This window comes from Streptomyces sp. NRRL WC-3742 (assembly GCF_000720635.1).
In the GTDB taxonomy this organism is placed as follows: Bacteria; Actinomycetota; Actinomycetes; order Streptomycetales; family Streptomycetaceae; genus Kitasatospora.
Genome location: NZ_JOCF01000040.1, coordinates 1 through 57,671 on the forward strand (window position 1 = coordinate 1; position 57,671 = coordinate 57,671).

Annotated in this window: 53 protein-coding genes (1 of these 53 running past the window's edge); 7 read left to right on the forward strand and 46 right to left on the reverse strand. The window is 72.5% G+C overall.

Features of this window, described 5'->3' with window-relative positions:
* Positions 1-200: 200 nt before the first annotated feature.
* The 3 genes from IH61_RS0122195 to def all read right to left on the reverse strand — a co-directional run bounded on the left by IH61_RS0122195 (position 201) and on the right by def (position 3,311).
* Positions 201-1,637 carry an RsmB/NOP family class I SAM-dependent RNA methyltransferase gene (locus IH61_RS0122195; protein ID WP_031072468.1) on the reverse strand — a complete coding sequence of 479 codons (1,437 nt, stop codon included), beginning with the start codon at positions 1,635-1,637 and terminating at the stop codon, positions 201-203.
* Between the two features lie 112 nt (positions 1,638-1,749).
* Positions 1,750-2,688, reverse strand: coding sequence for a methionyl-tRNA formyltransferase (gene fmt / locus IH61_RS0122200; RefSeq protein ID WP_031072470.1), 939 nt, complete (start codon positions 2,686-2,688; stop codon positions 1,750-1,752).
* Between the two features lie 77 nt (positions 2,689-2,765).
* The gene (def, locus tag IH61_RS0122205; protein WP_031072471.1) at positions 2,766-3,311 is read right to left on the reverse strand and encodes a peptide deformylase; all 546 of its coding nucleotides are present in this window, start codon (positions 3,309-3,311) and stop codon (positions 2,766-2,768) included.
* Between the two features lie 265 nt (positions 3,312-3,576).
* On the opposite strand from def, the gene IH61_RS48700 reads away from it, so the two are divergent.
* Positions 3,577-4,230, forward strand: coding sequence for a hypothetical protein (locus IH61_RS48700; protein ID WP_234327284.1), 654 nt, complete (start codon positions 3,577-3,579; stop codon positions 4,228-4,230).
* Positions 4,231-4,381: 151 nt separating this feature from the next.
* Here IH61_RS48700 and IH61_RS0122215 read toward each other — a convergent pair whose 3' ends face one another.
* The 14 genes from IH61_RS0122215 to pyrR form a co-directional block, all read right to left on the reverse strand.
* On the reverse strand, positions 4,382-6,451 hold the full coding sequence (locus tag IH61_RS0122215) for a primosomal protein N' (RefSeq protein WP_031072474.1): 2,070 nt from the start codon (positions 6,449-6,451) through the stop codon (positions 4,382-4,384).
* Between the two features lie 106 nt (positions 6,452-6,557).
* Positions 6,558-7,766, reverse strand: coding sequence for a methionine adenosyltransferase (gene metK / locus IH61_RS0122220; protein WP_031072476.1), 1,209 nt, complete (start codon positions 7,764-7,766; stop codon positions 6,558-6,560).
* Positions 7,767-7,918: 152 nt separating this feature from the next.
* On the reverse strand, positions 7,919-9,148 hold the full coding sequence (gene coaBC, locus IH61_RS0122225) for a bifunctional phosphopantothenoylcysteine decarboxylase/phosphopantothenate--cysteine ligase CoaBC (protein WP_051837687.1): 1,230 nt from the start codon (positions 9,146-9,148) through the stop codon (positions 7,919-7,921).
* A 123-nt stretch (positions 9,149-9,271) separates the two neighbouring features.
* Positions 9,272-9,541, reverse strand: a complete 270-nt coding sequence (gene rpoZ, locus IH61_RS0122230) for a DNA-directed RNA polymerase subunit omega (protein WP_031072480.1) — start codon at positions 9,539-9,541, stop codon at positions 9,272-9,274.
* A gap of 37 nt (positions 9,542-9,578) precedes the next feature.
* Positions 9,579-10,136, reverse strand: a complete 558-nt coding sequence (gene gmk, locus IH61_RS0122235) for a guanylate kinase (protein ID WP_051837689.1) — start codon at positions 10,134-10,136, stop codon at positions 9,579-9,581.
* A gap of 49 nt (positions 10,137-10,185) precedes the next feature.
* A complete protein-coding gene (mihF, locus tag IH61_RS0122240) occupies positions 10,186-10,512 on the reverse strand; it encodes an integration host factor, actinobacterial type (RefSeq protein ID WP_030290269.1) in 327 nt (108 codons plus the stop codon).
* Between the two features lie 360 nt (positions 10,513-10,872).
* The gene (gene pyrF / locus IH61_RS0122245) at positions 10,873-11,706 is read right to left on the reverse strand and encodes an orotidine-5'-phosphate decarboxylase (protein WP_031072485.1); all 834 of its coding nucleotides are present in this window, start codon (positions 11,704-11,706) and stop codon (positions 10,873-10,875) included.
* 29 nt (positions 11,707-11,735) lie between these two features.
* Positions 11,736-12,839: a quinone-dependent dihydroorotate dehydrogenase gene (locus IH61_RS0122250; RefSeq protein WP_031072487.1), complete on the reverse strand. Its 1,104-nt coding sequence runs from the start codon at positions 12,837-12,839 to the stop codon at positions 11,736-11,738.
* An 88-nt stretch (positions 12,840-12,927) separates the two neighbouring features.
* A complete protein-coding gene (gene carB, locus IH61_RS0122255; protein ID WP_031072489.1) occupies positions 12,928-16,236 on the reverse strand; it encodes a carbamoyl-phosphate synthase large subunit in 3,309 nt (1,102 codons plus the stop codon).
* Positions 16,229-17,386, reverse strand: a complete 1,158-nt coding sequence (gene carA / locus IH61_RS0122260; protein WP_051837691.1) for a glutamine-hydrolyzing carbamoyl-phosphate synthase small subunit — start codon at positions 17,384-17,386, stop codon at positions 16,229-16,231. The genes carB and carA overlap by 8 nt, the downstream gene beginning before the upstream one ends.
* The gene (locus IH61_RS0122265; protein ID WP_031072493.1) at positions 17,383-17,943 is read right to left on the reverse strand and encodes a hypothetical protein; all 561 of its coding nucleotides are present in this window, start codon (positions 17,941-17,943) and stop codon (positions 17,383-17,385) included. The genes carA and IH61_RS0122265 overlap by 4 nt, the downstream gene beginning before the upstream one ends.
* Positions 17,940-19,274: a dihydroorotase gene (locus tag IH61_RS0122270; protein WP_234327285.1), complete on the reverse strand. Its 1,335-nt coding sequence runs from the start codon at positions 19,272-19,274 to the stop codon at positions 17,940-17,942. Before IH61_RS0122270 ends, IH61_RS0122265 begins: the two co-directional genes overlap by 4 nt.
* Entirely contained in the window at positions 19,271-20,260 is a 990-nt protein-coding gene (locus IH61_RS0122275) for an aspartate carbamoyltransferase catalytic subunit (protein WP_031072497.1), read from the reverse strand. Before IH61_RS0122275 ends, IH61_RS0122270 begins: the two co-directional genes overlap by 4 nt.
* A 6-nt stretch (positions 20,261-20,266) precedes the next feature.
* Positions 20,267-20,899, reverse strand: coding sequence for a bifunctional pyr operon transcriptional regulator/uracil phosphoribosyltransferase PyrR (pyrR, locus tag IH61_RS0122280; RefSeq protein ID WP_031072498.1), 633 nt, complete (start codon positions 20,897-20,899; stop codon positions 20,267-20,269).
* Between the two features lie 330 nt (positions 20,900-21,229).
* Between pyrR and IH61_RS0122285 the strand changes: the two genes are divergently transcribed.
* Positions 21,230-21,733 (forward strand): transcriptional regulator, encoded by a 504-nt coding sequence (locus tag IH61_RS0122285; protein WP_031072501.1) that lies wholly within the window; start codon positions 21,230-21,232, stop codon positions 21,731-21,733.
* A gap of 155 nt (positions 21,734-21,888) precedes the next feature.
* Here the strand turns inward: IH61_RS0122285 and IH61_RS0122290 are convergent, their stop codons facing one another.
* The 13 genes from IH61_RS0122290 to mltG (IH61_RS0122350) form a co-directional block, all read right to left on the reverse strand.
* Positions 21,889-22,824, reverse strand: coding sequence for a hypothetical protein (locus IH61_RS0122290; RefSeq protein ID WP_031072504.1), 936 nt, complete (start codon positions 22,822-22,824; stop codon positions 21,889-21,891).
* Positions 22,825-22,990: 166 nt separating this feature from the next.
* A complete protein-coding gene (locus IH61_RS0122295) occupies positions 22,991-23,818 on the reverse strand; it encodes a thioesterase family protein (protein WP_031072505.1) in 828 nt (275 codons plus the stop codon).
* Positions 23,819-24,001: 183 nt separating this feature from the next.
* Complete coding sequence (nusB, locus tag IH61_RS0122300) at positions 24,002-24,439, reverse strand: transcription antitermination factor NusB (protein ID WP_031072507.1); 438 nt, start codon at positions 24,437-24,439, stop codon at positions 24,002-24,004.
* A gap of 4 nt (positions 24,440-24,443) precedes the next feature.
* Positions 24,444-25,007, reverse strand: coding sequence for an elongation factor P (gene efp / locus IH61_RS0122305; protein WP_031072509.1), 564 nt, complete (start codon positions 25,005-25,007; stop codon positions 24,444-24,446).
* 55 nt (positions 25,008-25,062) lie between these two features.
* The gene (locus tag IH61_RS0122310; RefSeq protein ID WP_031072511.1) at positions 25,063-26,169 is read right to left on the reverse strand and encodes an aminopeptidase P family protein; all 1,107 of its coding nucleotides are present in this window, start codon (positions 26,167-26,169) and stop codon (positions 25,063-25,065) included.
* A 76-nt stretch (positions 26,170-26,245) separates the two neighbouring features.
* Positions 26,246-27,055: an Fpg/Nei family DNA glycosylase gene (locus IH61_RS0122315; RefSeq protein WP_031072513.1), complete on the reverse strand. Its 810-nt coding sequence runs from the start codon at positions 27,053-27,055 to the stop codon at positions 26,246-26,248.
* Positions 27,056-27,160: 105 nt separating this feature from the next.
* Positions 27,161-28,009 (reverse strand): AAA family ATPase, encoded by an 849-nt coding sequence (locus tag IH61_RS0122320; protein WP_078911303.1) that lies wholly within the window; start codon positions 28,007-28,009, stop codon positions 27,161-27,163.
* Positions 28,010-28,105: 96 nt separating this feature from the next.
* Positions 28,106-28,534, reverse strand: coding sequence for a type II 3-dehydroquinate dehydratase (gene aroQ / locus IH61_RS0122325; RefSeq protein ID WP_031072518.1), 429 nt, complete (start codon positions 28,532-28,534; stop codon positions 28,106-28,108).
* A gap of 8 nt (positions 28,535-28,542) precedes the next feature.
* Positions 28,543-29,634, reverse strand: coding sequence for a 3-dehydroquinate synthase (gene aroB, locus IH61_RS0122330; RefSeq protein ID WP_031072528.1), 1,092 nt, complete (start codon positions 29,632-29,634; stop codon positions 28,543-28,545).
* Complete coding sequence (locus IH61_RS0122335) at positions 29,627-30,148, reverse strand: shikimate kinase (protein ID WP_031072531.1); 522 nt, start codon at positions 30,146-30,148, stop codon at positions 29,627-29,629. The genes aroB and IH61_RS0122335 overlap by 8 nt, the downstream gene beginning before the upstream one ends.
* Positions 30,149-30,170: 22 nt before the next feature.
* Positions 30,171-31,355 carry a chorismate synthase gene (aroC, locus tag IH61_RS0122340; RefSeq protein WP_107057205.1) on the reverse strand — a complete coding sequence of 395 codons (1,185 nt, stop codon included), beginning with the start codon at positions 31,353-31,355 and terminating at the stop codon, positions 30,171-30,173.
* 155 nt (positions 31,356-31,510) lie between these two features.
* Complete coding sequence (locus IH61_RS0122345) at positions 31,511-32,341, reverse strand: shikimate dehydrogenase (RefSeq protein WP_031072536.1); 831 nt, start codon at positions 32,339-32,341, stop codon at positions 31,511-31,513.
* Positions 32,342-32,369: 28 nt separating this feature from the next.
* Positions 32,370-33,806, reverse strand: a complete 1,437-nt coding sequence (mltG, locus tag IH61_RS0122350) for an endolytic transglycosylase MltG (protein ID WP_078911304.1) — start codon at positions 33,804-33,806, stop codon at positions 32,370-32,372.
* Here mltG (IH61_RS0122350) and IH61_RS44750 point away from each other — a divergent pair.
* The gene (locus tag IH61_RS44750) at positions 33,759-34,235 is read left to right on the forward strand and encodes a hypothetical protein (protein ID WP_158845181.1); all 477 of its coding nucleotides are present in this window, start codon (positions 33,759-33,761) and stop codon (positions 34,233-34,235) included. The two genes, mltG (IH61_RS0122350) and IH61_RS44750, sit on opposite strands and share 48 nt — an antisense overlap.
* Positions 34,236-34,407: 172 nt before the next feature.
* Here IH61_RS44750 and mltG (IH61_RS41220) read toward each other — a convergent pair whose 3' ends face one another.
* The 5 genes from mltG (IH61_RS41220) to IH61_RS0122380 form a co-directional block, all read right to left on the reverse strand.
* Positions 34,408-35,670, reverse strand: a complete 1,263-nt coding sequence (gene mltG, locus IH61_RS41220) for an endolytic transglycosylase MltG (protein ID WP_051837693.1) — start codon at positions 35,668-35,670, stop codon at positions 34,408-34,410.
* A 157-nt stretch (positions 35,671-35,827) separates the two neighbouring features.
* Entirely contained in the window at positions 35,828-36,310 is a 483-nt protein-coding gene (gene ruvX / locus IH61_RS0122365) for a Holliday junction resolvase RuvX (protein WP_031072545.1), read from the reverse strand.
* Positions 36,310-38,979, reverse strand: coding sequence for an alanine--tRNA ligase (gene alaS / locus IH61_RS0122370; protein ID WP_031072547.1), 2,670 nt, complete (start codon positions 38,977-38,979; stop codon positions 36,310-36,312). The genes ruvX and alaS overlap by 1 nt, the downstream gene beginning before the upstream one ends.
* Positions 38,979-39,395 carry a DUF6167 family protein gene (locus IH61_RS43115; protein WP_051837695.1) on the reverse strand — a complete coding sequence of 139 codons (417 nt, stop codon included), beginning with the start codon at positions 39,393-39,395 and terminating at the stop codon, positions 38,979-38,981. Before IH61_RS43115 ends, alaS begins: the two co-directional genes overlap by 1 nt.
* Positions 39,396-39,399: 4 nt before the next feature.
* On the reverse strand, positions 39,400-39,879 hold the full coding sequence (locus IH61_RS0122380) for a DUF948 domain-containing protein (protein WP_031072550.1): 480 nt from the start codon (positions 39,877-39,879) through the stop codon (positions 39,400-39,402).
* A 226-nt stretch (positions 39,880-40,105) separates the two neighbouring features.
* Here IH61_RS0122380 and IH61_RS0122385 point away from each other — a divergent pair, with 226 nt between their 5' ends.
* The gene (locus IH61_RS0122385; RefSeq protein WP_031072553.1) at positions 40,106-42,328 is read left to right on the forward strand and encodes an ATP-binding protein; all 2,223 of its coding nucleotides are present in this window, start codon (positions 40,106-40,108) and stop codon (positions 42,326-42,328) included.
* Between the two features lie 48 nt (positions 42,329-42,376).
* Entirely contained in the window at positions 42,377-42,694 is a 318-nt protein-coding gene (locus IH61_RS0122390; RefSeq protein ID WP_051837697.1) for a tetratricopeptide repeat protein, read from the forward strand.
* Between the two features lie 91 nt (positions 42,695-42,785).
* On the opposite strand, the gene rpsD is transcribed toward IH61_RS0122390, so the two are convergent.
* The 8 genes from rpsD to IH61_RS0122430 form a co-directional block, all read right to left on the reverse strand.
* Positions 42,786-43,400 (reverse strand): 30S ribosomal protein S4, encoded by a 615-nt coding sequence (rpsD, locus tag IH61_RS0122395; RefSeq protein WP_031072556.1) that lies wholly within the window; start codon positions 43,398-43,400, stop codon positions 42,786-42,788.
* A gap of 306 nt (positions 43,401-43,706) precedes the next feature.
* Positions 43,707-45,167 (reverse strand): replication-associated recombination protein A, encoded by a 1,461-nt coding sequence (locus IH61_RS0122400; protein WP_234327286.1) that lies wholly within the window; start codon positions 45,165-45,167, stop codon positions 43,707-43,709.
* 31 nt (positions 45,168-45,198) lie between these two features.
* Entirely contained in the window at positions 45,199-45,813 is a 615-nt protein-coding gene (locus tag IH61_RS0122405) for a hypothetical protein (RefSeq protein ID WP_031072560.1), read from the reverse strand.
* Between the two features lie 78 nt (positions 45,814-45,891).
* The gene (gene ppk2, locus IH61_RS0122410) at positions 45,892-46,698 is read right to left on the reverse strand and encodes a polyphosphate kinase 2 (RefSeq protein WP_031072563.1); all 807 of its coding nucleotides are present in this window, start codon (positions 46,696-46,698) and stop codon (positions 45,892-45,894) included.
* A gap of 206 nt (positions 46,699-46,904) precedes the next feature.
* On the reverse strand, positions 46,905-47,423 hold the full coding sequence (locus IH61_RS0122415; protein ID WP_031072565.1) for a GNAT family N-acetyltransferase: 519 nt from the start codon (positions 47,421-47,423) through the stop codon (positions 46,905-46,907).
* A gap of 95 nt (positions 47,424-47,518) precedes the next feature.
* Positions 47,519-49,309 (reverse strand): aspartate--tRNA ligase, encoded by a 1,791-nt coding sequence (gene aspS, locus IH61_RS0122420; RefSeq protein WP_031072567.1) that lies wholly within the window; start codon positions 49,307-49,309, stop codon positions 47,519-47,521.
* The gene (hisS, locus tag IH61_RS0122425) at positions 49,306-50,568 is read right to left on the reverse strand and encodes a histidine--tRNA ligase (protein ID WP_031072569.1); all 1,263 of its coding nucleotides are present in this window, start codon (positions 50,566-50,568) and stop codon (positions 49,306-49,308) included. Before hisS ends, aspS begins: the two co-directional genes overlap by 4 nt.
* Positions 50,569-50,580: 12 nt before the next feature.
* Positions 50,581-51,288, reverse strand: a complete 708-nt coding sequence (locus tag IH61_RS0122430) for an MBL fold metallo-hydrolase (protein WP_031072571.1) — start codon at positions 51,286-51,288, stop codon at positions 50,581-50,583.
* Positions 51,289-51,567: 279 nt separating this feature from the next.
* On the opposite strand from IH61_RS0122430, the gene IH61_RS0122435 reads away from it, so the two are divergent.
* Positions 51,568-52,416 carry a peptidylprolyl isomerase gene (locus tag IH61_RS0122435; protein ID WP_031072573.1) on the forward strand — a complete coding sequence of 283 codons (849 nt, stop codon included), beginning with the start codon at positions 51,568-51,570 and terminating at the stop codon, positions 52,414-52,416.
* A gap of 266 nt (positions 52,417-52,682) precedes the next feature.
* On the forward strand, positions 52,683-53,912 hold the full coding sequence (locus tag IH61_RS0122440) for a DUF349 domain-containing protein (protein WP_031072575.1): 1,230 nt from the start codon (positions 52,683-52,685) through the stop codon (positions 53,910-53,912).
* Between the two features lie 65 nt (positions 53,913-53,977).
* Here IH61_RS0122440 and IH61_RS0122445 read toward each other — a convergent pair whose 3' ends face one another.
* The 3 genes from IH61_RS0122445 to secF all read right to left on the reverse strand — a co-directional run.
* Positions 53,978-56,407, reverse strand: coding sequence for a RelA/SpoT family protein (locus tag IH61_RS0122445; RefSeq protein WP_031072578.1), 2,430 nt, complete (start codon positions 56,405-56,407; stop codon positions 53,978-53,980).
* 198 nt (positions 56,408-56,605) lie between these two features.
* Positions 56,606-57,157: an adenine phosphoribosyltransferase gene (locus IH61_RS0122450; protein ID WP_031072579.1), complete on the reverse strand. Its 552-nt coding sequence runs from the start codon at positions 57,155-57,157 to the stop codon at positions 56,606-56,608.
* A gap of 26 nt (positions 57,158-57,183) precedes the next feature.
* Positions 57,184-57,671, reverse strand: the 3' end of a protein-coding gene (gene secF / locus IH61_RS0122455; protein WP_031072580.1) for a protein translocase subunit SecF. Its footprint extends 622 nt past the window's final position; the window shows 488 of its 1,110 coding nt (coding positions 623-1,110); its start codon lies off the right edge, out of view; it ends in the stop codon at positions 57,184-57,186.

Sequence of the window (57,671 nt, forward strand, 5' to 3'; positions counted from 1 at the left end):
CCCCCGGCCCGTTGGCCCCCTGCCCAACCGCCCAGCCCCCAGCCGTCAGCCGTCAAGCCCCCAGCCGCCCGGCCCACGCCGCACCCGGCCACCGGCAGCACGGCCCGCCCAACGAGAATCCCCCACCGAAAACCCGCCCAACGAAAACCGGCCAACGCACGGGCAGCGCCCGCGCGTTGGCCGAAGTCCGCGGCAGCCCGCTACGCGGTGCGCCGCAGGAGCGCCAGGTACATCGCGTCCGTCCCGTGGAGGTGCGGCCAGAGCTGCACGTCCGGGCCCTCGCCGAGTGCCGGGAGGCCCGGGAGCAGGGGGCGTGCGTCGATCCACTCGACGCGACCGGCCTCGCCGCGCAGGACGTCGTCCACCACGGCCCGGGTCTCCGCCAGGTGCGGGGAGCAGGTCGCGTAGCCGACGACCCCGCCGATCCGGGTCGCCTCGATCGCCGAGCGCAGCAGGTCCCGCTGGAGCGGCCCGAAGGCGGCCACGTCGGCCGGGCGCCGCCGCCACCGCGCCTCGGGGCGGCGGCGCAGGGCGCCGAGCCCGGAGCAGGGGACGTCCACGAGGACCCGGTCGAAGCCGCCCTCGCGCCAGGCCGGGCGGGTCCCGTCCGCCGCGATGACCGTGTACGGGCCGGGGTTGCCCTCGAGCGCCCGCGCGACCAGCCGGGCCCGGTGCGGCTGCTTCTCGCTGGCGACCAGCGCCGCGCCGCGCTCGGCGGCGAGTGCGCCCAGCAGGGCGGCCTTGCCGCCGGGCCCGGCACAGCCGTCGAGCCAGAGCCGGTCGGGGCCCTCGACCGGGGCCGCGGCCAGGGCGAGCGCGACGAGCTGGCTGCCCTCGTCCTGGACGCCGACCCGGTTCTCCCGTACGGCGTCGAGCGCCCCGGGGTCGCCTCCCTCGGCGAGCCGCAGCGCGAACGGCGACCAGCGCCCCGGCTCGGCCTCGGGCAGCACCTCGGCCAGTTCGCCGACGGTGGCCCGCCCGGGCCGGGCGACGAGGGTCACCTCGGGCCGCGCGTTGTCGGCCCGCAGCAGGTCCTCCACGGCCTCGCGCCCGGAGGCGTCGGGCTGCCAGCGCCCGAGCGAGTCCCACAGCGCGGAGACGACCCAGCGCGGGTGGGAGTGGACGACCGCCAGGTGGTCCTCGGCGTCCTTCTCGTACGGGGGCGCGACCTTCTCGATCCAGGTGTCCAGGTCGTGCGCGCTGATCCGCCGCAGCACGGCGTTGACGAACTTGGCCTTGCCGTCGCCGAGCACGACCCGCGCCAGCTCGACGGTCGCCGAGACGGCCGCGTGGCTCGGGATGCGGGTGGTGAGCAGCTGGTGGGCGCCGAGCGAGAGCACGTCGAGCACCGGCGGGTCGACCTTGCTGAGCGGCCGGTCGATGCAGGCGGCGATGACGGCGTCGTAGGTGCCCTGCAGGCGCAGGGTGCCGTACACCAGCTCGGTGGCGAGGGCGGCGTCGCGCCGGTCCATGCCCTGCTGCTCGGCTTCGCGCAGCAGCGAGGGGAGGATCAGGTTGGCGTACGCGTCGCGCTCGTCGACGGCGCGCAGGGCGCGGAAGGCGACGATCCGGGCCGGGTCCTTCTTGGGACGGCGGTGCGGGCGGGGGGCGCGCTTGGCGCCGGGCGGGGTGGTCACAGGTGCCTCAAGGTGCTGCGGTGGTTATCAGATGAATCAGACGAGTCAGACGAATCAAGCGAGAACAGGAGCAAGAGCGAACTCATACGAACACTAACGCCATCCGGAAGCCTCAGCCCCCGAACCGCTCCCCCGCCTCCAGCCGCGCCCCGCGCGCCCAGTCCGCGGCCCGCATCTCCTTCTTCCCCTGCGGCCGCACCTCGCCCAGCTCCACGTCGTGGCTCCCGGTTCCGACGCGCACGCTGTTCTTGCCCGCCATCGCGACCTCGCCGGGCGCCAGCTCCGCGGACTCCGGCAGCAGCTTGACCGGCCCGGTGACCTTCAGCCGCTCGCCCCGGAACTCCGTCCACGCCCCGGGCGCGGGCGCGCAGCCGCGCACCACCCGGTCGACCCGCAGCGCGGGGTGGTTCCAGTCGATCCGGGCGTCCTCGACGCTGATCTTCGGCGCGAGCGTGACGCCCTCGCCCGGCTGCGGCACCGCGTGCAGCGAGCCGTCCTCGATGCCGTCCATGGTGGCGACCAGCAGCCGCGCCCCGCTCTCCGACAGCCGCGTCAGCAGTTCCCCGCTGGTGTCGGAGGGCCGGATCTCCTCCGTGATCACCCCGTACACCGGCCCGGAGTCCAGCCCCTGCTCGATCAGGAAGGTGGACGCCCCGGTGACCTCGTCGCCCGCCAGCACCGCGTGCTGGACGGGTGCGGCGCCGCGCCAGGCGGGCAGCAGCGAGAAGTGCAGGTTGACCCAGCCGTGCTTGGGGATCTCCAGGGCGCCGGGGCGCAGCAGCGCGCCGTAGGCGACCACCGGGCAGCAGTCGGGGGCGAGTTCGGTGAGCCGGGCGACGAAATCGGGGTCGCTGGGCTTCGCCGGCTTGAGGACCTCGATCCCGGCCTCCTCGGCGCGCTGGGCGACCGGGCTGGCGACGAGCTTGCGCCCGCGCCCGGCGGGGGCGTCGGGGCGGGTGACCACCGCGACGACCTCGTGCCGGTCGGAGGCGATCAGCGCGTCGAGCGCGGGAACGGCGACCTCGGGGGTGCCGGCGAAGACGAGACGCATCAAGTGCCTTTCTGTAAACGGAAGAGCGGAAGAGCGGAAGAGCGGAAGAACAGCAGCTCAGAACCGAGCGGACGAACTCAGCGCGCCGACCCGAAGGTGCCGTGCGGCGAGACCTTGACGACGGGCGCGGGCGCGCCGCCCCACTCCGCCTCCCGGATCGCCTTGAGCGCGGACTTGCGCTGCTCGCGGTCGAGCCGGTCGATGAAGATGATGCCGTCGAGGTGGTCGGTCTCGTGCTGGATGCACCGGGCGAGCAGCTGCGTGCCCTCCACCGTCACCGGCTCCCCGTGCATGTTGAGGCCGCGGGCGACGACCCCGTACGAGCGCCGGGTGTCGTAGCGCAGTCCGGGCAGCGACAGGCAGCCCTCGGGGCCCTCCTGCTCCTCCTCGCTGAGCGAGAGGTCCGGGTTGATCAGGTGCCCGGTGACACCGTCCACGTGGTAGGTGAACACCCGCAGGGAGATGCCGAGTTGGGGCGCGGCCAGGCCCGCGCCGGGGGCGTCGAGCATGGTGTCGGTGAGGTCCCGTACGAGGGTGCGCAGTTCCTTGTCGAAGGTGGTCACCGGCTGTGCGGTGGCCCGCAGGACGGGGTCTCCGAAGAGACGGATCGGCTGGATCGCCACGGGTTGCGGGCTCCTGTGCATCGGCGGTGCGGCGGGCGTACGGGACAAAGGCTGGACCCCGATTCTATGCAACCCCGGAGCCCCTCCCCCGGCCGCCCGCCGGGCTACTGGCATATCCCGACTCCAAGGGACCGCGTTACCCCGGCCCCCGCTTCGGCGTTGGTCAAGAGAGATTGACCGGGGCCGGACGCACGGAACCACCGCGCCCCGACCCGAGCCGGACCGTCTGAACCGTCTGAACCGTACGGAAGGTGGCGCGTAAGCCATGGCCGAGCAGATCAACCACGACGCCCGGGCGCGGGCGAGCCTGCACCTGCTGGTGCGGGACATCGAGCGGGTGAGGCGCCAGGTCGACGCGCTGCGGACGCTCACCGCCCAACTGGGCAACGTCTACCGTCCCCGCCGTCCGAGTACCTCGGCCGGCTTCGTCGTGTACGGGCGGGCGCCCGCGCCGACCGTGCGCCTGGCGCAGGAACTGCGGGAGAGCGTGGAGACGCTGGTGGCGGCGGCGGTCGAGTTCGACCGGGCGCTGGGCTTCTCCTGGGACTCGGTGGGCTCGGCCCTCGGCGTCACCAAGCAGGCCGTGCACCGCCGCTACGGCATGCGCCGCCCGACCAGTGAGCTGCTCGCCGCCGGCGGTGGGGTCCCGGGCCCGACCCGCCCGGACCGCTCCGAGGAGCTGCCCGCCGTCCCCGAGCGCACCGCCCTGAGCGGCGAACGCGTCGAGCGCATCGAACGCCCCGAGCGCGTCGAGCGCCCCGAACGCCTCGAGCGCCCGGCCCTGGGCACCACCGTCCCCGCAGCCCGCCAGGGCGGCCTCGACCGCGCCGCGCTGGACCGCGCGGCCCACGACCGGGCCACCCCCGCCCCCCGCACCCCGGAGCACACCGACCGCCCCGGCATCCCCCTGCGCGGCTGACCCCCGCAGAACCCTCAAGAACCCGCAGGACCCGCAGAACCCTCAAGAACCCGCAGGACCCGCAGGACCCGCAGGACCCGAGCCCCCGGGGCGGGGTGGCCCACGCACCCCGCCCCCGCCGGCCACCCGCAGGACACGCCCTACGCGACCGTCACCCGATGTCCAGCGGGTCCACCCGCACCCGCACCGCCTCCGGCGTCCGCAGCGCGATCCGCGCGATCTGCGCCGCCTTGAGCGCCGCCGCCAGCGCCGCCCCCTGCCCCGGAGGCACCCGCAGCAGCGCCCGCTCCTGCTCCTCCCCCCGCAGCTTGGGCGCGGGCACCGGCCCGAGCACGTCCGCCCCCTCCGGCAAGCGGATCAGCCCCAGCAGGTCGGTGACGGCCCCCGGGCTGCCGCTCACCGAGGCCATCCGCGACACCGGCGGGAAGTGCAGCGCCGCCCGCTCGTCCCGTTCCAGCCCGGCGTGCCCCAGAGGATCCCACCGCACGAGCGCCTGCACGGGCCGCGCGGAGGGCTCGGCGACGACCACCACCGTCCCGCCGTCCTCGGAGGGCCGCACCAGCGCCGCCGCCGCGAGCCAGAGCCGCAGCGCCTCCTCCCCGGCCCGCAGGTCGGGCCGGCCGAGCAGCGCCCACCCGTCCAGCAGCAGCGCGGCCCCGTACCCCCCGGAGCCTTCGACCACCGGCTCGGCCCCGGGCGTGGAGATGACCAGCGAGGGCTCGTCCGGCACGCTCGCCAGCACCGCGTCCCGCCCGGAGGTCCGGACCGGGATCCGCGGGAACGCCTTGCCCAGCTCCTCCGCGGTCCGCCGGGCGCCGACCACCTGCGCCCGCAGCTTGAAGGAGCCGCACTCGGGGCAGTGCCAGTCCGTCTCGGGCTCCCCGCACCACCCGCAGTTCAGCGGCGCGTCCGCCGAGGCCGCCTCCAGCGGGCCCTCGCACCTGCGGCACCGTACGGGCGTGCGGCAGCGCCCGCAGGCCAGCCGGGGCACGTACCCGCGCCGGGGCACCTGGATGAGCACCGGGTGCCCGGCCGCCAGCGCCTCCCGCGCCGCCTCCCAGGCCACCGAGGGCAGCCGGGCGGCCTGCGCGGCCGCGTCCCGGTGCTGGTCCTGATCGGTGACGGTCCGCACCCGCGGCGCCGTCCGCCGTACGGTCTCCCGGTCGGCGACCAGCGGCCGCGCCCACCCGGTGCTGACGAGCTGCGCGCCCTCGACGGTCACCGCGTGCCCGCCGAGCAGCACCGCCGCGCCCTCCTCGGCGGCCCGCAGCAGCGCCACCTCCCGTACGTGCGGGTGCGGCGCCCGGGGGTCGCTGTGGCTGCCGTCCCCGTCGGACCAGACGACGACCAGCCCGAGGTCCCGTACGGGCGCGAACATGCTCGCCCGGGTGCCGATCGCGGCGTGCACCGAGCCCCGGCTGACGGCGAGCCAGCGCCGGTAGCGCTCAGCCGGGCCGAGCTCGGCCTCCAGCGCCACGTGCAGCCCGGGCCCGAGCAGTTCGGTGAGCGCCTGGTCCACCCTGGTCACCGACCGCCGGTCGGGCAGCACGACGAGCGCGCCGCGCCCACCGGCCAGCGTGGCCGCCACCGCACGGGCGATCTCGTACGGCCAGCCGGGCCCGGGCAGCGCCGCCCAGACGGCCCGGGGCGAGCCTCCGCCGGCCAGCGCGGCGAGGAAGTCGGGGCCGGCCGGGTAGCGCTGCCACCCGCCGGGCGCGGGCGCGGCCGGGCGCGGCCGGGGTTCGGGCGAGGGCTCGGCCTCGGCCTTGGCGTGCCGGGGCGGTACGGCCAGCTGCAGCACGTCGGCCAGCGTCCCGGCGTAGCGGTCGGCGACGGTGCGGCACAGCCGCAGCAGCGCCGGGGAGAGCACGGGCTCGGGCGAGAGCACCTGGGCGAGCGGGGCGAGCGGCCCGGGGAAGTCGCTCTTCTCCAGCCGGGCGACGATGAACCCGTCGTGCAGTTCCCCGCCCTCGCGCTGCCCCCGCACGACCCGCGCGCCGAACCGCACCCGTACCCGTACGCCCGGCTGGGCGTCCTCGGCCATGGCCTCGGGCACCTCGTAGTCGAAGAACTTGTCGATGGTGAGCACGCCCTTGTCCACCACCACCCGGGCCACCGGCAGGTTCTCGGCCCGCTTGGCCCCGCGCCACGTCCGGGGTTTGGCCCGCTTGACCGTCTCCCGGATGAAGGCCAGCTGCTCGGGCTCCTCTGTGCTGCTCATCGCCACCAAGTACTACCAGGTCGCACCGACACGAAGCGGCGCCCGCCCCCGGACCGGGGACGGGCGCCGCTTCTCACACGAGCACGCGGAGGGACGCGTAAGGACGTCAGTCCTGCACGGCCGCCTTCAGGGCGTCCACGCGGTCCGTACGCTCCCAGGTGAAGTCCGGCAGCTCACGGCCGAAGTGGCCGTACGCGGCGGTCTGGGAGTAGATCGGACGCAGCAGGTCCAGGTCGCGGATGATCGCGGCCGGGCGCAGGTCGAAGACCTCGGAGACGGCCTTCTGGATGGCGAGGACCGGCACGGTCTCGGTGCCGAAGGTCTCCACGAACAGGCCGACGGGCTCGGCCTTGCCGATCGCGTACGCGACCTGCACCTCGGCGCGGCTGGCGAGGCCCGCGGCGACGATGTTCTTCGCCACCCAGCGCATCGCGTACGCGGCCGAGCGGTCGACCTTGGACGGGTCCTTGCCGGAGAAGGCGCCGCCACCGTGGCGGGCCATGCCGCCGTAGGTGTCGATGATGATCTTGCGGCCGGTCAGGCCGGCGTCGCCCATCGGGCCGCCGATCTCGAAGCGGCCGGTCGGGTTGACCAGCAGGCGGTAGCCGTCGGTGACGAGCTTGATGCCCTGGTCGGCCAGCGCCTTGAGCTCCGGCTCCACGACGAACTCGCGCACGTCGGGGGTGAGCAGCGAGTCCAGGTCGATGTCGCTGGCGTGCTGGGTCGAGACGACCACGGTGTCCAGGCGGACGGCCTTGTCGCCGTCGTACTCGATGGTGACCTGGGTCTTGCCGTCGGGGCGCAGGTACGGGATGGTCCCGTTCTTGCGGACCTCGGTGAGGCGGCGGGAGAGGCGGTGCGCCAGGGTGATCGGCAGCGGCATCAGCTCGGGGGTCTCGTCCGACGCGTAGCCGAACATCAGGCCCTGGTCGCCGGCGCCCTGCTTGTCCAGGTCGTCCTCATCGCCCTCGACACGGGCTTCGTACGCGGTGTCGACACCCTGTGCGATGTCGGGCGACTGCGCGCCGATGGACACCGACACGCCGCAGGAGGCGCCGTCGAAGCCCTTCTTGGAGCTGTCGTAGCCGATCTCCAGGATCTTGTCCCGGACGAGCTGGGCGATCGGCGCGTACGCCTTGGTGGTCACCTCGCCGGCCACGTGCACCTGGCCGGTGGTGATGAGCGTCTCCACGGCGACCCGGGAGGTCGGGTCCTCCCGGAGGAGAGCGTCAAGGATGGTGTCGCTGATCTGGTCAGCGATCTTGTCGGGGTGTCCCTCGGTCACGGATTCCGAGGTGAACAGGCGGCGAGACACAGCGCTCCCTGGGGTTGCAGCGGCTGCTGACTGAAGGCCCCCGGCCGTAACCGGGGACATCCGGAAAGACTTGATTCCAGGAGTCTAACGGTCTCGTTCCGTCAAACGTCACCCGCTTCGGGAAATAGAGATCGGTTCTGGAGAGAAATCGATCACTTATCGGCCGGATCGAGGCCATTCACGACGAGGTCCCACACCACGTCCGCCAAGGCTTCCTTGGGGCCCACCGGCACGGGCGTCTCCGAACCGTCCGAACCCAGCACCACGGCCTCGTTCACGTCCGACCCGAAAGCCTTGCCGTTGCCCACCTCGTTGACGACCAGCAGGTCACAGCCCTTGCGGGCGAGCTTGGCCCGGCCGTTGGCGAGCACGTCGTCGGTCTCCGCCGCGAAACCCACCACCAGTTGGCCCGAACGGGCGCGGTTGGCCGAGATTTCGGCCAGCACATCGGGATTGCGCACCAGAGCGACCGGCGCCGGCTCGACGCCCTCGACCTTCTTGATCTTGCCCGTGGCGTACTCGGCGGGGCGGAAGTCGGCCACCGCCGCGGCCATCACCACGGCGTCCGCGTCCCCCCCGGCCTTGAGCACCGCCTCCCGCAACTCCAGCGCGGTGGAGACGTGCACCACGTCCACCCCTGCCGGATCGGGCAGCTCCGCGTTGGCCGAGACCAGCGTCACCCGGGCGCCCCGCGCGGCGGCCGTCACGGCCAGCGCGTAGCCCTGCTTGCCGGAGGAGCGGTTGCCCAGGAAGCGCACCGGGTCCAGCGGCTCCCGGGTGCCGCCGGCGGAGACCACCACGTGCCGGCCCGCCAGGTCGGTGGGCACGGCGCCGCCGCGCCGCAGCACCGCCTTGCACGCCTCGAAGATCGCGGACGGCTCCGGCAGCCGCCCCTTGCCGGTGTCCTTGCCCGTCAGCCGCCCCACGGCCGGCTCCAGGACGATCACGCCCCGGCGGCGCAGCGTGGCGACGTTCTCCCGGGTGGCCGGGTGCTCCCACATCTCGGTGTGCATGGCGGGCGCCATCACCACCGGGCAGCGGGCGGTCAGCAGGGTGTTGGTGAGCAGGTCGTCGGCCAGGCCGTGGGCCGCCTTGGCGATCAGGTCGGCGGTGGCGGGCGCGACCACGACCAGGTCGGCCTGCTGCCCGATCCGCACGTGCGGCACCTCGTGGACCCGCTCCCAGGTCTCGGTGGCGGCCGGGCGCCCCGACAGCGCCGCCCAGGTGGCCTCCCCGACGAAGTGCAGCGCGGCCTCGGTGGGCACCACGGTGACCTGGTGGCCGGACTCGGTGAACCGGCGCAGCAGCTCGCACGCCTTGTACGCGGCGATCCCGCCGCTGACACCGAGGGCCACGCGGGGGGCGTCCACAGTCGGGTTCATCTCTCCGGCCTCTCTCCGCATCGGGAACCCGCCCACCCTACGGCCCCGCACACGGAGGGAGAAACGCCGGAGGGCCCGGCGGAATGGTTCCGCCGGGCCCTCCGGGAAGAGTCGTCAACCGCCTCAGGCGGCACCCTCGATCGCCTCGGCGGTCAGCATGCCCGCGTTGATCTCGCGCAGCGCGATCGACAGCGGCTTCTCGTGCACGTGGGTGTCGACCAGCGGGCCGACGTACTCGAGCAGGCCCTCGCCGAGCTGCGAGTAGTACGCGTTGATCTGGCGCGCGCGCTTGGCCGCGTAGATCACCAGGCTGTACTTCGAGTCGGTGGCCTCAAGCAGCTCGTCGATCGGCGGGTTGATGATGCCCTCGGGCGCGGTCATGGAAGAGGACACGCGAAAACCTTCCGAAAGGGTGGAAAAGACAGACAGGTCAGGCTACACCGAGCAAGGCTAGCAGTTCGGCCGCTACCTGCTCGACCGAGGTGTTGACAAGAGTCGTGTCGAACTCCGACTCCGCCGCCAGCTCGACCTTGGCGGCCTCGAGCCGCCGCTCGATGACGTCCTGCGGCTCGGTGCCCCGCCCGGTGAGCCGGCGGACCAGCTCCTCCCAGCTCGGCGGGGCCAGGAAGACCAGCTGCGCCTCGGGCATCGACTCGCGCACCTGGCGGGCGCCCTGCAGATCGATCTCCAGCAGGACGGGCTCGCCACGCTCCAGCTTCTCCAGCACCGCCGCACGCGGGGTCCCGTAACGGTTCCCCGCGAACTCGGCCCACTCCAGCAACTCGCCGTTGGCGACGAGCTTGTCGAACTCGTCGTTGTCGACGAAGTGGTACTGGACCCCGTTCTTCTCGCCCGGCCTCGGGTGGCGGGTCGTCGCCGACACCGAGAGCCAGACCTCGGGGTGCATCTTCCTCATATGAGCGACGACCGTGCTCTTGCCGACCCCCGAAGGGCCGGAGAGCACGGTCAGCCGCGGACGCTCACTCATGCACCGATTATCCCGGATCGCGGACGATCCCGGGACCACGGGGGCACGATCAGGCGGCGCCGCCGCCGAACTCCCGCTCCAGGGACGCGATCTGGTTCGTGCCGAGACCTCGGACACGCCGGCTCTCGCTGATGCCGAGGCGCTCCATGATCTGCTTGGCACGAACCTTCCCGACGCCCGGAAGGGACTCCAACAGGGCCGACACCTTCATCTTGCCGATGACGTCGTTGTCGTTCTTGCCCGCCTTGATGACCTCGTGCAGGGAGGCGCCGGAGTGCTTGAGCCGGTTCTTGACCTCGGCGCGCTCCCGGCGAGCCTCGGCGGCCTTGGCGAGCGCGGCGGTGCGCTGTTCAGGGGTAAGGGGCGGAAGAGCCACGCCGTTCACCTCAGGGTTGGAAGGTAGGAATTGAGCTATGACTGTTTTGGTTCCCAGGACACCGTCCGCAAGTGGAACCACAGGGCTCTGACCTGCGGGAGCTACAAGTTCGCGGCTCACCGATGACCTATCGCCGGACACTACCCGCATTGCGGCGCCGCGTCAGGAAAAGAACACGAAAAGTCCTGGTCAGCCAAGGCCGACCAGGACTTTCCCGGGCAAAATGACCGCGATTGCCAGGCTTGGGCACCGCCGATGTGACGGCGCTCACGTCAACTCCGGCTCCGCGCCGCCGTCCTGCGGACACTGCGCACGGTCACCGACCGGCTACCCCGGGAGCCACCGCCCCGCCTCGCAGGGCTACTTGACGGCCTCCGCGAACTCGCCCACGAAGCGCTCCGCCGACTCCCGCAGCGCCGCCACCGACGGCCCGTGCCTGAGCACGTCCCGGCTCACGCTCGGCACCACGTTGAGCACCGAGGCGCCGAACACCCGCGGAAGGTCCGCCATCGTCGCGCCCTGGGCGCCGATCCCGGGGGCCAGCAGCGGGCCGTTGATCGCCAGGTCCACGCCCGCGTCGTCCAGCGTCGCGCCGACCACCGCGCCGAAGGAGCCCAGCGGCTCGGCCCCGGCGTTCTCCGCCGCGAGCTGCCGCAGCACCGAGGCCGCCACCGACTCCCCGCCGGCCCCGAGCGCGCGCTGCACCTCGGCGCCCTCCGGGTTGGAGGTCAGCGCCAGCGCGAAGGCCCCGCAGCCGTTCTCCCGGGCCAGGTCCAGCGCCGGGCGCAGCGAGCCGAAGCCCAGGTACGGGCTCACCGTCACGGCGTCCGAGAACAGCGGGCTGCCCGGGGAGAGGAACGCCTCGGCGTACGCGGCCATGGTGGAGCCGATGTCGCCGCGCTTGGCGTCCATCAGGACGAGCGCACCGGCCGCCCGGGCCTCCTCCACGCTCCTCTCCAGCACCGCGACGCCCTTGCTGCCGAAGCGCTCGAAGAAGGCGGCCTGCGGCTTGAGCACGGCCACCCGGTCGGCCAGCGCCTCGACCACGGTGCGGCTGAAGGTCTCCAGCCCGGCGAGGTCGTCGCCGAGGCCCCAGGCGGCCAGCAGCGAGGCGTGCGGGTCGATGCCGACGCAGAGCTGGCCACGGGTGTCCAGGGCCTGGCGCAGGCGGGTACCGAAGGGGGCGAGGGTCATGTCTGGGTCTCCGATGATGGTGGCGGGGGTCAGGAGCTGCGCACGGCGCTGCCGACGGCCTCGGTGAGGTCGCGGAAGCCGGAGGCCCGCAGGCGCGCCGAGAGGCCCTTGTGGATGCGGCGGCACCAGAACGGGCCCTCGTAGATGAAGGCGCTGTAGCCCTGGACGAGGTCGGCGCCGTGGACGATCCGCTGCCAGACGTCCTCGGCGGTCTCGATGCCGCCGACGGAGACCAGCGTCAGCCGCCCCTCGGTGCGGGCGCGCAGCCGCTGGAGGACCTCCAGGGAGCGGGCCTTGAGCGGGGCGCCGGACAGGCCGCCCATGCCGATCTCCTCGACGCGGGCGGCGTCGGTGCGCAGCCCCTCGCGGCCGATGGTGGTGTTGGTGGCGATGATGCCGTCCAGGCCCAGCTCCAGGGCGAGGTCGGCGACGGCGTCCACGTCCTCGTCGGCCAGGTCGGGGGCGATCTTGACCAGCAGCGGCACCCGGTGGGCCGTGGTGCGGTCGGCGGCCTCCCGGACGGCGGACAGCAGCGGGCGCAGCTGGTCGACGGCCTGGAGGTTGCGCAGCCCGGGGGTGTTCGGCGAGCTGACGTTGACCACCAGGTAGTCGGCGTACCTCGCCAGGCGCTCGGTGGACTTGACGTAGTCGGCGACGGCCTCGGCCTCCGGCACGACCTTGGTCTTGCCGATGTTGACGCCGATCACCGGGGTGGAGGTGGTGTGCGGGCGGGCGGCCAGGCGGGCGGCGACGCGGGCCGAGCCCTGGTTGTTGAAGCCCATCCGGTTGATCAGCGCCCGGTCCTCGATCAGGCGGAACATCCGGGGCTGCGGGTTGCCCGGCTGGGGCTCGCCGGTGATCGTGCCGATCTCGACGTAGTCGAAGCCGAGCATCGCCAGGCCGTCGATGCCGATGCCGTTCTTGTCGAAGCCCGCGCCGAGCCCGAACGGGCCGGGCAGGTCGAGCCCGAGGGCCCTGGTGCGCAGCGCCCGGTCCTGCGGGGCGAGGACGAGCCTGATCAGGGTGCGCAGGCCCGGCACGGAGTCGGCGAGGCGGATCCAGAAGAAGCCGAGGTGGTGCGCCTTCTCCACGTCCATCTTCTTGAACACGAGGTCGAAGAGCAGCTTGTACAAGGGGGTCAACTCCCGCAGGTGGTGAGCGGATTCGGACATGGGAGTGGGGGGCACCCGAGGAAGTTCGGTGCCCCCCACTGCGGCGGTGCTACCTGCGGCCGGCGTTGATCAGCTCGGCGTGCTCCTGGAGGGACATCACCCCGACCTCGTCGCGCAGCTGCGCGTCCATGCCCTGGACGGCCGCGCCCATCGCCTGGACGGTGGTCAGGCAGGGCACCCCGCGCGAGACGGCCGCGGTGCGGATCTCGTAGCCGTCGAGGCGCCCGCCGGTGCCGTACGGGGTGTTGATGATGAGGTCGACCTCACCGTCGTGGATCAGCTGGACGATGGTCTTCTCGCCGTTCGGGCCCTCGCCCTCGCTGTGCTTGCGCACCAGCGTGGACGGGATGCCGCCGCGCTGCAGCACCTCGGCGGTGCCGGCGGTGGCGAGCACCTCGAAGCCGAGGCCGACGAGCGCGCGGGCCGGGAAGACCAGGTTGCGCTTGTCGCGGTTGGCGACGGAGACGAAGACCTTGCCCTTGGTCGGCAGCGCGCCGTACGCGCCGGACTGCGCCTTGGCGTAGGCGGTGCCGAAGACCTTGTCGATGCCCATGACCTCACCGGTCGAGCGCATCTCCGGGCCGAGCACGGTGTCGACGCCGCGTCCGTGGATGTCGCGGAAGCGGCTCCACGGCATCACGGCCTCCTTGACGGCGATCGGGCAGTCGGCCGGCAGGGTGCCGCCGTCGCCCTCGGCCGGGAGCAGGCCCTCGGCGCGCAGCTCGGCGATGGTGGCGCCGAGCGAGATCCGGGCAGCGGCCTTGGCCAGCGGCACGGCGGTCGCCTTGGACGTGAAGGGGACGGTCCGGGAGGCGCGGGGGTTGGCCTCCAGGACGTAGAGGATGTCCCCGGCCAGGGCGAACTGGATGTTGATCAGGCCGCGCACCCCGACGCCGCGCGCGATGGCCTCGGTGGAGGTGCGCAGGCGCTTGATGTCGTGGCCGCCGAGGGTGATCGGGGGCAGGGCGCAGGCGGAGTCGCCGGAGTGGATGCCGGCCTCCTCGATGTGCTCCATGACGCCGCCGAGGTAGAGCTCGGTGCCGTCGTAGAGCGCGTCGACGTCGATCTCCACCGCGTCGTCGAGGAAGCGGTCGATGAGCACCGGGTGCTCGGAGATCAGGCCGGCGTGGCGCTCCAGGTAGGAGGCCAGCGACGCCTCGTCGTAGACGATCTCCATGCCGCGGCCGCCGAGGACGTACGACGGGCGGGCGAGCACCGGGTAGCCGATCTCGTCGGCGATGGCCTTGGCCTCGGCGAAGGAGAAGGCGGTGCCGTGCTTGGGGGCCGGGAGGCCCGCGTCGCGCAGCACGCGGCCGAAGGCGCCGCGCTCCTCGGCGAGGTCGATGGCCTCGGGCTGGGTGCCGACGATCGGCACGCCGTTGTCCTTGAGCGCCTGGGCCAGGCCCAGCGGGGTCTGGCCGCCGAGCTGGACGATGACGCCCGCGAGCGGGCCGGCCTGCTGCTCAGCGTGGACGATCTCCAGGACGTCCTCCAGGGTGAGCGGCTCGAAGTAGAGCCGGTCGGAGGTGTCGTAGTCGGTGGAGACGGTCTCCGGGTTGCAGTTGACCATCACGGTCTCGTACCCGGCGTCGGCCAGCGCGAAGGAGGCGTGGACGCAGGAGTAGTCGAACTCGATGCCCTGGCCGATGCGGTTGGGGCCCGAGCCGAGGATGATCACGGCGGGCTTGGTGCGCGGGGCGACCTCGTTCTCCTCGTCGTAGGACGAGTAGAAGTACGGGGTCCTGGCGGCGAACTCGGCGGCGCAGGTGTCGACGGTCTTGAACACCGGGCGCACACCCAGGGCGTGGCGCACCTCGCGGACGACGTCCGGCTTGAGGCCGCGGATCTCGCCGATCTGCTGGTCGGAGAAGCCGTTCCGCTTGGCGTGGCGCAGCAGCTCGGGGGTGAGCTCGGGGGCCTCGGCCAGCTCGCCGGCGATCTCGTCGATCAGGAAGAGCTGGTCGACGAACCACGGGTCGATCCGGGTGGCCTCGAACACCTCCTCGGCGGTGGCGCCGGCGCGGATGGCGTCCATGACGGTGTTGATCCGGCCGTCGGTCGGCACGACCGCCTTGGCGAGCAGCTCGGCCTTGTCGCCCACCGGCCCGGTCCAGGAGAACTGCGAGCCCTTCTTCTCCAGCGAGCGCAACGCCTTCTGGAGCGCCTCGGGGAAGTTGCGGCCCAGGGCCATGGCCTCGCCGACGGACTTCATGGTGGTGGTGAGGCTGGCGTCGGCGCTCGGGAACTTCTCGAACGCGAAGCGCGGGACCTTGACCACGACGTAGTCGAGGGTCGGCTCGAAGGAGGCCGGGGTCTCCTCGGTGATGTCGTTGGGGACCTCGTCCAGGGTGTAGCCGATGGCCAGCTTGGCGGCGATCTTGGCGATCGGGAAGCCGGTGGCCTTGGAGGCGAGCGCCGAGGAGCGGGAGACGCGCGGGTTCATCTCGATGACGATGACCCGGCCGTCCTCGGGGTTGACCGCGAACTGGATGTTGCAGCCGCCGGTGTCGACGCCGACCTCGCGGATCACGGCGATGCCGATGTCGCGCAGGATCTGGTACTCGCGGTCGGTGAGGGTCATCGCCGGGGCGACGGTGATCGAGTCACCGGTGTGCACGCCCATCGGGTCGAAGTTCTCGATGGAGCAGACGACCACGACGTTGTCGCTCTTGTCGCGCATCAGCTCCAGCTCGTACTCCTTCCAGCCGAGGATGGACTCCTCCAGGAGCACCTCGGTGGTCGGCGAGAGGGTCAGGCCCTGGCCGGCGATGCGGCGCAGGTCCTCCTCGTTGTGGGCGAAGCCGGAGCCGGCGCCGCCCATGGTGAAGGAGGGGCGCACGACGACGGGGTAGCCGCCGAGGGTGTCCACACCGGCGAGGACCTCGTCCATGGTGTGGCAGATGACCGAGCGGGCGGACTCGCCGTAGCCGATCTTGGCGTTGACGGCCTCGACGACGCCCTTGAACAGGTCGCGGTCCTCGCCCTTGTTGATCGCCACCACGTCGGCGCCGATCAGCTCGACGCCGTACTTGTCCAGCGTGCCGGCGGCGTGCAGGGAGATGGCGGTGTTGAGCGCGGTCTGGCCGCCCAGGGTCGGCAGCAGGGCGTCGGGGCGCTCCTTGGCGATGATCTTCTCGACGAACTCGGGGGTGATCGGCTCGACGTACGTGGCGTCGGCGATCTCCGGGTCGGTCATGATCGTGGCCGGGTTGGAGTTGACCAGGATGACGCGCAGGCCCTCGGCCTTGAGGACGCGGCAAGCCTGCGTACCCGAGTAGTCGAACTCGGCGGCCTGGCCGATCACGATCGGGCCGGACCCGATCACCAGGACGGACTTGATGTCAGTGCGCTTAGGCACGCTGGCCCTCCATGAGCTTCACGAAGCGGTCGAACAGGTAGGCGGCGTCGTGCGGGCCGGCGGCCGCTTCGGGGTGGTACTGCACGCTGAACGCGGGGACGTCGAGCGCCTGCAGGCCCTCGACCACGTCGTCGTTGAGGCAGACGTGGGAGACCTCGACGCGCCCGTACGGGGTGTCGCTCACCTTGTCCAGCGGCGCGTTCACGGCGAAGCCGTGGTTGTGGGCGGTCACCTCGACCTTGCCGGTGGTGCGGTCCTGCACCGGCTGGTTGATGCCGCGGTGGCCGTACTTGAGCTTGTACGTGCCGAAGCCCAGCGCGCGGCCGAGGATCTGGTTGCCGAAGCAGATCCCGAAGAACGGGGTCTTCCGCTCCAGCACGCCCTGCGCCAGGGCGACCTGCTGGTCGGCGGTGGCCGGGTCGCCCGGGCCGTTGGAGAAGAACACGCCGTCGGGGTTGACGGCGTAGACGTCCTCCAGGGTGGAGTTCGCGGGGAGCACGTGCACCTCGATACCGCGCTCGGCCATCCGCTGCGGGGTCATCGCCTTGATGCCGAGGTCCAGGGCGGCGACGGTGAACTTCTTCTCACCGATCGCCGGGACGACGTACGCCTCGGTGGTGGCCACCTCGGCGCACAGGTCGGCGCCCTTCATCTCGGGCGACTGCTGCACCCGGGCCAGCAGCGCGGCCGGGTCGGCGAGCGTCTCGCCGGAGAAGATGCCGCAGCGCATGGCGCCGCGCTCGCGCAGGTGGCGGGTCAGGGCGCGGGTGTCGACGCCGCTGATGCCGACGACGCCCTGGCGGACGAGCTCCTCGTCCAGGGAGCGGCGCGAGCGCCAGTTGGAGGCGACCCGGGCGGGGTCGCGCACGACGTACCCGGCGACCCAGATCCGCCTGGACTCGTCGTCCTCGTCGTTCCAGCCGGTGTTGCCGATCTGGGGGGCGGTCATCACGACCACCTGGCGGTGGTACGAGGGGTCGGTGAGGGTCTCCTGGTAGCCGGACATGCCGGTGTTGAAGACCGCCTCGCCGAAGGTCTCGCCGATCGCGCCGTACGCCTCGCCGCGGAAGGTCCGGCCGTCCTCCAGGACGAGCACGGCGGGCACGCGAACCCGCCGTTGGCGCTGCGTGGTGGGGGCAGGTGCGGTCATCGAGTGGCCTCTTCCGTCTTCGTCTTCGTACGTGTTGCGAGTTGGGCGATCGCCTCGACCCAGGCGGTGTGCTCGTCGGGGTGGTCGGCCCGGAAGCCCGAGTCGAGGGCGGTGCCCTCGTGGTTCCAGGTCACGACGAGCAGTCCGGACGGGACGACCTTGCCGGCGATCCCGGAGTCCGTGCGGGCACCCGTCAGGTCCTCCGCCGGAATCCACAGGTCGACATCGCCGGGGCGCCGCACCAGCAGGCCCGCCTCCCCGAGGGTGAGGTCGGCCCGGCTGCGGGTGCCCAGGCCGTGCGCGACGACCCGGTCCAGCCAGTTCCCGGCGGTGGTGGTGCCGTGGTACCGGCCGCTGGTCTCCAGGATGGTGCGCCCGGCCTTCTCCGGCACGGCGGGCAGCGGCGGCATGCCGGACTGCAGGGTGCGCCGCCAGTTCCAGCCCTGGCGCATCAGCCAGTAGACCAGGCCGATGATAATCAGCAGGCCCACGGCCCAGCCGATGTAACCGGGCCAGTTGGTGACCTTCGCCTGCTCCCTGGCAAGAGAGGTGATCACGCCTGACCGCCCTGCTCGGCGAGCTCCCCCGCGAGGACGGTGGCGCGCCCGCGCAGGAAGGTGGCGTGCACCCGTCCGGGCAGGTCCAGGCCCTTGTACGGGGTGTTGCGGCTGCGGGTGGCGAAGGTGTCCGGGTTCACGGCACCACGGTACGCGGGATCGAAGAGCACCAGGTTGGCAGGCTCACCGACCGAGATGGGGCGGCCCTGTCCGGTGAGACGGCCGATCCGCGCCGGGCGGTGCGACATGCGGTCGGCGACGCCCTCCCAGTTCAGCAGGCCCGTGTCGACCATGGTCTGCTGCACGACCGACAGCGCGGTCTCCAGGCCGACCATGCCCATCGCGGCCACGGCCCACTCGCAGTCCTTGTCCTCGTCCGGGTGCGGCGCGTGGTCGGTGGCGACGGCGTCGATGGTGCCGTCCGCGAGCGCCTTGCGCAGCGCCTGGACGTCCTCGGCGGTGCGCAGCGGCGGGTTCACCTTGTACACCGGGTCGTAGCTGCGGACCATCTCGTCGGTCAGCAGCAGGTGGTGCGGGGTCACCTCGGCGGTGACGTCCCAGCCCTTGGACTTGGCCCAGCGGACGATCTCGACCGAGCCGGCCGTGGAAAGGTGGCAGACGTGCAGCCGGGAGCCGACGTGCGCGGCGAGCAGCACGTCGCGGGCGATGATCGACTCCTCGGCGACGGCCGGCCAGCCGCCGAGCCCGAGCTCGCCGGAGACCTGGCCCTCGTTCATCTGGGCGCCCTCGGTCAGCCGCGGCTCCTGGGCGTGCTGGGCGACGACCCCGTCGAACGCCTTGACGTACTCCAGGGCGCGGCGCATCAGCACCGCGTCGTCCACGCACTTGCCGTCGTCGGAGAAGACCCGCACGCCGGCGGCGGACTCGTGCATCGCGCCGAGCTCGGCGAGCTTCTTGCCCCCCAGGCCCACGGTGACGGCGCCGACCGGCTGGACGTCGCAGTAGCCGGCCTCCTGGCCGAGGCGCCAGACCTGCTCGACGACACCGGCGCTGTCGGCCACCGGGGTGGTGTTGGCCATGGCGTGGACGGCGGTGAAGCCGCCCATCGCGGCGGCCTGGGTGCCGGTGAGGACGGTCTCGGCGTCCTCGCGGCCGGGCTCGCGCAGGTGGGTGTGCAGGTCGACCAGGCCGGGCAGGGCGATCAGGCCGGTGGCGTCGATCTCGATGTCGGCCTCGACGGCCAGGTCGGTGCCGATCGCCGCGATCACGCCGTCGGCGAGGTGGAGGTCCTGCGGGGCGCCGCCCAGGATCTTGGCGTTGCGGATCAGGTAGCTGACCGTCTTGTCGGTTCGCTCACTGCGCTCGTTCACTGGACGTTCTCCACGGAGTCGGTGCGGGGGGCTGCGGCGGGGGCGTCGGCGAGGGTGGCTCCGCCGAGCAGCAGGTACAGGACGGCCATCCGGACGGAGACGCCGTTGGCGACCTGCTCGACCACGGTGCAGCGCGGCGAGTCGGCGACCTCGGCGGTGATCTCCATGCCGCGGACCATCGGGCCGGGGTGCATGACGATGGCGTGCTCGGGCAGCTGCGCCATCCGCAGGCCGTTCATGCCGTAGCGGCGGCTGTACTCGCGCTCTGTCGGGAAGAACGCGGCGTTCATCCGCTCGCGCTGGACCCGCAGCATCATCAGCGCGTCGGTCTTCGGCAGGACGCTGTCGAGGTCGTAGCTGATCTCGCAGGGCCAGTTCTGAATGCCGATGGGCAGCAGGGTCGGCGGGGCGACGAAGGTGACCCGGGCGCCGAGGGTGGTCAGCAGGTGCACGTTGGAGCGGGCGACGCGGCTGTGCAGCACGTCGCCGACGATCGTCACCCGGCGCCCGGCGAGGTCCTTGCCCAGGCCCGCGTTGAGGTGGCGGCGCATGGTGAAGGCGTCGAGCAGCGCCTGGGTGGGGTGCTCGTGGGTGCCGTCACCGGCGTTGATCACACTGCCGTGCAGCCAGTCGGACTGCGCGAGCCGGGCCGGCGCGCCCGAGGCGTGGTGGCGGATGACCACGGCGTCGGCGCCCATCGCCTGGAGGGTCAGGGCGGTGTCCTTGAGGCTCTCGCCCTTGGAGACGGAGGAGCCCTTGGCCGAGAAGTTGATGACGTCGGCGGAGAGCCGCTTCTCGGCGACCTCGAAGGAGGTCTTGGTGCGGGTGGAGTCCTCGAAGAAGAGGTTGACGACGGTGCGGCCGCGCAGCGTGGGCAGCTTCTTGACGGCCCGGCCGGAGAGCTGGGCCAGCTCCTCGGCGGTGTCCAGGATCAGCAGCGCGTCGTCACGGGTGAGGTCGGCAGTGGAGACGAGGTGGCGCTTCACGCGGTTCTACTCCGGAAGGTGCGGTTCGGACGGCTCGGCGGCCATGGCCTGCGTCGATCGGGCGGCGTGGTCGCGGTCCCCGACCAGGACGGCGTCCACGCCGTCGGAGTCGGCGAGGCGCACCTGCACGGCCTCGCGCAGCGAGGTGGGGAGGTTCTTGCCCACGTAGTCGGCGCGGATCGGCAGCTCGCGGTGCCCGCGGTCGACGAGGACGGCGAGCTGTACGGCGCGCGGGCGGCCGATGTCGCTGAGCGCGTCGAGGGCGGCGCGGATGGTGCGGCCGGAGAAGAGCACGTCGTCGACGAGGATCACGAGGCGGCCGTCGATGCCGCCGGGCGGGATCTCGGTGTGCTCCAGGGCGCGGGCGGGCTTCAGCCGCAGGTCGTCCCGGTACATGGTGATGTCCAGGGTGCCGAGCGGGATCTCGCGCCCGGTGATCTGCGCCAGCCGGTCGTGCAGGCGGCGGGCGAGGTGGACACCCCTGGTGTGGATGCCGAGCAGCACGACGTCCTCCGCGCCCTTGGCGCGCTCGACGATCTCGTGCGCTATCCGGGTGATGACCCGGGCGATGTCCGAGCCGTCCAGCACCTGGTGCGGCGGCCTCGGGGTCGAATCCTGGTGTTCCTGGCGTGCGGTCATGCCGAAGCGGACCTCCTTCCCCGCCTCACAGGACGGGTCTTAAAGGATGTCTGGGATCGCCCCGCCGAATCCGGCGTGGGCTTCGGGTCATCCTATCAGCGCGCCGAGCGGCAAATGGACCTCCATCATTCCGCTTCAGCGGGTTAACGCCGCCGATGCACCGACGATGCGGGCCATTCGCACGACTGCCCCATTCGGCTTGACGCAACTACCTTACTCTACGTAACCTCACAGTGAGTTACGAGACGGAGTTCGAACCCACCGGTAACGGCATCGACAATCGCCCGTGACCCACTACTGAACGCGAAGCAATCTCGTCCGGGGAGATCAATGTCCAGCGACTACGCGAAGCAGCTCGGAGGCAAGCTCCGAGCGATCCGCACTCAGCAGGGGCTCTCCCTGCACGGTGTCGAGGAGAAGTCCCAGGGGCGCTGGAAGGCAGTCGTCGTCGGCTCGTACGAGCGCGGCGACCGTGCGGTCACCGTGCAGCGGCTGGCCGAACTGGCGGAGTTCTACGGCGTCCCGGTGCAGGAGCTGCTGCCCGGCGGCACCCCCGGCGGCGCGGCCGAGCCGCCTCCGCGCCTGGTCCTCGACCTGGAGAGACTGACCCAGGTCCCTTCCGAGAAGGCCGGCCCGCTGCAGCGCTACGCGGCGACCATCCAGAGCCAGCGCGGCGACTACAACGGCAAGGTGCTCTCGATCCGCCAGGACGACCTGCGCACCCTGGCCGTGATCTACGACCAGTCGCCGTCGATCCTCACCGAGCAGCTGATCTCCTGGGGCGTGCTGAACCCCGACGCGCGCCGCGCGGTGCGCGAGGAGGAGGCGAGCTGACGCTCGCCTCACCGGCTCCGGCCAGGAGAAACCCTCCAACGGCCGGCGGGCCGCACGCAGAAACGTCACGGCGCGGCAGCCCGGTTCTCCGGGGGCCGCGCCGCGGCGCGTGCGGTCGGTGCGCGCCGGCGTGCGTCAACCTGCGTCAACGCGTCTCAGCAGACCGTCCCCAGGCTGTAGCCCGGCCGGGCGGCCACGCCGTCCAGCCGCACCGGCCGGTCCGCCGGCGCCCAGTCCGGCCCGCCGCTGGACCAGGCCCAGGCCGCCGGCAGGTACTCCCCGCAGGTCGCCGCCGAGCCCTGCGAGCCGTGCAGCACCGCGACGCCCGGCAGCTCCAGCGCCAGCCCGGCGCACAGCACGGCGCAGACCAGCTCCATGTCCTCGTCGTTGATCCGCACGACGCCGTCCTCCCACTGGAGCACCCGCGCCGAGGCCGTCAGCCGCCCGCCCGGCGCGTCCACCCTCAGGCGCAGCTCGTACACCCCGGCGCCCGCGCCGACGAGCATCCGGCGGAACACCTCGCCGCCGCGCTGGTAGGCGGCCCGGACCCAGCGCGCATGCTCCTCGTCGACGCAGTCCTCGTCGACCTCTCCCCCGCCGCCGTACAGCGCGCCGTCCAGCAGCAGGTCGGCGTGGCACAGCGTCAGCCCGTTCTCCCGGGCGCGAACCAGGCGCGGCAGGAAGTCCCCTGACAGCTCCTCACCCTGATACGGAAGCAGCTGGGTGCGCAGCGGCGGGTTGACGAGGTAGCGGTCGCGGGCGGAGGGTTCGGCCGGGTCCAGCCCGTGCAGCAGACAGAACTCGGCGAAGTCCTGCGGGTGGAACATCCGGGCGCGGACGGTGTCGAAGCGCTCCAGCGCGTCCCCGAGCAGTTCGGCCGTCTCGGCCAGGTAGCGGTCGAAGTCGGCGGCGTCGGAGACGCCCCAGTCGCGGGCCCGCTCGAAGTCGGCGGCACTGGTGAGCACCCCGATGACGAACGCCTGCTCGGCCCCCTCGGCGTGCTGGCGCCGGTGCGGCACCCGGGCGAGCGGACGATGGCCGCCACCGGCGCGGTCGGGGTTACGGCGGGCGCGGCCCTGGTCGCTGCTCATCGGTGGCTCCTGGCGTCGGCGGGTGACGGTCGGCGGCCGGTCGGCCGCTGACCGTCTTCCTCCCCATCGCCGGGCGCCGCACACGTACGGCGTGTCACAGGAATGTAACCGAACGTGAGTCTGATTTTTCCGCCTCCGTAAGCGCCTGGGCGTCACGGCGCAAGGGTCACGCGCTACGCGGCACCCGGGCCAGCTGGCGGGACTGCGCGACCAGGCGGCCCGTCTCGTCCCAGACCTCGGCGTCCTCCTCGAAGTACCCGCCGGCCAGGTTGCGGGTGGCGTGGACGACCCGAAGCCAGCCGGGCGCCGGCTTGGCCCGCAGGTGGACGGTCAGCTCCACGGTCGGGGCCCAGCCGGGCATGCCCAGGTCGAAGGTGACCGGCGGCAGCGCGTCGGCGACCAGCAGGAGCACCAGCGGGTCCGGCTCGCGGCCGTCGGCGAGGCGGAACCAGCCCTGGATGCGCCCCTGGCCCGAGGGCTGGCCGAGCGCCCAGCCGACGGTGGCCGGGTCCAGGCGCAGGTCGAAGCGCTCCAGCAGGGCGGCCTGCTCGACGAGTTGGCGGGGCGCGTGCTCGATGCCGATGCACCGGTCCGGCGGCGGCAGCTGCGGCGGGGTCGCGGTGGTGCGCACCTCGCCCTCCAGGGAGCCGAGGTCGCCGTGGCTGGCGACCACGCGCAGCCGTTCGACGCCGTCCTGGCTGAGCGAGGCGGTGCCGGTGGAGAGCCCGCGGCCGCTGCGCAGCACCTCGGTGCGGACGGTGGCCGGGCCGGGGGTGGAGGCGGAGAGGTAGTAACCGCTGATCGAGACCGGGTCCGGGTGCTCCCCGTGCTCCAGCGAGAGGGCGTGTGCGGCCACGGCGAGCAGCAGCCCGCCGTTGACGCCGCCGCCGATCTGCCAGCCCTCGCCCAGTTCGCCGTCGTAGCGGCCGGGCTCCTCGGAGTGTCTGGTCAGGGCGATGCCCTGGTCGAACTCGCTGCGGGTCGCGGTGGTCATGGGAGGTGGCCTGCCCTTCGCACGGGTTGTTCCGGTCGCCAAGTTACCGGCGAGTAGGACACCACCTTACGCCGCCCGGGTGAAGCGCGGAACGGCCGTCGGCCCGGAGGATCCGGACCGACGGCCGTGCTGTTCGTACTGTTCGCGCTGTTCGTGCGCCCGGCAAGATCCGCCGGACAGGCCCTAGCGGCGGATGCTCGGCTTCAGCTCCAGGAACCGGGCCAGCATGCCGTTGACGAACGCCGGGGAGTCGTCCGTGGAGAACTCCTTGGCGATCTCGACGGCCTCGTCCAGGACGACCGCGTCCGGGACGCCGTCCTCCCAGATCAGCTCGTACGCGCCGAGGCGCAGCACGTTCCGGTCGACCATCGGCATGCGGTCGAGCTCCCAGCCCACCGCGTACTGCTCGATCAGGTCGTCGATCCGGCGGGCGTGCTGGACGTACCCCTCGATGAGCTCCATCGTGTACTCGGCGACCTGCGGGGTGCCCTCGTCGGGCTTGGGCTCGCGGGCGCGGGCCACCCAGTCGGCGAGGACCTGCTGCGGGTCGACCCCGCGGTGGTCGGCCTCGAAGAGGATCTGGAAGGCCCTGGTACGGGCCTTGCTACGTGCGGCCGACACGGACTTACTTCACCCGGCCGAGGTAGCTGCCGTCGCGGGTGTCGACCTTGACCTTCTCACCGGTGGTGATGAAGAGCGGCACCTGGATCTCGGCGCCGGTCTCCAGGGTGGCCGGCTTGGTGCCACCGGTGGAGCGGTCGCCCTGGACGCCCGGCTCGGTCTCGGCGATGAGGAGCTCGACCGAGGTCGGGAGCTCGATGTAGAGGACGGCGCCCTCGTTCGTGGCGACCAGGGCCTCGAAGCCCTCGAGCAGGTAGTCGGCGGCGTCGCCGACAACGGCCTTCTCGATGGTGATCTGGTCGTAGGTGTCCATGTCCATGAACACGAAGTTCTCGCCGTCCTTGTACGAGAACTGCATGCCGCGCTTGTCGACGTTGGCGGTCTCGACCTTGGTCCCGGCGTTGAAGGTCTTGTCGACGACCTTGCCCGTCAGGACCTCCTTGAGCTTCGTCCGCACGAACGCCGGGCCCTTGCCGGGCTTGACGTGCTGGAACTCGACGACGGACCAGAGCTTGCCGCCCTCCAGCTTGAGGACCATGCCGTTCTTGAGATCGTTCGTGGAAGCCACGGTCGCACTTACTCCTGGATATAGCTGTCAAGGAACCAAGGGTCGCGTCCTGCCTTCACAGGGCGAGGAGCTCCTTGGTGGTGATGGTGAGCAGCTCGGGCCCGCCCTCTTCGAGGGGGCGTACGACGAGCGTGTCCTCGATCCGGACCCCGCCCTTGCCCGGGAGGTGGACTCCAGGGCCGACGGTGACCGGCACGCGGCTGTCCAGTTTACCCATGTCCGTCGGGCCCAGGCGCGGCGCCTCCCGGATCTCCAGCCCGATGCCGTGCCCGATCGGGTGCGCGGACGCCTCCGGGTACCCGGCCGCCTCCAGCACCTGCCGCGCGGCCCGGTCGGGCACGCACTGCTCCGCCCCCGGCTCCAGGGCCTCCCGGCCGGCCCGCTGGGCGCGGAAGACCAGCCGGTGCAGCTCCACCTGCCAGGGCGCGGGGGCGGCGCCGATCACGAAGGTCCGGGCGGTGGAGACCCCGTACCCGCGGTACTGCGCGCCGAGCACCACGGTCAGGAAGTCTCCCTCCTCCACCCGGCGGTCGGTGGGCTGGTGGGCGCCCTGGCCGGAGTGGCTGCCGGTGCCCACGGAGACCGGGAAGGCGGCCCGGTCGGCGCCGTGGTCGATCATCCGGCGCTCCAGCTCCATGGCCAGGTGCCGCTCGGTACGGCCGACCAGGATCGACTCCAGCAGCTCGCCGAGCGCCTGGTCGGCGATCTCGGCGGCGACCCGCAGATCGGCGATCTCGTGCTCGTCCTTGACCACCCGAAGCCGCTCCACCACCGGCCCGAGGCCGGTCAGCCGCGCGCCCTCCAGCAGGGCCGCCACCGCGCGGTGGCGGCTGACGGTCAGGTCGTGCTCCTCCACCGCCAGGCCCGCCACGCCCAGCCGCGCGGCAGTCTCCGCGGCGGCGAGGGCGGTGTCCGACCCGGCGGGCACCGACGCCTGCTCCACCTCGGGCGCGATGAGGTGCTCCCCCGCGTCGTCCGGCGGCAGGTCGTCCGGCAGCGTGAGCAGCGCCCGTTCCCTGGTCAGCAGCAGCGTCGCCCCGCAGGGCGCGCAGCCCGTCAGGTACCGCACGTTCGCCGCCCGCGTCACCAGCGCCGCGTCGACCCCCGACGCACCGCAGTGCTCCCTCACCCGCTCCCGGCGGGCCGCGTACGCATCCACCATGCCCCGAGCCTACGGACCCCCGCCCCGGCCCGCCCCCCGAGAGACGGCGCGGCGGGGGTTCATCGGGGCGGCGGCCTCACACCGTCTGGCAGGACGGGCACCAGAACAGGTTCCGCGCGGCGTGCTCCTCCGTGCGCACCTCGGTGCCGCAGACCAGGCAGGGCATGGCCGCGCGCCGGTACACGTACACCTCGCCGCCGTGGTCGTCCTTGCGCGGCGGGCGGCCCATCGCCTCGGGCGTGTGCTCGGGCCGGACGGTGTCGATCCGCCCGGCGCCGACGCCCTCGCGCATCAGGGCCACGAGGTCGGCCCAGATCGCGTCCCACTCCCGGCGGGTGAGCTCGCGCCCGGCCCGGTGCGGGTCGATGCCGTGCCGGAAGAGCACCTCCGCCCGGTAGACGTTGCCCACCCCGGCCAGCACCTTCTGGTCCATCAGCAGCGCGGCCACGGTCGTACGGCTGGCGGACACCCGGCGCCAGGCGGCCTCCGGGTCGGCGTCCGCGCGCAGCGGGTCCGGCCCGAGCCGGGCGGCGACGGAAGCCTTCTGGGCCTCGGTGACCAGCGCGCAGGTGTTGGGACCGCGCAGGTCCGCGTAGCCGTCCTCGTTCTCCAGCCGCAGCCGGATCATCCCGACCGGGTCGGGCGCCTCGCCCTCGCCGAAGGTGAACCCGCCGTACAGCCCGAGGTGGACGTGCACCCAGCCGCCCTCCTCGAAGCCGAGGAACAGGTGCTTGCCGAACGCCTCGGCGCCGGTGAGCAGTTGGCCGTCGATCACCTTCGCCTCGTCGGCGAAGCGGCCCTGCGGGCTGGTGACGCGGACGGCACGGCCGCCGAAGGCCCTGCGGTTCTCGGCGGCGAGACGGTGGATGATGTGGCCTTCGGGCACGGGCACGACCTCCCACGGACGGTTCGACTGGGACTGCGTCCATCATCCCAGCCGCCACCGACACCCCCGGCCGCTCCGGCAGCCGCAGGTCGGCGCACGGGCAGGTCAGCGCACGGGCTGGCCCGTCAACCGGGCCAGGATCACCCGGTCCAGCTCGGCGGCCGTCCCGGCCACGTCCAGGTAGGAGTTGTCGATGATCGGCAGCCCGGAGTTGTACCAGCCCGCCATCCGCCCGTGGATGCGCGCCACCTCCTCGTCCCCGAGCCGCCGGGTGCCGCTGCGGCGGGCGTTGCGGCGCAGCACCGAGTCCAGGCTCGGCAGCAGCACCACGGGGATCATGCCGGGGCCGATGTGCCGCTTCCAGCCGCCGAGGCCGATGGCCGGGCGGTCCGGGAAGACCGCGTCGTCGATGATGCAGGAGATGCCGTTGGCCAGGTAGTTGCGGCAGGCGAAGCCGCAGGTCCGGCGGGCCAGGCGGTACTGCGCCTCGGAGGCGTTGTTCCAGCCGGCCTGCGGGTTGGCGAAGCCTGCCTGCACCCACTCGCGGACGTCGTCCAGGCTGATGTGCGCGGTCGGGGTCGGCCGGCGCTCGGCCCAGTAGCGGGCGACGGTGGTCTTCCCCGCCCCGGCGGGCCCGATGAGCAGCACCGCGATCGGCCCGGCGGGCGCGTGCGGGCGCGGCGGGTGGGCGGGCAGCTGGACGGGCGTTCCGGCGGGCAGCACGAAGTGCCCGGTGCCGCCGGGCGGCATGGGCAGGGCCTGCAGCTGGACGGTCCCGTGCCCGGCGTGCGCGGGTGCGGGCTGGGCGGCCGGCCCCGGACGGACGGGCCGCGCGGGCGGGGGTGGCGGAGGCGGCGGCGGAACGGGCGCTCCCGCGCCCGTGCCCTGGCCCGTCCGCACCGGCGGAGCGGCGGGACGCGGCGGGACCTGCCCACCTGCGGCGTACTGCGTCACGGCACCCTCCCGACACCTCTCAGCGGGGACATTACACGGCGGCCCGGCGGCGGGCACAGTCCGCCACCGGGCCGTCGGCAAGGCCCTGCCCGGCCGTCAACGCGTGGTCAGTTGCTCCGCCAGTGCGCGCAGCGCCAGTTCGTACGAACCGATCCCGAACCCGGCGATCGTCCCGGAGGCGACGGCGGCGATCACCGAGGTGTGCCGGAAGGTCTCCCGGGCGTACGGGTTGGAGATGTGCACCTCGATCAGGGGCGCGGTGCGCTGCGCGGCGGCGTCGCGCATCGCGTACGAGTAGTGCGTGAACGCCCCCGGGTTGATCACCACGGGCACCTTGCCATCCGCCGCCTCGTGCAGCCACTGGACCATCTGCTGCTCGGAGTTGGTCTCGTGGACCTCGACCTCGAAGCCGAACTCCTTGCCGAGCGCGGTGCAGCGCTCGACCAGCCCGGCGTAGGAGGTGGCGCCGTAGACGTCCGGCTCGCGGCTGCCCAGGCGGCCGAGGTTGGGGCCGTTGAGCACCATCACCCTGGTCACGAGGAGACCTCCGCGTAGGCGGCGACCAGCAGGGACGGGTCGGGGCCCTCCAGCACGGAGGTCTTGCCGAGGCCGTCCAGGACGATGAAGCGGATCAGGTCGCCGCGCGACTTCTTGTCGATCTTCATCGCGTCCAGCAACTTCGGCCAGGCGTCGGCCCGGTAGGTCAGCGGCAGGCCGACGGAGGCCAGCACGGCGCGGTGCCGGTCGGCCGTCTCGTCGTCCAACCGCCCTGCCAGGCGGCCGAGTTCGGCGGCGAAGACCATGCCGATGGAGATCGCCGCGCCGTGCCGCCACTTGTAGCGCTCGTTGCGCTCGATGGCGTGGCCCAGGGTGTGGCCGTAGTTGAGGATCTCGCGGCGGCCGGACTCCTTGAGGTCCCCGGAGACGACGTCGGCCTTGACCTGGATGGCGCGGCGGATCAGCTCGACGGTGTGCGGCCCGGCCGGGGACCTGGCGCCCTCCGGATCGGCCTCGATCAGGTCGAGGATGGCCGGGTCGGCGATGAAGCCGCACTTGATGACCTCGGCGAGGCCGGAGACGTAGTCGTGCTTGGGCACGGTCTCCAGGGTGTCGAGGTCGGCCAGCACGCCCACCGGCGGGTGGAAGGCGCCGACCATGTTCTTGCCCTCGGCGATGTTGATGCCGGTCTTGCCGCCCACGGCCGCGTCGACCATGCCCAGCAGCGTGGTGGGCATGGAGACCCAGCGCACCCCGCGCAGCCAGGTGGCGGCGACGAAGCCCGCCAGGTCGGTGGTGGCGCCGCCGCCCAGGCCGACGACCACGTCGCTGCGGGTGAAGCCGGTCTGCCCGAGCACCGACCAGCAGTACGCGGCGACCTCGGCGCTCTTGGCCTCCTCGGCGTTGGGCACCTGCAGCCCGATCGCCTCGTAGCCCTCGCCGACCAGGTCCTCGCGGATCGCGTCGGCGGTGGCGGCCAGCGCCTCCGGGTGGATGATCGCGACCCGCTTGGCCCGGCCGCCGATCAGCGGCGCCAGCTCGCCGAGCAGCTGGTGCCCGATCAGCACGTCGTACGGGTCGTGGCCGGCGCTGCCGCCGACGTGAATCCTGACGATGGGGTCAGTCATGGGGGGTCTTCAACTCCAGTGCTTCCAGTACGGCGTCCGCGACCTGTTCGGGCGTACGGCCCTCGGTGTCGACGACGGCGGTGGCCACCTCCAGGTAGAGGGGGCGGCGGGCCTCCATCAGCTCGCGCCAGCGGGCGCGGGGGTTGACGGCCAGCAGCGGGCGCGGCGCGTCCAGGCCGACCCGCTTGACGGCGTCGGCCAGTGGCACCTCCAGGAACACCACCGGCAGCTCGTGCAGCAGCGCCCGGGTGGCCTCGGCCATCACCGCGCCGCCACCGAGCGCCAGCACCCCGGCGTGCCCGGTGGCCGCCGCCCGGACGGCCTCGGCCTCCAGCGCGCGGAAGTGCGGCTCGCCCTCGTCGATGAAGATCTCGGGGATCGGCTTGCCGGCCACAGCCTCGACATCGGCGTCGGTGTCGCGGAACCCGACGCCCAGGCGCTCGGCCAGGGCCCGCCCGACGGTGGACTTGCCACTGCCGGGCGGGCCGACCAGCACGACCACGGGTGTGCTCATGCCCCTGCCTCGCTTCGCTCGCTCATCGCACGATCAGGTGGTCGAGGTAGCTCTGCACGTTGCGGCGGGTCTCGGCCACGTGGTCGCCGCCGAACTTCTCCATCACCGCGTCGGCCAGCACCAGCGCGACCATCGCCTCGGCGACGATCCCGGCGGCCGGCACCGCACAGACGTCCGAGCGCTGGTGGTGCGCCTTGGCCGGCTCACCGGTGCGCACGTCCACGGTCTGCAGCGCGCGCGGCACAGTGGCGATCGGCTTCATCGCGGCGCGCACCCGCAGCACCTCGCCGGTGGACAGGCCGCCCTCGGTGCCGCCGGAGCGGCCGGAGGCGCGCCTGACGCCCTCGGAGGTCGGGAGGATCTCGTCGTGCGCCTGGGAGCCGGGCACCCGGGCCAGCTCGAAGCCGTCGCCGACCTCGACGCCCTTGATCGCCTGGATGCCCATCAGCGCGGCGGCCAGCCGGGCGTCGAGGCGGCGGTCCCAGTGCACGTGCGAGCCCAGGCCCACCGGCACGCCGTACGCCAGCACCTCGACCACGCCGCCGAGGGTGTCGCCGTCCTTGTGGGCCTGGTCGATCTCGGCGACCATCGCCTTCGAGGCGTCCTCGTCCAGGCAGCGCACCGGGTCGGCGTCCAGCTTCGCCTCGTCCGAGGGCAGCGGCAGCACACCGGCCGGGGCCTTGGCGGCGGCCAGCTCGACCACGTGGCTGACGATCTCGATCCCGGCGACCTCGCGCAGGTACGAGCGGGCGACGGCGCCCAGCGCGACCCGGGCGGCCGTCTCGCGGGCGCTGGCGCGCTCCAGGATCGGGCGGGCCTCGCCGATCGAGTACTTCTGCATGCCGGCCAGGTCGGCGTGGCCGGGCCGGGGGCGGGTCAGCGCCTCGTTGCGGGCCAGGCCGCCCAGCACCTCGGGGTCGACCGGGTCGGCCGACATGACCTGCTCCCACTTCGGCCACTCGGTGTTGCCGACCATGATCGCGACCGGGCTGCCCATGGTCAGGCCGTGCCGGACGCCACCGAGGAAGGTCACCTCGTCCTGCTCGAACTTCATCCGCGCACCGCGGCCGTAACCGAGCCGACGGCGCGCCAGCGCGTCGGCCACTACGGCAGTAGTGACCGGTACACCGGCGGGCAGGCCCTCCAGCGTCGCGACGAGTGCGGGGCCGTGCGACTCCCCCGCCGTGAGCCAGCGCAACGTACCCAACGGAGCTCCTTCATCAGCGGGCCGGCCCACGGCACCGCCGCAGCCCGCCCGGACGTACCTTCTGCCCGAATCCTTTCATGCCACGGGGCCGCGCAAGGGCCGCGGTCCGCGTAGCGGACAGCAAGTGGACACCCCCCGGGACGGGCGCCGCCGGGTCAGCGCCCGGCCAGCGCCTTCTCCCCGGCCTCGCGCATCGCGGCCAGCGGGCCGGGCGTGCGCCCGGTGAACGCCTCGGACTGCAGCACCGCCTGGTGCACCAGCAGGTCGAGCCCGCCGAGGACGGTCGCCCCGCGCTCGGCGCAGGCGGCGGCCAGCACCGTCGGCCACGGGTGGTAGAGCACGTCGAACAGCGCGCCCGGCCGCTCCGGCAGGGCCCCGGCGAAGGCGTCGGTGGCGCCCGCCGGCGTGGTGGAGACGGTCAGCGGCCGCTCCAGCGCCTCGGCCCCGCGCTCCCAGTCGGCCGTACGGACGGTCACGCCGAGGCGCTCGCCCAGCTCGGCCATCTCCCGGGCCCGCTCGGGGCTGCGGACGTAGACCACCACCTCGCCGGTGCAGATCTGGGCCAGCGCCGCCAGCGCCGAGGAGGCGGTGGCCCCCGCCCCCAGCACGGCCGCGTCCGACACCTCGGCGACGCCCCGCTCGCGCAGCGCGTTCACCAGCCCGGGCACGTCGGTGTTGTCGCCGGTCCGGCGCCCGTCCTCGGTGAACACCACCGTGTTGACGGCCTCCACCGAGCGGGCCGTGGCGCTGACCTCGTCCAGCAGCGGGATGATCGCCCGCTTCAGGGGCATGGTCAGCGACAGCCCGGCCCACTCGGCCTCGTCCAGCCCGGCCAGGAACCCGGGCAGCGAAGCCTCGTCGACCTCGAACCGGTCGTACCGCCAGCCGTCCAGCCCGAGCTCCGCGAAGGCGGCCCGGTGCAGGTCCGGCGAGAGCGAGTGGGCGATCGGCGAACCGAGCACGGCGGCGCGGTACTTGCTGGTCAACGCTGCTCCTGAGGCGTGTCGGAGTCGGTCAGGACTTCTTGCCGGTGCAGTGGCCCCGGTCCTTGTCGAAGCCCTCGCCGGCGTTCTTGCAGAACTCCTCGACGTTGGCGTAGTGCTCCTTGGACGTCTCGGCGAACCGCGTGGTGCTCGGGTCCATCGCGATGAAGTACAGCCACTTGCCGTCCGCCGGGTGCAGCACCGCCTGGAGCGCGTCGTCGCCGGGGTTGGAGATCGGCGTCGGCGGCAGGCCCGGGTTGATGTAGGTGTTGTACTTGTTGGACGCGTCGTCCATGTCCTTGCGGTCGAGCTGCTTGCGGCCCAGCGAGTACTGGAGCGTGGTGTCCATGCCCAGGCGGTGGTTGATCTCCCCGCCCGCGGCCAGACGGTTCTGGATGGTCTTGGCCATCTTCGCGAAGTCCGTCGGGTTGTTGCCCTCGCGCTGGAGGATGCTCGCCTCGATGACGACCTCGTAGCCGTTCTTGAGGTTCACCGAGGCGGCCTGGCCGTCCAGGGCCGCGTACTTCTCGGTGGCGTTCTTCACCATCTGCTTGAGCAGGTCCTCGGGCTTCATGCCGTCGGCGATGTTGTACTTCGTCGGCCAGAGGAAGCCCTCGATGTTGCCGTTCGCGTACGCCGGCAGGCCGAGCTCGTTGACCTGCGCCTTGGCGACGTTCGCCGTGGTGCCCTTCTGGAGCTTCAGCTTGTCGTCGATCTTGGCGTAGATCTCGGTGGAGTTGAGGCCCTCGGGCAGCACCAGGGAGGCGCCGCCCATCTGGTCGACGAACGCCTTGACCGCGGAGGCGGCCGACATCTCCTTCTTCATCACGTAGAAGCCGTACTGGACGGCCCGGCACTTCGGCTCGGCGTCGCACGCCTTGGTGAAGGCGTCGACGCTCTTGACCACGCCCGCCTTCTTCAGCTTCAGGCCGATCTGCCCGCCGACCTCGCCCTTGGCGACCTCGACCTGGACGCTGCCGGTGCCGTCGCCGGCGAAGTCCGGCGGCGGGCCGAAGTGGTCCTGGTAGAAGCCGTAGCCCCACCAGCCCGCGCCGCCCATGGCTCCGAGCAGCACCAGGGCGACCAGCAGGCAGGCGCCGCCGTTGCGGCGGCCGGCCTTCTTGCCGCTCTCCTTGCGCTTCTTCTTGGCCTCACGGGAGTCGTCCTGGCCGCCGAGGAAGCCGGCCTCCTGCTGGGGCTCCTCCTCCAGGTAGGCGCCGTCCTCGTGGTGGCCGTCCCACTCCTCGGGCTCGGCCTGCGGCTCGTGCCCGGCGGCGGCCGGAGCGCCCCCGGCCTCCAGGGCGGCGGCCTCGGCCTCCCAGTCGATGCCGTCCGGGCCGGGCCCGGCCACCGGCTCGGGCGCCGGCGCCTGCCGGTGTGGGGCGGGCCGCTGGACCTGCTGTTGCTGCTGGACCTGCTGTTGCTGCTGCTCGTACCCCTGCTGCGGGTACTGCCCGTGCTGCGGCATCTGCTGCTGCTGTTGCTGCTGTTGCTGTTGCTGCGGGTAGCCCTGCTGCTGCCCCCCCTGCTGCGGGTACTGGCCCTGCTGCGGGTACTGCCCCTGCTGGGGCATCTGCTGCTGCGGGTAGCCCTGCTGCGGCATCGGCTGCTGCTGCCCGTACTGGCCGTACTGCCCCTGCTGGCCCGGCTGCCCCTGCTGCTCGCCGTAGCCCTGCTGCTGGTACTGCCCCTGCTGCGGCATCTGCTGCTGGCCGTACTGGCCCTGCTGGCCCGACTGCTGCTGGTAGAACTGCTGCTGTTGTTGCTGTTGCTGCTGCCACTGGCCGTCCTGCTGGCCGGGGACCGGCTGCTGGCCGCCGTACCCGGCATCACCGGGGTGCCACGGCTCGCCCTGGGGGCCGTAGCCCCGACCCACCTCGGTCATCGATCCCCTTAACCGACAGTGACGACCGACGGATCAAAGCGGCCGTCCGGGACGCCGTCCCGGTTGAATCTCGAACCGGCGTGCTAGCGCAACGCCTGGGAGGAGACGTTACCGTACCGCAGCCGGGCCCCCGGTGGCCGGACGTACCGTCAGTGCTCGACCCCGCCGCTCTCCGCACCCACCGTCACGGAGTCGCCGCGCCCGGGGCCGGCGCCGGGGCGCTCGCCGAAGCGGTGGCCGATCCCGACGCCGAGCCCGACCCGGAGGCCGACGCGCTCGGCTTCGCCGCCGCCCGGTTGGCGTTGAACTCCGCGACGTTGCGCTGCTGCACCTCGAAGCTGTCGGTGAACCGGGTGTCCCCCGGCTTCACGGTGACGAAGTACAGCCAGTCCCCCGGCGTCGGGTCCAGGGCCGCCATGATCGCCTGCCGCCCGGGGTTGGAGATCGGGGTCGGCGGCAGCCCGGCGTGCAGGTAGGTGTTGTACGGGGAGTCCAGCTTGGTCTCGGTCACGCTGGTGTTCAGCGTCGAGCGGCCGAGCGCGTAGTTGATGGTGGAGTCCAGCTGCAGCGGCATGCCCTTGGCCAGCCTGTTGTAGATCACCCGGGCCACCTTGCCCATGTCCTCGGTGTTGTCGGCCTCGCCCTGCACCATGCTGGCGACCGTCACCAGCCCGTACACGTTCTGCCCGAGGTTCTGGGCGACGACGTCCGCGTCGTCCCGGCTGAACTCCTTGCCGGCCCGCTCCACCATCTGCTTCAGCAGGTCGAGCGCGGTGGTGCCGTCGGTGACGCTGTACGTCGCCGGGAACAGGTAGCCCTCGGGGGCGCCGGCCGCGAACTCCGGCAGGCCCAGTTCGGCGGTCTGCTCCTTGGCGACGCGCTGGGCGGTGCCCTCGGGCAGGTTGAGCTTCTTGTCGATGGCCGCGTAGATCTGGTAGCCGCGCCAGCCCTCGGGGATGGTCAGGCCGTTGGCGTTGGCCGGGTCGATCAGGATCGCCAGGGCCGCCGAGGCCGACATCTTCTGCTTGAGGGTGTACGTCCCCGGCTGGATGCGCCCGGCCGCGGCCGCGCTGCCCTTCGCCGCCCTGGTGAAGGCGAGCGAGCTGGCCACGACCCCGTTGCGGACCAGCGCGGAGGCGATCTGCGCCAGGCCCGCGCCCTCGGGCACCGAGACCTGGACGCTGCCGTTGCCCGGCCCCCGGAAGTCGGCGGCGGCCGCCGGACGCCGCTGCCCCTGGAACCAGGTGTAGCCCGTCAGCCCGATCCCGCCGAAGACGGCGATCAGGGCGAGCGCGGTGAGCCCGCAGGCCAGTCCGTTACGCCGTCGGTGCGGATCGGGCGCATCGGGGCGCGGACGGGGCGCACCCGGCGGCCGGCCCTCCGGCTCCATCACCGGTGCGCCCAGGTGACCGGGTGTGAGCCCCGGGTGGAAGTCCTGGTCGAACATGGCTCGCGCCCCCTCGACGGTCCCGCAACGGCCTGGATGGCTCCGCGCCGCTCGGGATCGGTCAGGGGCGATCGGCGACGGACGCGGAACGAACGAAAAGGGGGCCCGTGCGGACGCGTCCGCACGGGCCCCTCTTCGGGACGTTAGACCAGGCCGGTCAGCCAGCCGCCTCGACGCTCTCTCCGGGCGGCCTTCCGCTCACCCGTTCGGACTCAAGGGCGGTCTGGAGGATCACCACCGCGGCGGCCTGGTCGACCACCGAGCGGCCCTTCTTCGCCTTGACCCCGGAGGCGCGCAGCCCGTGGGTGGCGGTGACGGTCGTCATCCGCTCGTCCACCAGCCGCACCGGCACCGGGTAGAGCCGGTTGGCCAGCCGCACCGCGTACGCCCGGACCTTCTCCGCCGCCGGGCCCTCCTTGCCGCTGAGCGAGCGCGGCAGCCCGACGATCACCTCCATCGCGTCGTACTCCTCGACGATGGCGGCGAGACGGGCCTGCGACTTCACCCCCGCGGGGACGGTCTCCACCGGCGTGGCGAGCACCCCGTCGGGGTCGCAGGACGCGACCCCGATCCGGGCGTCACCGACGTCGACGGCGATGCGCCGACCGCGGCGGAAGGGCTTCGGCTCCTGCTCGAACATCAGGAGGCGCGCTCCGCGACCAGGCCGCGCACGGCCGCGATGGCCTCGCCGACCGCGGCCGCGTCGGTGCCGCCCCCCTGGGCGACGTCGTCCTTGCCGCCACCGCCGCCGCCGAGGGTCTTGGCCGCGGTGCGGACCAGCTCGCCGGCCTTGATGCCGCGACCGCGGGCGTCCTCGTTGGTGGCGATCACGGTCAGCGGGCGGTCGTTCGCCACGGTGAACGCGGCGACCACGGCCGGGCGCGAGCCCAGGCGGCCGCGCACGTCCAGGACGAGCTTGCGCAGCTCGTCCGCACCCACGCCGTCGGCGACCTGCGCGGCGACCACGGCGATGCCGTGCACGTCCTCGGCCGAGTCGGCCAGGCCCGCCGCGGCGGCCAGCACCTTCTCGGCGCGGAAGCGCTCGATCTCCTTCTCCGCGTCCTTGAGCTTGGCGAGCATGCCCGAGATCTTCTCCGGCAGCTCCTCCGGGCGGCCCTTGACCAGCTCGGTCAGCTGGGCGACCACGGTGTGCTCACGGGCCAGGAACTTGTACGCGTCGACGCCGACCAGGGCCTCCACGCGGCGCACGCCGGAGCCGATCGAGGACTCGCCGAGCAGCTTCACCAGGCCCAGCTGGGAGGTGTTGCCGACGTGCGTGCCACCGCAGAGCTCCTTGGAGAAGTCCCCGATGGTGACGACGCGCACCTCGTCGCCGTACTTCTCGCCGAACATCGCGATGGCGCCGGCCTTGCGGGCCTGGTCCATCGTCATGACCTCGGCGGTGACCTCCAGCTCGCGGGTCAGCACGTCGTTGATCTTCTGCTCGACGTCCACCAGCACGCTGCCCGGAACGGCGGCGGGCGAGCCGAAGTCGAAGCGGAAGCGGCCCGGCGCGTTCTCCGAACCGGCCTGGGCGGCCGTCGGGCCGAGCGCGTCGCGCAGGGCCTGGTGGGTCAGGTGGGTGGCCGAGTGGGCGCGGGCGATCGCCCGGCGGCGGTCGATGTCGATCGTGGCGTACGCCGAGGCGCCGAGCACGACCTCGCCGAACAGCACCCCGCCGGAGTGCACGACCACGCCCGGGACGGGCTGCTGCACGTCGCGGATCTCGACGACCGCGCCGGACTCCAGACGGATGCGGCCCTGGTCGGCGAGCTGGCCGCCGCCCTCGGCGTAGAACGGGGTGCGGTCGAGGATGATCTCGACCTCGTCGCCCTCGGAGGCGGCCGGCGACGGAACGCCGTCCACCAGCAGGCCGACCACGGTGGCCTCGCCCTCGGTGAGGGAGTAGCCGGTGAAGACGCTGGCGCCGGACTTGTCGGCGACCTCGCGGTACGCGGCGACGTCGGCGTGGCCCATCTTCTTGGCCTTGGCGTCCGCCTTGGCGCGGTCGCGCTGCTCCTGCATCAGACGGCGGAAGCCGGCCTCGTCCACCTGGAGGCCCTGCTCCTCGGCCATCTCCAGGGTGAGGTCGATCGGGAAGCCGTAGGTGTCGTGCAGCTTGAACGCCTGCTCGCCCGAGAGGACGGCGCCGCCGGCCTGCTTGGTCTCGGTGACCGCGACGTCCAGCAGGTTGGTGCCGGCCTTCAGCGTCTGCAGGAAGGCCACCTCCTCGCCGACGACGACCGTCTCGATGCGCTTGCGGTCGGCCTCCAGCTCCGGGTACTGCGGGGCCATCGCCTTGATGGCGACGTCGATGAGCTCCTTGGCCACCGGCTCGGTGGCGCCCAGCAGGCGCATGTTGCGGATGGCGCGGCGCAGGATGCGGCGCAGCACGTAGCCGCGGCCCTCGTTGCCGGGGGTGACGCCGTCGCCGACGAGCATCAGCGCGGTGCGGATGTGGTCGGTGACCACGCGCAGCGAGACGTCCGCCTTGTGGTCGGCGCCGTAGGTGTGGCCGGTCAGCTCGGCGGCGCGGTCGAGGATCATCCGGCTGGTGTCGATCTCGAAGAGGTTGTCGACGTCCTGCAGGATGGCGGCCAGACGCTCCAGGCCCAGGCCCGTGTCGATGTTCTTGCTCGGCAGGTCGCCGAGGATCTCGAACCCGTCCTTGCCGTCGCCGTGGCCGCGCTCGTACTGCATGAAGACCAGGTTCCAGATCTCCAGGTAGCGCTCGCCGTTGACGGCCGGGCCGCCCTCCTCGCCGTACGCGGGGCCGCGGTCGTAGTTGATCTCCGAGCACGGGCCGCAGGGGCCGGGGACGCCCATCGACCAGAAGTTGTCCTTCATGCCGAGGCGCTGGATGCGCTCGGACGGCACGCCGATGACGTCGCGCCAGATCTGCTCGGCCTCGTCGTCGTCCTTGTAGACGGTGATCCAGAGCTTCTCCGGCTCCAGGCCGTAGCCGCCGTCCGCGACGGGAGTGGTGAGCAGCTCCCACGCGAACTTGATGGCGCCTTCCTTGAAGTAGTCGCCGAAGGAGAAGTTGCCGCACATCTGGAAGAAGGAGCCGTGCCGGGTGGTCTTCCCGACCTCCTCGATGTCCAGGGTGCGCACGCACTTCTGCACGCTGGTGGCGCGCGAGAACTGCGGCTTGACCTCGCCCAGGAAGTAGGGCTTGAAGGGCACCATGCCGGCGTTGACGAGCAGCAGGGTGGGGTCGTCGGCGACCAGGGACGCCGACGGAACGACGGTGTGGCCGCGCTCCTCGAAGAAGCGCAGCCAGCGGCGGCGGATCTCAGCCGACTCCATTAGTGGTCCTTCCGGTTGGTACCGCCCCGCGGCAGGGCTCGGCGGGGCGTTTCATCGATGGTCTGGGGGGTGGTGCGCGTGCTCTTGGACGGAGGCAGGGCGGCGGCCGGGCTACCGGGCGCCGCCGAGATAGCTCGGTACTGCGGTTCGCCGCGCAGCGCTCGGCCGGTGCGCCGGGGCTCCACGACGGCGGTGCCGTGCAGTCCGAGGTCGTCCTTCAGCTGCTCCTCGCGCTCGGCCATGCCGGCCCGCACGTCCTGCGCGAACTGCTTGGCCAGGTCCCCCAGTTGGAGGGCGCCGCGCGCGGCCGTGCCGGAGAGGCTGTCCGGGGTGAGCCGGTGGACGGCCTCGTTGGCCTTCTTCATGGCCCAGACGGTGGCGCCGGCGCCGACCGCCATCCAGAAGATGCGTGCCATGCCGTCAGCCCCTCACCGCGCGCCGGACCCGCGAGAGCAGTCCGTTCCTGGGCGCCGTGGCGGCGCGCACCTCGGCCCGGATGAGCCGGGCCAGCTCCTCGCGCTCACTCGCCTGGGCGGGCACCGGCGGCACCGTGCCCTGCTGCCGGGCGACGGCCTTGCGCACGCCGTAGCTGAACGCGGCGACCTTCACCAGCGGCCCGCCGAGGGTGGCGGCGACGGTGGAGGAGAGCGCGTTGGCGTTGGCGGCGGCGTCCTGCACGTTGGCGGTGATCTCGTCGACCCGCTCCAGCTGCTCGTTGGCGCTGCGCACGGCGGCGCCGGCGTCGCTCAGCAGCGGCACGGCCTGTTCGGTGACGGCGGAGACCAGGACGGCGGCCTCCTTGAGCACCCGGGAGAGGCGCACCAGCACGACCGCCAGCAGGGTGACCAGGACCGCCCAGAACACGGCGACGAGCAATCCGGCCAGCTCTCCCACGGACACCTTTGCGCGCTCCCTCGCCTTGCTGTTCTCCAGAGGGAACCCTATCGCGCCCGCACCCGAATCCCGGACCGGGTTTCGCCGGGCCTGTCCGACCGGTCGGGTGTGCGATCCCCGCGCGTAACCTACCGTCCGGTCACCTCGTTCTGCCAGGTGGGCCGACAGCCGTACGGCCCGGACACGCGTCCGGACCGCTGCGGTCCGGGCCAGGAACGACGGGGAGCATCGCTTGGCCGGCGACTGGACACCACATCCCGCGGCGCAGCCGCGCGAGCCGGAGCCCGGCCGGCTGCCGGCCGAGGTGACGGGCTTCGTCGGGCGGCGGCGCGAACTGACCGAGCTGGCGGCCCTGCTGGCCGGCGCCCGGCTGGTGACGGTGACGGGCCCCGGCGGGGTCGGCAAGAGCCGGCTGGCGCTGCGCGCGGCGGCCCGCGCCGCCGGGGCGTTCCCGGACGGCACCTGGCTGGTCGAGGTGGCCCCGGTGCAGGACCCCCTGCTCCTCGGCCACGCCGTCCTGGAGGCGCTGCACCTGACCGACGGCACCGCCCGCCCGCCGCTGGACGTCCTGACCGGGGCGCTGAACGGCCGGCGCCTGCTGATCGTCCTGGACGGCTGCGAGCACCTGGTCGAGGCGTGCGCCGACCTCGCGGACGCGCTGCTGCGGGCCCTGCCGGGCCTGCGGGTGCTGGCCACCAGCCGCTCCGCCCTGCGCGCCGGCGGCGAGCACCTGCTCACCCTGGCCCCGCTGCCGGTCGGCCCGGCCGCGCCCGAGGCGCCCGTACGGGCCACCGCGCTGCCGGACGCCGTCCGGCTGTTCGCCGACCGGGCCCGCGCGGTGCTGCCGGGCTTCGAGGTCACCGACGCCAACGTGGAGGCCGTCGCCCTGCTGTGCCGCCGCCTGGACGGCATCCCGCTGGCCGTGGAGCTGGCCGCCGGACGGCTGCGGGCGCTGTCCGTGGAGCAGATCACCGCCCGGCTGGACGACCGGTTCCGGCTGCTCACCGGCGGCTGCCGCACGGCCCTGCCGAGGCACCAGACGCTGCGCACCACGATCGGCTGGAGCCATGAACTGTGCACGGTGCAGGAACGTTTACTCTGGGCCCGCCTTTCGGTTTTCGCCGGCAGTTTCGACCTGGAGGCCGCCGAGTACGTCTGCGCCGGCGACGGCCTCGAGCCCGAGGACGTCCTCGACCTCCTGGACGAGCTCGTCGGCAAGTCCGTCCTGCTGCGCGAGGACAGCGCCTTCGGCGTCCGCTTCCGGCTGCTGGACACCCTGCGCGAGTACGGCGGCCACTGGCTGCGCGCCGCCGGGGAGGAGCAGCGGCTGCTGCGCCGCCACCGGGACTGGTACCTGGGCGTCGCCACCTGGGGCGAGGTCGAGTGGTTCGGCCCCCGCCAGGCCGAGACCGCCGAGCGCACCGAACTGGCCCACAGCAACCTGCGCGCCGCCCTGGAGTTCTGCCTCGCCGAGCCCGGCGAGGAGCAGATCGGCCTGCTGCTTGCTGGCACCCTGTGGTTCTACTGGGTCGGCTGCGGCCACCTCGGCGAGGGCCGGCACTGGCTGGACCGCGCCCTGGCCCTGGACCGCGAACCCACCGAGGCCCGCGCCAAGGCCCTCTGGGTCACCGGCTACATGGCCACCCTCCAGGGCGACCTCTCCGCCGCCCGCCCGGCCCTGGAGGAGTGCCGCCGCCAGGCCCTGGACACCGGCGACGACCGGGCCCTGGCCTACGCCGTCCACCGCCAGGGCTGCGCCGCCCTGATCGGCGACGACCCCGAGCGCGCCGCCGAACTGTTCGAGGAGGCCCTCTGGCACTACCGGACGATCGGCGAGCTCAACAGCAACGTGGTGATGGCCATGTTCGAACTCGGCCTCGCCTACGTCTTCCAGGGCGACCTCGACAGCGGCGAGCTCTGGTTCGGCCAGGCCCGCGAACTGTGCGAGGAGCACGGTGAGCAGTGGGCGTACGCGTACGTGCTCTACGCGATGGCGTACTCGCACTGGCTGGACGGCGCCGTGGAGCCGGCCCGGGTGCTGGCCAGGGAGTGCGTCCGGCTCAACCACCGCTTCCACGACCTGCTCGGCATCGTGATCGGCATCGACCTGCTGGCGCTGCTGGAGACGGAGCCGAGCGCCCCGGGCCGCATCGGAAACCTGCGCGAGGCCCGGGTGCTCCAGGGCGCCGCCCACCGGATCTGGCGCACGGTCGGCAACCCGTTCCTGGGCTCGAGCTCCTTCTTCGGCCCCCACCAGGAGTGCGCCGAGCGGGCCCGCGCCGGGCTCACCGAGCAGGAGTACGAGGGCTGCTACGAGGCCGGCGCCCTGCTGGACCTCGACGCGGCCGTCACCCGGGCGCTGGGCGGCGGCGGCTCCCCGGGGGGCCCGGAGCCCGGCCCCGGGTCCTGTTCCGTACCGCCCGCACCGGCGCCCGCGCCGGTGCGGAATAGCTGAAGCTTGCCGATTGCTTGAGGAGGCAAGCAATCATCCGGAAGGAGCACCATGGCCATCCACGACGAGTACCGCCTCGCGACGTTCTACTTCGACTCCAAGGCGTACGCCGACGCCGCCCGCATGCTCGAGGGCGTGATCGCCGAGGAGCCGGCCAACCTCTCCGTCCGCCTGCTGCTCGCCCGCAGCTACTACCACTCCGCCCAGCTCGGCCGCGCCGAGGCCGAACTGCTGCGGATCCTGGAGACGGACCCGACCGAGGACTACGCCCGCCTGATGCTCGGCCGCACCCTGGAGCGCCAGGGCCGCGCCGAGGAGGCCCGCCCGCACCTGCGGCTGGCCGCCGCGATGGCCGGCGAGGACGTCTGACGACCGGACCGGAAATGGGGCGAGCCCCCGTCGCCTCGAAAGGCGGCGGGGGCTCGCTCTCGGTTTCGCGAAGTGCGGAACCGCTCGCGGGTCAGCGCGAGTAGTACTCGACGACCAGCTGCTCGTCGCAGATCACCGGGATCTCCTTGCGCTGCGGCGCACGGTCCAGGCGGAAGGCCAGGGCCTTCAGGTTGACCTCGAGGTACTTCGGGGTCTGGCCCTCACCCGCGTAGCCACCCTCACGGGCGACCTGGAAGGGGACCTTCTCCTTGCTGCGCTCGCGGATGGTCACCACGAAGCCCGGCTTCATCTGGAACGACGGCTTGTTGACCTTGCCGCCGTTGACCTCGACGTGGCCGTGGACGACCATCTGACGGGCCTGGTAGATGGTGCGGGCGATGCCCGAACGCAGGACCAGGGCGTCGAGGCGGGTCTCCAGCTCGGCGACGAGCGCCTCACCGGTCTTGCCCTCGGCCTTCTTCGCGCGGTCGAACGCGCGGGCCAGCTGCTTCTCGCTCAGGTCGTACTGGGCGCGAAGACGCTGCTTCTCGGTCAGACGGACCTTGTAGTCCGAGTTCTGCTTGCGACCACGGCCGTGCTGGCCGGGCGGGTACGGGCGGGCCTCGAAGTACTTGACGGACTTCGGGGTCAGCGGCACGCCGAGCGCACGCGCGATCTTGACCTTGGGGCGCTTCTGGTTCGCCATGAACCAAACCTTCCTTGCTTACGAATACGGCTTCCACCAGGTGTTGACGGAGGTCGCTCGTCGCGACCCGGAGAAAACCCCGCCGCCTGCGCGATGGGATCAGCCGCTCTCCGGAGCCGGGCACGAATGTGCTTGTCACACGGGGAGCCCGAAGGCCCGCCCGCGACACCGAAACGGTGCGCGACGCTCCTGCTGCGGACCTCCCGGAGGAGGTCTACGGCCACCGCCCCGCTGGTGCGGCCGGTCGGTGGGGTCTCCCCCGCCGCCGTCCCGGGACATGGCACTCCGACCGAGTATACCGGGAGATCACTCGCCCTTTTCCCCGGCCCTCTGCTCCCCGGCCTTCTCGCCCCCGGCCTTCTCGCCCCCGGCCCTCTGCTCCTTGACCTTCTGCTCCCCGGCCCTCTGCTCCTTGGGGCGCTCCCCCCGCAGCCGCCCCCGCGTCCACTCCACCGTGTCCGCGTAGCGCACCTCGCCGCCGCGCCGGTTGGGCCGGTAGTACTCCTTGCCGTGCACCGAGTCCGGCGCGTACTGCTGCGTCGCGATGCCCTCCGGCAGGTCGTGCGGGTACTGGTAGCCGTGCCCGTGGCCCAGCTTGCCCGCGCCGCCGTAGTGCGCGTCCCGCAGGTGCGGCGGCACGGCGCCCGCCAGGCCCTGCCGTACGTCCGCCAGCGCCGCGTCGATCGCCAGGTACGCGCTGTTGGACTTGGGCGCCAGGGCGAGGGCGATCGCCGCCTGGGACAGGATGATCCGCGCCTCCGGGAAGCCGATCAGCGCCACCGCCTGGGCCGCCGCCACCGCCGTCTGCAGGGCGCTCGGGTCGGCCAGGCCCACGTCCTCGCTGGCGGAGATCATCAGCCGGCGGGCGATGAACCGCGGGTCCTCCCCCGCCTCGATCATCCGGGCCAGGTAGTGCAGGGTGGCGTCCACATCGCTGCCGCGGATCGACTTGATCAGCGCGCTGGCCACGTCGTAGTGCTGGTCGCCGTCCTTGTCGTAGCGCACGGCGGCCTGGTTGACGGCCGTCTCGGTGGTGGCCAGCGTGATGCTCGCCTCGCCCTTCTCCAGCGCCGCCCCGGCCGCCGCCTCCAGCGTGGTCAGCGCCCGCCGGGCGTCCCCGCCGGCCAGGCGCACCAGGTGGTCCTCGGCCTCGGCGGTCAGCTCCAGCGCGCCCGCCAGGCCCCGCTCGTCGGCCACCGCGCGGCGCAGCAGCGCCCGGACGTCCTCGTCGGTCAGGGCCTCCAGCGTGAGCAGCAGCGAGCGGGAGAGCAGCGGGGAGATCACCGAGAAGTACGGGTTCTCGGTGGTCGCGGCGATCAGGGTGACCCAGCGGTTCTCGACGGCGGGCAGCAGCGAGTCCTGCTGAGCCTTGGAGAAGCGGTGGATCTCGTCCAGGAAGAGGACCGTCTCCCGGCCGGACATGCCGACCGCCCGCCGGGCGCCGTCGATCACCGCCCGGACCTCCTTGACCCCGGCGGTGATCGCGGACAGCTCGACGAAGCGGCCCTCCACGGACTGGCTGATGACGTGCGCGAGGGTGGTCTTCCCGGTGCCGGGCGGCCCCCACAGGATCACCGAGCTGGTGGCGGCCGGCCCGCGCGAGGAGGAGACCAGCCGGCGCAGCGGCGAGCCGGGCTTGAGCAGCTGCCGCTGCCCGGCCACCTCCTCCAGGGTGCGCGGGCGCATCCGTACGGCCAGCGGGGCGCGGCCGGGCTCCCTGCTCTGGCGTTCCTCGGCGGCTGCGGTGAAGAGGTCCGGTTCGTCCACACCGGAAGCCTATGCGAGGGCCCCGACACGCCTATGCCTGCGTGCGGCGGTCCAGCAGGACCACCTCGAACTCCTCCAACGAGCGCAGGATGCCGCCCACCGCGGCGACCGCCTTCGAGCGGGCCTCGGCGTTCGGCCCGCGCGAGGCTTCGAAGCTCGCCCGGTCGGCGAAGATCAGGCCGGTCGAGAGCCGGCCTGCCGCCCGGTGCGCCAGCATCGCGCCGGTCACGAAGCCCGGCGCCTGCTGCAGCATCGGCAGCGCCTGGTCCCGGAACACCTCGGCCGCCTCGTCCACCTTCTCCGGGTCGACGTCGACCCGCACCAGGCGGAACCCGGCGCCCGGCCCGGCCTCTCCGGGCGGGGCCGTGGCCACGGCCTCCCAGACGTCGGTGGCCACGGTGCCGGCCAGCGGTGCCAGCAGCTCCGCCCTGCGCGCCCGCAGGGCCGTGTCACTGTCGCGCTCGGCCTGGGCGGACTCCCACCAGGAGCCCATCGTGATCTTGCCGAGGGCCCGGTCGACGAACAGGCCGTAGCCGCGGTAGCCGGGCTGCCCGGAGAGCAGGTCGAGCGCCTCCTTGCCGAATCCCTCGACGGTCTGCCCGATCCGGTCCGGATTCCCGGTGGCGTAGACGGTACGGACGAACATGAGCGCGCCTCCTGTGGACGCCCGGGCGCCACACGGGGCCGTTCACGCAGTGGAGTCGCAGCGCCCGGAGGGCCCCGTCTACTCCAGTGTGGCAGTACGGTCCGGAACGTACTTCTGCAGGTCGCGCGGGGGCCGCTGGTAGCCGCGCGGGGCCGGGCGGGGCGGCAGGTCGATCTTCGGCGGGGAGATCTCGTGGTACGCGACGGTGGAGAGCAGGTGGGCGATCATGTTGATCCTGGCCCGGCGCTTGTCGTCGCTCTCGACCACGTGCCAGGGCGAGTCCGGGGTGTCGGTGTAGACGAACATCTCGTCCTTGGCCCGGGAGTAGTCCTCCCAGTGCCTGATCGACTCGACGTCCATCGGGGAGAGCTTCCAGCGCTTCATCGGGTCCTCCAGGCGGTCCCGGAAGCGCCGTTCCTGTTCGGTGTCGCTCACCGAGAACCAGTACTTGCGCAGCAGGATGCCGGACTCGATCAGCATCCGCTCGAAGGTCGGGCACTGGTGCAGGAACTGCCAGTACTCCTCGTCGGTGCAGAAGCCCATGACCCGCTCGACACCGGCCCGGTTGTACCAGCTGCGGTCGAACAGCACGATCTCGCCGGCGGCCGGGAGCTGCTCGACGTAGCGCTGGAAGTACCACTGGGTCCTCTGCCGCTCGGTCGGTGTCGGCAGTGCGGCGACCCGGGCGATGCGGGGGTTCAGGTACTCGGTGACGCGCTTGATCGCACCGCCCTTGCCGGCCGCGTCCCGGCCCTCGAAGATCACCACGACCCGGGCGCCCTCGACCCGCACCCACTCCTGGAGTTTCACCAACTCCTGCTGCAGGCGCAGCAGTTCCTTCTCGTACGCCTTCTTGCCGAACCGCTGCCGCTGCTCCTCGGCCACCCCTGGCCCTCCCGTCCGCCTGTCACCGATGATCCTTCACCGTAGACACAGGCGGACCGGTACCGCAGGTCGGGCCGTGAGTCGGGCCGCAGGTCGGGCCATGGGTCGGGCCGTGGGTCGGCCCGGGGAGAGGGGGCCGGAGGCCGGGGTGGGGCCTCCGGTGGGAGGGGGTGGCGCGGTGGCGCACGGTGAGGGGGTTGGGCGGCCTATACGCCGACGAACGGCTCCGGGTAGCGGCAGAGCCCGCGCGGGCCGCCGTCGTACGCCGACAGGGGCAGCGCCTGGAAGTACGTCTCCGGCACCTCGAACGGGCCGGTGACCTCGTGCCGCCCGGCCGGCGTGAAGCCGAAGCGGCCGTAGTACTCCGGGTCACCGAGGACGACGACCAGCTTCTCGCCCGCCGCCTCGGCCGCCGACAGCGCGGCCCGGACGACGACTTCGCCGACGCCCCTGCGCTGCCACTCGGGGGCGACCGCCACCGGCGCGAGCGCCAGCGCGTCACCGAGGGCGCCGTCGCCGCCGACCCGCAGCCGGGTCAGCAGCGCGTGCCCGATCACCAGGTCGGTGGCGTCCGTCGCCACTATGGACAGCCCGGGCAGCCAGGCGGGGTCGCGGCGCAGCGCGTCCACCAGGTCCGCCTCGTCCGGGCCGGGGAACGCGGCCATCAGGACGCGTCTGATCTCCGGGGCGTCGTCCGGACGTTCTGTTCTCGTTCTGACCTGCAAGGGTCAACCCTTCCTCTGTCGCACGCCGTTGTGGACCGGCCCCGAACGGACCGGTGTCCGTTCGGGGCCGTTGAAGGTTAGCGGATGACGCGGCGTCAGCTCTCCTGCTGCGCCTCGGGCTTGGCTTCCTCGCGGACCTTGGGCTTGGCGTCCACGCCGGCCTCGCGACGCTGCGCCGGGGTGATCGGCGTCGGGGCGCCGGTCAGCGGGTCACCGCCGGTGGAGGTCTTCGGGAAGGCGATGACGTCCCGGATGGTGTCGTACCCGCCGAGCAGGGTGACCACGCGGTCCAGGCCGAAGGCGACGCCACCGTGCGGCGGCGGGCCGTAGTTGAACGCGTCGAGCAGGAAGCCGAACTGCGAGGCCGCCTCCTCCTCGGAGAGGCCGATCGCGTCGAACGCCCGCTTCTGCACGTCCCGCTGGTGGATACGGATCGAACCGCCGCCCAGCTCCGAGCCGTTGAGGACCAGGTCGTAGGCGTTGGACAGGGCCGAGCCCGGGTCGGTGTCGAAGGTGTCCAGCGACTCGGCGGTGGGGGCGGTGAAGGGGTGGTGCACCGCGTGCCAGCCCTGGAACTCGCCCTTGTCGTCCTCGATCGGCTCGAACATCGGGAAGTCGACGACCCAGAGGAAGGCCCACGCGGACTCGTCGATCAGCGCGCAGCGCTTGCCGATCTCCAGTCGGGCGGCGCCGAGCAGCTCCTGCGAGGGGCGCTCCTTGCCGGCGGCGAAGAAGATCGCGTCGCCGTTCTTGGCGCCGGCCGCGGCGGCGAGGCCGGCCAGGTGCTCCTCGGAGAGGTTCTTGGCGACGGGGCCGCGCAGCTCGCCGGTCTCGGCGTCGATGAGCACGTAGGCCAGGCCCCGGGCGCCGCGCGCCTTGGCCCAGTCCTGCCAGGCGTCGAGCTGCTTGCGCGGCTGCGAGGCACCGCCGGGCATGACCACGGCGCCGACGTACGGGGCCTGGAAGACGCGGAAGTCGGTGCCCTTGAAGTACTCGGTGAGGTCGGTGAGTTCCTGGCCGAAGCGCACGTCCGGCTTGTCGGAGCCGTAGCGGCCCATCGCGTCCGCGTAGGTCATGCGCGGCAGCGGGTTCGGGATCTCGTAGCCGTGGACCTCGCGCCAGATCGCACCGATGATCTTCTCGCCGAGGGCCAGGATGTCCTCCTGGTCGACGAAGGACGCCTCGATGTCGAGCTGGGTGAACTCCGGCTGCCGGTCGGCGCGGAAGTCCTCGTCGCGGAAGCAGCGGGCGATCTGGTAGTAGCGCTCCATGCCGGCCACCATCAGCAGCTGCTTGAACAGCTGGGGCGACTGCGGCAGCGCGTACCAGTGGCCGGGCTGCAGGCGGACGGGGACGAGGAAGTCGCGGGCGCCCTCGGGGGTGGAGCGGGTGAGGTACGGCGTCTCGATGTCGAGGAAGTCGTTCTCCTCCATCACCCGGCGGATGATGTTGCTGACCCTGGAGCGCAGCCGCAGGCCCTTGGCCGGGCCCTCGCGGCGCAGGTCCAGGTAGCGGTAGCGCAGCCGGACCTCCTCGTTGACGGTGCCCGGCTCGTACTCGGCGACGGGGAAGGGCAGCGGCGCGGCCTCGGAGAGGACCTCGATCTCGCTGACGACGACCTCGACGGCGCCGGTGGGGATGTCGGGGTTCTCGTTGCCCTCGGGGCGCACCCGGACGTCGCCGACGACCTTGACGCAGTACTCGGCGCGCAGGCCGTGCACCGAGTCCAGGTCGCGGACCACGATCTGCACGGTGCCGGAGGCGTCGCGCAGGTCGATGAAGGCCACGCCGCCGTGGTCGCGGCGGCGGGCGACCCAGCCGGCCAGGGTGACGGTGGTGCCTGCGTGCTCCGGGCGGAGCGTGCCCGCGTCGTGCGTGCGGATCACAGCTGCTTCTCCTTCAGGGTGGTGACGAGTGCGTCGAGGGCGACGGGGGTCTGTTCGCCGGTGGACATGTCCTTGAGCTGGACGACGCCTTCGGCGAGGTCCCGGTCCCCGGCGATCAGGGCGAAGCGGGCGCCGGACCGGTCGGCGGACTTCATGGCGTTCTTGATGCTCTTGACGCCGAAGGCGAGGTCGGTGGCCACGCCGGCCCGGCGCAGCTCGACGACCTTGGCGAACAGGACGTTCTTGGCCTCCTCGCCGAGCGCGACGGCGTACACCGCGGTGGCGGCCGGCAGGTCCAGGGTGACGCCCTCGGCCTCGAGGGCCAGGTAGGTGCGGTCCACGCCGAGGGCCCAGCCGACGGAGGGCAGCGCCGGGCCGCCGATCATCTCGGAGAGGCCGTCGTAGCGGCCGCCGCCGCCGATGGCGGACTGGGCGCCGAGGCCGTTGTGGACGAACTCGAAGGTGGTGCGGGTGTAGTAGTCCAGGCCGCGCACCAGCTTGGGGTCGTCGACGAAGGCGACGCCGGCCGCGGTGAGCAGCTCGCGGACCTTCTCGTCGTACGCCTTGCAGTCCTCGCACAGGTAGTCGCGCAGCATCGGGGCGCCGACCAGCTGGTCCTGCACGTCCTTGCGCTTGTCGTCGAGGACGCGCAGCGGGTTGATCCCGGCGCGGCGGCGGGTCTCCTCGTCCAGGTCCAGGCCGGAGAGGAAGTCGATCAGCGCGGCGCGGTAGACCGGGCGGCACTGCTTGTCGCCGAGGCTGTTGAGCAGCAGCGAGTAGTCGCTCAGGCCGAGCGCGCGGAACGCGTCGTCGGCCAGGATGATCAGCTCGGCGTCCAGCGCCGGGTCCTCCGCGCCGATGGCCTCCGCGCCGACCTGGGAGAACTGGCGGTAGCGGCCCTTCTGGGCGCGCTCGTAGCGGTAGTACGAGCCGGAGTACCAGAGCTTGACCGGCAGGTTGCCCTGCTTGTGCAGGTTGGCCTGGAGGGCCGCGCGCAGCACCGAGGCGGTGCCCTCCGGGCGCAGCGCGAGCTCGTCACCGCCCTTGGTGGTGAGGTTGTACATCTCCTTGGTGACGATGTCGGTGGACTCGCCGACACCGCGGGAGAACAGCTTCACGTCCTCGAAGACCGGGGTCTCGATGTAGCCGTAGCCGGCCCGGCGGGCGGGGGCGGCGATGCGCTCGCGGATCGCCAGGAAGGTCGCGGAGCTGGGGGGCAGCAGGTCGTAGGTGCCCTTGGGGGCGGTGAAGGTGCTCAACTTCTCTATCCGTCACATTCCTCGTCGCGGGAAAGCCGGGGCGCCGGCCGCCCCCGCTGCCTGTCGGAGGTAGGGGTTGGTGGCGCGCTCGCGGCCGATGGTCGTCTGTCCGCCGTGGCCGGAGAGCACCACGGTGGAGTCGTCGAGGGGCAGGCACACCCGGGCCAGCGAGCGCATGATCGCTTCGCCGTCCCCGCCCGGGAGGTCGGTACGCCCTATGGAGCCGGCGAACAGCAGGTCGCCCGAGAACAGCACCGGGGGGAGGTCCTCGGCACCGGGCGTCCGGAAGGTCACCGACCCCCCGGTATGGCCGGGGGCGTGGTCGACGGTCATGCTCAGACCGGCCAGTTCCAGCACGGCGCCGTCGGTGAGCTCGCGCACGTCGTCGGGCTCGCCGACGGTCAGTTCGCCCATCAGCGGGGCGCCGATGGCGCGGCCGAGCGCCTTCTCCGGGTCCGACATCATGTACCGGTCCTCGGGGTGGATCCACGCCGGGACGCCGCGGGCGCCGCAGACCGGGACCACCGAGGCCACGTGGTCGATGTGCCCGTGCGTGAGCAGCACGGCGACGGGCTTGAGCCGGTGCTCGCGGACCAGTTCCTCGACGCCGGCGGCGGCCTGGTGCCCCGGGTCGACGATGACGCACTCCTCGCCCGCCGCCGGGGCGACCAGGTAGCAGTTGGTGCCCCAGGCTCCAGCGGGGAATCCGGCGATGAACACGCGCGTCCTCTTGTGATGTCGGTCAGCGGCTACGGACTACGGCTTCCGAAGGTCCCTGAAAAGGTCTCTGAAGGTGTACGGGCAGCCTACCGGCGGTGCGGGCCCGGTCGCGAACCGGTATACGGGTGACGCCGCGGGCCGCGTGACAGGTTCACCGCGTTCTTACGGTCCGGGTCCCTACACTTGGCCGCCGATGGATGCGATGATCCGCATCGAATCCCTCTCGAATCCCTTCCGATTCCATCCACTCTTTCCGCACATCCCCAGGAGACACGGCCGGTGGTCAGCAGCGAACAGCGGCGGCGGCAGCTCGCCCGCGAGAAGTACGAGCGCCAGATGGAGCGCCGGGTCGCCGAGGCGGCCACCCGCAAGCGCCGTACCGCGATCCTGAGCGCCTCGCTCGCCGTCGTGGTACTGGCCGGCGGCGGCGCGCTGGTCGCGGGCGGCGCGTTCAGCTCGAACGACGACAAGTCGACCACGGCGGCCTCGGACACGGCCAAGGCCGGGCAGACCAACCCGGCCGCCGAGCCCACCACCCCGACCCGCAAGCCGGTCGACGGCTGCGCGGCCCCGGCGGAGGGCAAGCCCAACGGCAAGCAGTGGAAGGACGAGCCGGCGATGACCGTCGACTCCTCCGCCGCGTACACCATGACGATGGACACCAACTGCGGCAAGGTGACGGTGGCGTTGGACGCGGCCAAGGCGCCGCACACCGTCAACTCCTTCAACTTCCTGGCCGGGGAGCAGTTCTTCGACCACACCAAGTGCCACCGCCTCACCACGGACGGCATCTTCGTGCTCCAGTGCGGCGACCCGACCGCCAGCGCGACCGTCCCCGGCGGCACCGGCGGCCCCGGCTACAAGTTCAAGGACGAGAACCTGACCGGCGCGACGTACCCGGCGGGCACGGTGGCGATGGCCAACTCCGGCCCGGACACCAACGGGAGCCAGTTCTTCCTGGTCTACAAGGACACCAAGCTGCCGCCGAGCTACATCCCGTTCGGCAAGGTCACCGGCGGCCTGGACGTGCTGAACAAGATCGCCGCCGCGGGCACCCTGGAGGGCGCGACGGACGGCCACCCGATGGCCGACATCACCTTCAACTCCGTTACGGTGTCCAAGGGTTGACCCAACCCGGGGCCTCCCGCCGCAGGCGCTCCACGCGCCCCGGCGGGGCCCCGGAGCGAAATCGCCCGGCCCGGATGCGGACAGCACCGGGCCTGGTCGCCTATGTTGGCGTTGTGTAGGGTGCCCGGACCCGCCCAGCCGTTCACCCTCGGCAGCACGACTCGGCGGACGGGGACGGCGGACTTCTTCGGTCCGCCGCACATCAACTGTGGACGACGAACGCGCACCGCCCCGACGCGGGCGCGACGTCATGTGGAGGACGCGCTATGAGCAGCGACCCGTGGGGCCGTGTCGACGAGCAGGGCACGGTCTACGTCAGGACCGCCGACGGCGAACGCGCCGTGGGTTCCTGGCAGGCCGGCTCGCCCGAGGAGGCGCTGGCGTACTTCGAGCGCAAGTTCCAGGGCATCGAGGTGGAGATCGGCCTGCTGGAGAAGCGGGTGCGCACCACCGACCTGGCCGCGAAGGACGCCCTGACCGCGCTGGAGCACCTGCGCGCACAGGTGACCGAGGGCCACGCCGTGGGTGACCTGGCCGCCCTGGCCACGCGCCTGGACGCGCTCGCCGGCGAGATCGAGAACCGCCGCGAGGAGCGCAAGGCCGCCCGCGCCAAGGCGCAGGACGAGACCCGCGCCGCCAAGGAGGCCCTGGTCTCCGAGGCCGAGCAGCTCGCCGAGTCCACCCAGTGGCGGGAGGCCGGGGACCGGCTGCGCGCCCTGGTGGACACCTGGAAGGGCCTGCCCCGGCTCGACCGCAAGAGCGACGACGAGCTGTGGCACCGCTTCTCGCACGCCCGTTCCGTGTTCTCCAAGCACCGCAAGGCGCACTTCGCCGCGCTGGACTCGGAGCGCGACCAGGCCCGCCACACCAAGGAGTCGCTGGTCGCCGAGGCCGAGGCCCTGTCCTCGTCCACCGACTGGGGCAGCACCGCCGCCGCCTACCGCGACCTGATGGCCCGCTGGAAGGGCGCCGGTCGCGCACAGCGCGACGTCGAGGACGAGCTGTGGGCCCGCTTCCGCGGCGCGCAGGACGTCTTCTTCCAGGCCCGCTCCGCCGTGTTCAGCGAGCGCGACGCCGAGCAGGTCGAGAACCAGAAGCTCAAGGAGGCGCTGGCCGCCGAGGCCGAGACGATCCTCCCGATCACCGACCTCAAGGCCGCCAAGGCCGCCCTGCGCGAGATCAACGAGCGCTGGGAGGCCATCGGCCACGTGCCGCGCGACATCCGCCCGAAGCTGGACGGCCGGCTGAACGCCGTCGAGCGGGCGATCCGCGAGGCCGAGGACGCGGACTGGAAGCGCTCCAACCCGGAGGCCAAGGCCCGCGCGGCCGGCATGGTGGGCCTGTTCCAGGCGAAGGCCGACAAGATCCAGGCCGACCTGGACAAGGCCCGCGCGGCCGGCAACGCCTCCAGGACCGCCAAGCTGGAGTCCGAGCTGGCCGGCGTGCAGACCCTGCTGGAGCAGGCGCACAAGAGCCAGGAGGAGTTCAGCGGCTGATCCCGTGAGCCGGTGAACGAGGAAGCCCCCGTCGCACGCGACGGGGGCTTCCTCGTGTCCGGACGCTACTTGCGGGCGGAGGTGACGCGGTAGACGTCGTACACGCCCTCGACGCCGCGCACCGCCTTGAGCACGTGGCCCAGGTGCTTCGGGTCGCCCATCTCGAAGGTGAACCGGCTCATCGCCACCCGGTCCCGGGAGGTCTGCACGGCCGCCGACAGGATGTTGACGTGCTGGTCGGAGAGCACCCGGGTGACGTCCGAGAGCAGCCGGGAGCGGTCCAGCGCCTCGACCTGGATGGCCACCAGGAAGACGGAGGACTGGGTCGCGGCCCACTCGACGTCGATCATCCGCTCGGGCTGCTGGCTCAGCGCCTCGACGTTGACGCAGTCGGCGCGGTGCACCGAGACGCCGTTGCCGCGGGTGACGAAGCCGACGATCGGGTCGCCCGGCACCGGGGTGCAGCAGCGGGAGAGCTTGACCCAGACGTCCTCGACGCCCTTGACGATCACGCCCGGGTCGCCCTTGGCCCGGCGGCGCACCGCCCGGCGGTTGTCGTGCGTCGGGGTGGCGGTCTCCGCCAGGTCCTCGGTGGCGCCCTCCTCGCCGCCGAGCGCCTGGACGAGCTTCTGCACGATGTTCTGCGCGGCGACGTGCCCCTCGCCGATCGCGGCGTAGAGCGAGGAGATGTCGGGGTAGCGCATCTCGTGGGCGAGGGTGACCAGCGAGTCCCCGGTGAGGATGCGCTGGATCGGCAGGCCCTGCTTGCGCATGGCCCGGACGATCGCCTCCTTGCCGTGCTCGATCGCCTCCTCGCGGCGCTCCTTGGAGAACCAGGCGCGGATCTTGTTGCGGGCGCGCGGGGACTTGACGAAGCCCAGCCAGTCCCGGGAGGGCCCGGCGTTCTCCGCCTTGGAGGTGAACACCTCGACGGCGTCGCCGTTCTCCAGCGTCGACTCCAGCGGCACCAGGCGGCCGTTGACCCGGGCCCCTATGGTCCGGTAGCCGACCTCGGTGTGCACCGCGAAGGCGAAGTCGACGGGGGTGGCGCCGGCGGGCAGCGCTATCACGTCACCCTTGGGGGTGAAGACGAAGACCTCGTTGCTGGCCAGGTCGAAGCGCAGCGACTCCAGGAACTCGCCCGGGTCGGCCGTCTCCTTCTGCCAGTCCAGCAGCTGCCGCAGCCAGGCCATCTCGTTGACGGCTCCGGCCTTGTCGTCCTTGCGGACGGCGGCCGGGGTGTCGGTGCGGACCTTGGAGGCCCCGGCCACGGCGCGCTGCTTGTACTTCCAGTGCGCGGCGATGCCGTACTCGGCCCGCCGGTGCATGTCGAAGGTGCGGATCTGGAGCTCGACGGGCTTGCCGCCGGGGCCGATCACCGTCGTGTGCAGCGACTGGTACATGTTGAACTTGGGCATCGCGATGTAGTCCTTGAACCGCCCCGGCACCGGGTTCCACCGCGCGTGGATGGTGCCCAGCGCGGCGTAGCAGTCGCGGACGGTGTCGACCAGGACCCGGATGCCCACCAGGTCGTAGATCTCGGCGAAGTCCCGGCCCCGGACGATCATCTTCTGGTAGACCGAGTAGTAGTGCTTCGGCCGGCCGGTGACGGAGGCCGTGATCCGCGCCCCGCGCAGGTCCGCCTGGACCTGGTCGATGACGGTCGCCAGGTACTCGTCCCGCTTGGGGGCCCGCTCGGCGACCAGGCGCACGATCTCGTCGTACATCTTGGGGTAGAGGATCGCGAAGGCGAGGTCCTCCAGCTCCCACTTGATGGTGTTCATGCCCAGCCGGTGCGCCAGCGGGGCGTAGATCTCCAGCGTCTCGCGGGCCTTCTTCTCCTGCTTCTCCCGCTTGAGGTAGCGCATGGTGCGCATGTTGTGCAGGCGGTCGGCCAGCTTGATCACCAGGACGCGCGGGTCCTTGGCCATCGCGACGACCATCTTGCGGACGGTCTCGGCCTGCGCGGCCTCGCCGAACTTGACCCGGTCGAGCTTGGTGACGCCGTCGACCAGCAGGGCCACCGAGTCGCCGAAGTCCTTGCGCAGGGTCTCCAGGCCGTAGTCGGTGTCCTCGACGGTGTCGTGCAGCAGCCCGGCCATCAGCGTCGGGGCGTCCATGCCCAGCTCGGCCAGGATGGTGGCCACGGCCAGCGGGTGGGTGATGTACGGGTCGCCGCTCTTGCGCTTCTGCCCGCGGTGCCACTTCTCGGCGACGGCGTAGGCGCGCTCGATGTCGCGCAGCAGCGCCGGGTCCGCCTTGGGGTCGTTGGCCCGGATCGAGCGGAACAGGGGCTCCAGCACGGGGTTGAGGACGCTGGAGCGCTGGCCGCCGAGGCGGGCCAGCCGGGCACGCATGCCGCCGGAGGAGCCGCGGCCGGACGAGCCGGGCGAGCGCGGGGAGGTCGGAGCCGGACGTGCCGGGGTGGCCCCCGAGGGCGCGGGAGTGGCGTCGGGGGCGGCCGCTGCGGCCGTGGGCACAACCTCGTCGGGCAAGGACACTCCTCGGGGCACCGGGCCGACCCTGCCGGGGACCGTACGGTCGCCTGCGCCGGAAGAGCCGCCGGGAGGGGATGAATCTTCATCGTACCGAGCCGGGCCGCCCGGTGTTCAGTCGGCCGGGCCGCAAACGGAAGAGCGGTGGTCGGATGATCCGACCACCGCTCTCAAGGTCCCGTCGCCGGGTCCCGTCGTTCAGACCGTGACCAGGGTCTCCAGCGGAGCACCGTTCAGGTGCCCGGCCAGCCGCTCACGGCCGTCCAGGAAGCCCAGCTCCATCAGCACCACGACGCCCACCAGCTCGGCGCCGGCCTCCTTCACCAGGTCCAGCGAGGCACCGATGGTGCCGCCCGTGGCCAGCACGTCGTCCACCACCAGCACCTTCTCGCCGGGCGCGAAGGCGTCGCACTGCACCTCCAGCGTCGCCGAGCCGTACTCCAGCTCGTAACTGCGCCGGAACACCTCGCCGGGCAGCTTGCCCTGCTTGCGGATCGGCACGAAGCCGAGCCCGGCCGCGAAGGCCGCCGGGGCCGCCAGCACGAAGCCGCGCGCCTCCAGGCCCACCACCTTGGTCGCCCCCAGCTCCTTCGCCCGCTCCGCCAGCGCCCGGGTCAGGGCGGCGAACGCCTCGGCGTCGGCCAGCAGCGGCGCGATGTCCTTGAACAGCACGCCCGGCTTCGGGTAGTCGGGGACGTCCCTGATCCGGCTGTTGAGCAGCTCGGCCAGGGAGTTCTCGGCGGTGGTCACGGTGGTGTCCTCAATCGATCGGGGGTTCAGCGCTTGGTGGACGGACGGCCCTTGGCACGGTTGGTGCCGGCCGACCGGCCGCGCTGACCGACCATACCCGCCGGCTGGCCGTCCTCCTCGCCCTCGGCCGGGGCGTCCGCCCCCGCCTCGGACTCGGACTCCGCCTTGGCCGCGGCCGCCGCCCGGTGCTGCAGGACGCGCTTGCGCAGCGCCTTCATCTCGGGCTGCTCCTCCTTGAGCTGCGCCAGCAGCGGGGTGGCGACGCAGATCGAGGAGTAGGCACCGGCCGCGAGGCCGATGAACAGCGCGAGCGAGATGTCGTTCAGGGTGCCGGCGCCCAGGATGCCGCCGCCGATGAACAGCAGCGCGGCCACCGGCAGGAGCGCCACCACGGTGGTGTTGAGCGAGCGCACCAGGGTCTGGTTGAGGCCCGCGTTGGCCGCCTCGCTGTAGGTGAGCTTGTTCTGCTTGGTGATCCCCTTGGCGTTCTCCTTCACGGTGTCGAAGACGACGA

Bases quoted from the DNA above. Each gene is read 5' to 3' on its own strand.
- aroB (WP_031072528.1), bottom strand. From the start codon at position 29,634: ATGACTGACCCCATCGTCAGGATTCACGTCGGCGGCAGCGCCGGCCAC.
- IH61_RS0122440 (WP_031072575.1), top strand. From the start codon at position 52,683: ATGAGCAGCGACCCGTGGGGCCGTGTCGACGAGCAGGGCACGGTCTAC.
- ruvX (WP_031072545.1), bottom strand. From the start codon at position 36,310: ATGTTCGAGCAGGAGCCGAAGCCCTTCCGCCGCGGTCGGCGCATCGCC.
- IH61_RS0122335 (WP_031072531.1), bottom strand. From the start codon at position 30,148: ATGAGCACACCCGTGGTCGTGCTGGTCGGCCCGCCCGGCAGTGGCAAG.
- coaBC (WP_051837687.1), bottom strand. From the start codon at position 9,148: ATGAACCCGACTGTGGACGCCCCCCGCGTGGCCCTCGGTGTCAGCGGC.
- IH61_RS0122310 (WP_031072511.1), bottom strand. From the start codon at position 26,169: ATGGTGGATGCGTACGCGGCCCGCCGGGAGCGGGTGAGGGAGCACTGC.
- IH61_RS48700 (WP_234327284.1), top strand. From the start codon at position 3,577: ATGGCCGAGCAGATCAACCACGACGCCCGGGCGCGGGCGAGCCTGCAC.
- IH61_RS0122215 (WP_031072474.1), bottom strand. From the start codon at position 6,451: ATGAGCAGCACAGAGGAGCCCGAGCAGCTGGCCTTCATCCGGGAGACG.
- IH61_RS43115 (WP_051837695.1), bottom strand. From the start codon at position 39,395: ATGGCACGCATCTTCTGGATGGCGGTCGGCGCCGGCGCCACCGTCTGG.
- IH61_RS0122295 (WP_031072505.1), bottom strand. From the start codon at position 23,818: ATGACCACCGCGACCCGCAGCGAGTTCGACCAGGGCATCGCCCTGACC.
- IH61_RS0122405 (WP_031072560.1), bottom strand. From the start codon at position 45,813: ATGTTCGTCCGTACCGTCTACGCCACCGGGAATCCGGACCGGATCGGG.
- rpsD (WP_031072556.1), bottom strand. From the start codon at position 43,400: ATGGCGAACCAGAAGCGCCCCAAGGTCAAGATCGCGCGTGCGCTCGGC.
- gmk (WP_051837689.1), bottom strand. From the start codon at position 10,136: ATGAGTGAGCGTCCGCGGCTGACCGTGCTCTCCGGCCCTTCGGGGGTC.
- aroQ (WP_031072518.1), bottom strand. From the start codon at position 28,534: ATGGTGCTCAACGGCCCCAACCTCGGCCGCCTGGGCAGCCGCGAGCCG.
- carA (WP_051837691.1), bottom strand. From the start codon at position 17,386: ATGACCGCACCTGCCCCCACCACGCAGCGCCAACGGCGGGTTCGCGTG.
- IH61_RS0122390 (WP_051837697.1), top strand. From the start codon at position 42,377: ATGGCCATCCACGACGAGTACCGCCTCGCGACGTTCTACTTCGACTCC.
- IH61_RS0122285 (WP_031072501.1), top strand. From the start codon at position 21,230: ATGTCCAGCGACTACGCGAAGCAGCTCGGAGGCAAGCTCCGAGCGATC.
- fmt (WP_031072470.1), bottom strand. From the start codon at position 2,688: ATGCGTCTCGTCTTCGCCGGCACCCCCGAGGTCGCCGTTCCCGCGCTC.
- IH61_RS0122290 (WP_031072504.1), bottom strand. From the start codon at position 22,824: ATGAGCAGCGACCAGGGCCGCGCCCGCCGTAACCCCGACCGCGCCGGT.
- mltG (WP_051837693.1), bottom strand. From the start codon at position 35,670: ATGTTCGACCAGGACTTCCACCCGGGGCTCACACCCGGTCACCTGGGC.
- mltG (WP_078911304.1), bottom strand. From the start codon at position 33,806: ATGCCGCAGCACGGGCAGTACCCGCAGCAGGGGTACGAGCAGCAGCAA.
- alaS (WP_031072547.1), bottom strand. From the start codon at position 38,979: ATGGAGTCGGCTGAGATCCGCCGCCGCTGGCTGCGCTTCTTCGAGGAG.
- pyrR (WP_031072498.1), bottom strand. From the start codon at position 20,899: ATGACCGCACGCCAGGAACACCAGGATTCGACCCCGAGGCCGCCGCAC.
- pyrF (WP_031072485.1), bottom strand. From the start codon at position 11,706: ATGACCCTCGCCCCCTTCGGTACCCGCCTGCGCCAGGCCCTGGACACC.